This is a genomic window from Cytobacillus sp. Hm23, assembly GCF_051842895.1.
GTDB lineage: Bacteria > Bacillota > Bacilli > Bacillales > SM2101 > Nanhaiella.
The window spans coordinates 57,672-115,342 of sequence record NZ_JBPXRQ010000015.1; the positions used below are offsets into that span (position 1 = coordinate 57,672).

The window sequence follows — 57,671 nt, forward strand, 5'->3', positions numbered from 1 at the left end:
ACAGCAGTCAAACTATGAACATCACCATCATTTTTAAAAATAGCCAGCAATGTTGGATCATTTGAAACGTGCGCTAAAACCCTAAGCTCCTGTCCGGAGAAATCAATACTAGCCAAAAGACGACCTTCATCGGCTACAAATGCATTCCTAATTACCCCTCCGACCTTAGATGGAATTTGCTGAAGATTCGGTTCTTTAGAACTCATTCGCCCAGTTTTAGTACCAACTGTTCCATAGGAAGTATAAACTCGTTCATCTATAGCGCTTTTTAATAGATTATCCGCATAAGCTGTTTTTAAGTTCACTTTCTCTCGATAATCAATTAAAAGCTGTATAACCTTATGCTTTGCACGTATTTTCTTCAAAGTCTTAATATCTATAGAGTTTGGTTTTTTCACATTCACTCTAGGCAATTTCAATTTATTATAAAGTGCATCTGACACCTGGACAGTAGAATTCAAATTAATCTTTCCTGTATGAAACCATATCCTTTGTCTAAGTTTCTCTATTTCATTAGTTAATGATCTTGCCACTTTTCCTTTAAGATACTCAACATCAAGTTTTACTCCATACCTTTCAGCTTCAATAACTATTTTTAAGAAAGGCATTTCAACATCGTAAAACAAAGAACTTAATTTATGTAAGTAATCTCTTTTAAACACCCCTACAAAATATTTGGCCAACTTACAAATCAACTCTGTATTTCTAATAGCACAATATGATACTAACTTTCCCGTTGGATCGCTATGATGCTTAATAGGTATCTTAAATGCAGTTTTTTCAGTCATCGTAACAAATTTATCAAATTCAATATTTAAGTAGTGTAAGGCAAGATGCTTTATTTCATTACTCTGATTTTCATCAAGTATAGCTGTAGCAATCATTGTGTCAAAAAAGGGATCAACATTAATGCCCAAAGTATTGTAAAGAATATGACAGTCAAACTTGGCGTTGTGAAAAATGAATTTATATCTTTTATCTTCAAGGATTGATTTTAATGTTCTTCTAATACTATTTTTTGATAAACATGTTACATCTTCTTCAATGTGTTTTAGAGGTAAGTAGTAACCCCTTGCCGATTTATGAGCATAAAATGAAATACTTACAATATCGTCTTTAAACACATTGCTACCCATTGTTTCTGTCTGAACTGCTACAGCAGTTTCTCCTTTCAAACAACTAATCATTTCCTCCATATTTTCCATTGTCCATACTATGAAGTAATTATCGGGAAGTACTATATGGTTGGCAATTTGTAAATTTTGTCGTTCATTCTTACACAGGCTTAAGGTTGGCTTCAGTTTCATATCTATATTAGTGTGCAATTTCACAGAACCTTTCATATCACAATCCCCTAATCCCACTACATAAATGAGCAATTGAATATATGTTAATTTTTCTACATCCCTACACCATTCTTATTTGACGAATACGTGTTTAAAGTGTATAAACTCTTATGCTGTACAATGTTTGGAACTGTACTCCGGCGCGTTTATAAGTAGATTACAACATCTTGTATATTTAAATAAGCTTCCTAACAATTTCATTCCATATTTGTGTAAGGCGTGATTTTGATAAACCCAATTCATTTGCTATCTCCGCTTTTGAATATCCACGGTAATGCAATAAAAAGATCTTCCTATCTCTATCTGACAGATCATGACAATACTCATAGTCAATTAGTATCTCATTCTCTAGGAAATTTATGTCTTTTCTACCAACCTGGATTCCAGATCCCATAGAACCTTTCTCGAAATCCACTTCATAATCTTCTTCAATTGGAACAGCATTTACAAGGCTAAGGTTTTTGTCTGTTCCACAATAACGGAAACAATCTTTAATCATATTGTCCATGATACTATTAATATAAGTAGAAACCTTCGCTTTTTCACTATCATACTTGTCTAACTTTCGATAAATCTTAATTAAAATTTCTTGTATTACATCTTCCTGTTCCATTCCTGCAAAATGTTTACCGCGTACTTTCTTCTGACATTTCTCCTTAGCTTTGTTTAAAAATGCGTCCACATCACCAGCGTCAAATAGTTTATCAAAATCAGCCATAATAATTGCCCCCTTGGTATGTATTATATAGTTATCAAATTTATATTTATTGCTTCAGCATCATAAATCATATCAATGAATTCTTCTGCAGGAATAAGGTCAATATCTTTTAATTTTCCAGCTATTAATAAATCATTGGCATCTTTATAAATGGTTGTTTCTACTTCATCGATTCCAAAGTGTCCATTAGGATAAATTACAGTATTTACTCTAAATGGTGTTAGTCTAGATAGTAAAAAATAAGATTTAATCGTACACTCAACACCCTGTTTATCGTTATCGAAAAATAAATTCACGGTTTTCATTCCGGATTTTAACAGTTCAAAAACCTGATCTTTAAATAAAGTACTTCCTAATAGTGCTCCCGCCGGTATACCTGCTTGATAACAAGATAATGTGTCAGTTTCTGACTCATTTAAAAATATTTCTTCGACTATTTTTGGACTTTGATTGATGTAATACAGCCCGTATACAATATCTTTCTTATCGATACCACTCTTATTTAAAAACTTTTTTTTTGATATGAATCTACGTTTTATGAATCTTATATCTCCACGACTTGTCCTAATAGGGAAAGTAATTGAATTAGTTTCTTGGTCAAATCCGATTTCATATTTATTTAGTGTTCGATCATTAAATCCTCTATTGTAGAGGTATGCAGGTCTTTTCCCAAAGTACTTATTTATATCTTGTTCATGTAACCCTACTTTCCTATCTTGTCCGCGATCATCCAAAATTCTTTCTATATTAATTGGTTTACGCTCTTCCATAGAGGTTTTAATATAGTTTTTTAGAAGATGTTCTCCCTGTAATTCAGAGTTGAATCCAACAACATATGTAATTAGTTGTTGTAAGTTTGTTGAATGGTTACACCCGAAACAATTAAAGGTATATGGGTAGTCTAATCTTAGCCCTGCGCTAGGGTTGGTTTCTTCATGAAAAGGACAACAAAACATAATATTTCCCCCACTTTTTCTAGCTTTCGTAAAAGCATAAGTGTTGTATCTATTATCTGTTTTCATCCATAGGTACCTTAAGTCACCTATTAAATCTTCAATTTCGATACTATAGCTTGATAAAATTTTTGACATATTCTATCCCTCCACAAACACTTATACGAATTGCTAGGTAAGTAGTTTAAAATATTTTAGATATTTTTTTACACCTCCATTTTGTAGGCTAGTTATATGTACCTCAGCCAGCTTTCTATTAGCTCAACATGTATTTTATCTTGTTAATATCATGACTAGTTAGAATTATTGGTAACATTTCCCGAAGTCTATTAAATTTTCATTTATAAATTTTCGTAGACTTCATCAAAAAAGCACTGAAGACGCCACCTTTTTCGGTAACGTCTTCACAATAATCCTTATCTTACTTTTTTCTCATCAGTAGACCTTTTGCACTAAATCATTAACCTTCAATTTTAACAAAATTCCAAGGATGTAGAATGTGCCCTCAACTATTAAAAAAGTCCTTATAGTTGTCATGTCATAATAGTTTAAAAATTAGTATGTATAACTATCAATTCCATCAATGTTATAAATACTTTGTATAGCAACTTTATTTTCTTCTAGATGTAGCAATGAGTTTTTAGGTAAAGAACCGAATAATCGATTTCCTTTTTTTCTTACGTAATTATTTAGTGATAAATAATGATAGTCCGGATTATTCGTAGCAAGACCCCTTAACCACAACTGTTGTGCATTAGAAGGACCCTTTCCTTCAAGTTCATCTAGTATTCTTAACCCTTCATTATTTCTTCCGTTTTTAATTAACCAGAAAGCCTGATTTTGTTTATGTATAACATCCTGTAATAGGATATCTAACCCCCAGTATATTTGAGTAAATTGGACTTTCATTTTGATTAATAATGACATATCTACTAAACCTGTTTGATCATAAATAGAACATGCTTCAGTAAAATATTTTAGAGCATAATCAGGGTCGTTGAACATCCATGATTCAGCTAAAGTAGTGAGTGACATCGCATGAATAACAGGACTTTTAGACTCTTCTAAAGTTTTATACGCATATACCCTAGCAGAATCAACATCAAAAAATTTCTGTAAATATAACATTTGAAGGAATTCATATAGTTTGATTCTATAAAATATTTTACTCGGCTTTGCTGGGATTTGATCAATTAATTTATCAATCTCTTTCAACGAGAACAATGCTTCATTGTATTTTTGTAAATCAGAATTAATGAACGCTATTAATAACTTTTGATAGACAAGATTTTCTAGTTTTATTACTTTATACCCCTTAGCCACCTCTCTCAAATTCAACAGTTCACTACGATGTTTTCTTTCTTGTATCCATAAAGGGGCATTTCCAATTTTACTAAGTTCTCTAAATGCGTGTATCCGGAAATAATTGATTTTAAACAACTCTCCTGATTCTCTTAAGCCAACATTTTGATGTGATTTTGCTAAATTAGTTAACATGTTTTGTAGGTCAAGATAGTTGTTTTGATCACAATATTCCATCGCTGCTTGAATTAATTCAGGTTTATTTTCCCTATTATCTATAATTTCCATTACGTACTTTAACATCAAGTCTGTCTCATGAAAAGTATTAGCAAGAGAGTCAAAAGCTCGAACAATACCCAACACAGAATAGAACTTACTAACATTCTCACCTTTTAAGAAATTAGATAAAAAACCTTTTTTTACGCCTGCTTTTTCTCTTAGCACCACTTGAGTTATTCCATATCGTTTCATCATTTCTTTTAACTTCTGGCCCGATTGTCTTTTAATAGCTATAAACCACCACTCCTCTAACAAATAGAGAACGTATGTTTGTGTTTTGTAAATTGATTATACCACATGATTTGTCCAGATTTAATAGTGAAATTACGTCAATATTCGACATATTTTTATCGCGTGTAAATAATCTCTATTTTATTAGCTGATTTTTAAGATTATATATAATGTAACTTTTTGTTTTGTTTATATAATTTAACTATTTTGTATATATTTTTTTCGGGCAAGTTTCAAGTTTTTTTCCATTTATATTCTCACCATTAATGACCTTCCATGCTGCACACTTTTTTTCATGAAATAACTGGCAATCCCTACATATATCTTGAATAACATTTTTACACTTCATGCGTAAAAAAATTTGCTCTTTAGCAACGTGTACTTTCCCTGCATACTCAAATGTTTTTGTACATTGCTTTTTATAGTCACAGGTTTTACATGTAGAATTTAAAATAGCTTGATTACTCATGTTCAACCAACTTTAAAATACTAAAGCCTTGCAAACTTAGTGATTTCCCCATCCCATGCTCAATTTCAATATAACTAATTGCTTCTTCAATGGCAGCAAGTACATCAGCACAATTAAAGTCACACTGTGTGACGAAAATATCATCATGTTCATTAAATGAATAAGTTAATTGACACTTCATTTTTCTTCCTCCTCAGCATCTAATTCAACCTCCACAGTCGTAACATCCTCAAACCTAACAATAATTAATTTACCCGTAGATTGGTCTTTAAAAGAACGAACCTCACCAGATTTGATTAATTCATGTACACTATTTCTAATGGCATTTTCTAACTCAAGAGTTGTAGCTGTTCTGACAACTTTATCCTCACCTTCACCTTTAACGAATTGCGGATCATCTTCTATCCAAGATATAGTCTGATACAAACCATTTCTTAGTAATATATTTAGTATGACTCTTATATTTTTCATACTTCTATGCCTCCTCTATCAAAATACCAGTTCTTCGATTGGTGTTTCTTCCCATACTCCATTGTCTATATCAGATCTTACATAAACATCTTTATCACGTACGCCACCCCGGTTTTTCTTAAGACTAAGCTTGAATGTTGTGTCAACCTTCCTAATGGTTATGACCTTCGTAGCTTTTTGGGCTGGATTATCAGATTCTTGAATTTGATGAAGTTCTGGACTCGCTTTTGCATCTTTTTTTGCATCTTCTGCACTTGTTCTACCAGCTTGAGCAATTAACATAATAGGTGTTTTAGTTGATAAATTAGTTTCACGAAGTTGGTTCGATATATTAATAATTCTTTTACGAATATCAGTCTCGCCTATTCCGTCACTCATGTCATATAATTGATCGATTACTATAAATACAGGTTTTTCATTTTCAATGATTGCTCTAATATCATTAGGAGTGAATTTTCTTCCACCGTTAGAATCCTGGGTCATAATTAGAAAGCTTGGGTTTTTTTTCATTAAATTCTTTGTATAATTTTTAAATTCCTGAGATTTTTTTAGTCTACCCTCGTTCAACTCTCTATTACTGAAATGTCCGTGTAAAGTATCTAAACGGTAAGCAACTTCTTGTTCCGGCATTTCTGTTGATATATATATTACAGGGTCATTTATATTAGCTTCTTTGAGAGAAACCCATACATGATACGCGAAATAAAGACCTACCAAAGACTTCCCCTCGTTTGTTCGTCCTGCAATAAGGATTAAATCATCATCCTTCCAACCGCTAGTTAGTTTATCTAATTCTTTTAAACCAGTAGTCAAACCTGCTATACCATCTGTACCATGCTTTTTCATGTACATTTCAAACCGATCCTCAGCATTTTTAATCCAATCATACCGAGTCATTTTATTAGTGAATTTTTTCAATAAGGTATCAAGAGTATTTCGCATTTCATTCATTGCTTCGAGTGTTTTTCCACTATTGACAATCTTTGAATTATCAACTAACACAGGCCTATAGTCCATATAAGCCCTTTGTTCTTTTAAGACACTTACTACATATTCAATAGAGTCCAACTCTTTCAAGCTACTAAAATCTTCAAATTGATTTTCTACGGTTATAATCGTTGGCAGGCTCCCACCCATTTCGTCTCGGTATTTTTCTATCCACTCAACTACATCTTCTAGTACTATAAAGTATGTACTGTCAATACTATGATTTCTCATAAAAAAAGGATCTTGAGATTGTAACCAATGGTTTAAATAATGTAATTCTGCTAACATGCTTGTCACCTTCTATCCTTTCCACTAACTTCCATAGCAACACATTTAGAATTCATCCTTGATACAATTCTAGAATTGAGCGCTTCTACTAACTGAATCTTGTTTAAGTTAGTACTATAAATGGTTGGCAAGTCTTTATTATAGCGGTAGTTAATTAATAAATATGTTTGTTCATTCGTGTAATTGGATGTTGTTCCTGAACCTACATCATCTAGCATAAGAAGTGGCACTTCTTTAATTGTATTTAATAAACTTGTTACATCATCATCATTTTTCCTGTATCTTAAAGCCTCCATCAAATCAGCATAGTTAATGAAATATGCCAGTGGTTGTTCAAAGTCAAATCTACTAGTTAAACAAGTTTTGTATATATATTGATTTAAGAGCATGGTTCCATGGAAAGTTTTTCCTACTCCTGATTTCGACCCCCAAAAAAGAAAGTTGTGTGCTGAGTCTTCTACAGTATTTAGAATGTTCAGTATATATAACTTCAATTTTTCAGCAACTACCTCATTACTGTTATCTTTAACATAATTATAAATATTCGCTTCTCTATAACGCTTAGGTATATTTGAAAGAGATAACGCCTTATCAAGACGATATTTTGGACTACAAAAAGATGTATCCGGTATAGGCACTTCGTTTTTATATCTTCTACACCAATTAGTAGCAATACATTGATTACACTCATCAAATGGTGATGATTTCATAACATTCCAGCTCCTTTAATCGAAAAATCCTCTTCTCTTCGTCCATTTAATATTGTTGTTTAAGACAGCTTTTGTTTTGATATTACAATAAGTATGTTTAATTTGTGTGGTATCTTGTTTTGTTTGAACTAATCGCTTTCGTACAACTGAGTGTGGATATTTTATTACTTTCTGTTCCCCACATTGTTGTTTTTCATCAGATAAAAACCACTGGTTAATAACATCTGTGTAATACAAAGGATTTACTGATCTACTTACTTCCTTATAAAGATTTGTTTCCATATATTGATCTTTTAAAGTATGAAATTTCTTTTCTAAATTTTGAAAATATCCAACTCTTATTTTATGAAGTAACTCTGAATGTACTATAATTGGACACTTGTTTAGTTCAGTTAATTCATACACATTTGTAGTACCTTGACGGGGAACACATAATAATAGTTCCTTTTGTTCAAGCGATTTAAGGTGCTTCTTCAAGGTTTTCCTTGACCAACCACTATATGCCATTAATTTCTCAATTGAGGGGTAACAAGAGCGCTTATCACCATATACAAAACTTCGAATCAGCCCATATAAACTTTTTTCTGGTTGATTAAGAAAATAACAATAATTTAGTTTGTTTGGGATAGATGTGAAGCCATTGTTAACTCCGCTGTTGTGTACAAAATCAGTTTCACAGTTTGTACATTCCTCTGAAAGGATATCTTCCAAATCAAACACCTCCATGTAGTTTTTCCTATTCCCTGTATACGAAATAAGCCAAAAGAAGTTAAGTAAAATCTAAAAATATCTTAGATTAAACAGCAAAAACTAAGTTTTTTGTGTTAATTGTGAATAATGGGTCGATGATTAATAGTAAAAAAGAAGAGGTTTTATACTAAAGAGGGAAAGAAGATGAAATGAATGTGGGCCTGATGAATCTACATAAAAAAAGTATCCCAAAAACATGGAATACATACTACCGCACTTTGAAAACTTTAGTTTTTTCTGTTGACGATACAGACTTTTATATCTTTACATTTAGGTAATTGGAAGGTCAAAATATATAATGCTTTTTATATTTACGTATATAAAAAGCATTATATATAGTAAGGGTAAAGGGATGTCCGAAAAGAAGATTCAAAACTAACAGAAGCAACACCCAAAAATTTGATGAAAGCTCATATTGAAATCGTACTTTTTAGACAGCCCTTCAGGTAGGCTTTTTACTCATTTAATGGTTGATCATTCTTTTTTTGCCCATTGTATATCGCTGGGTGCCAGTTCGATGGAGATATACGTGGTTTGAACGGAGGTAACTCAACGTAACCTACTCCATATTTTATTCCAAAATGAGTTTTATTAACAGGTGTTGAACCATAAGAACTATCTCCAAAATGAATAACAGATTCAAAATGTCCTTCTTGAGTAATTTGTAGTGAACCTCTAAGGTCACCAGATAAATGGTTTCCTTCATGTACTTTATACGATGTCCCTCCATTGTGTCGTACAAAACCAATTAACGGACTAACAACGGAGTTACCTTGTACTATCATTGAATCTCTAGTTCCAGTGGAGTAACTATGACTGACTAAACCAGGAGAGATATAAGGAGTTATACTTCCCGATAATGCTAAGACATTAGACATTCCGCTATCTCTAACACCTCTAGTACCTTTAGTATAATTACCTTCTTTACCATTTAGTGAAAGGGGAATAGTACTTCCTGATGCTAATAGAGTATAGTATAAACCACCTTCATTAATCTTACGTACCCCATAGTCGAAAGTACCTTCTTTAACACCACCCAAACCAGTTACTATAGATACCTTACTTAATGAAGGAGTAACATCTTCTATGGACGATGCTAAAGCTACGGCTATCCTTACATCATTATAAAGTCCCTTCTGCGCCCAATCTTCCACTGAAATACTTTCTAAACTGGATTTATTCATTCCTGACGAACCTATACTATCTAAGTCTACAGTTTCCCAGTTAGGTGTAATTAAAGGTAACGGAAATAGTTCAAACTCACCCACTGCCGTGTACGAAGGATCTCCGTTATTACTGTAAATATCTAACCTGTAATATCTGTACTTCTTATCACTAGGCGTGAGGATTGTAAATAAACGCTTTTCATTAGAATCCCAATCCGCCTCTTCAGTGACCGTATGTAAGATATCAAAACTTACCCCGTCCACACTTCCTTGTACGGTCCAATCTCTAGGTGCAGTTTCGGCACCATTAGATGCATTTCTACTTGTAATACTGTATTGGCTCACAATTAATTCTTCACTTAAATCAATCTGTAACCAACCCGAAGTACGGTGTATATAAGTTATCCAACAATCAGAGGCATCTATATTTGTACCATTAAAGGCTTTGTATGCACTGAAGTCAGCGGTTGATACGAATGTCGATGATGCCGAAGAAACTAATTTTTCTGACTGATTAGCTTGCATACGTAAAGGTAAAGCCCTACTAAGGAGGGAGGGATTATTTGAACCATCAGGTTTGTTGATTTCCCAAGTCTGACCACCGTCAAAACTGACAAGGTACTTTATATTAGTAGAAGATGGCTTTGTTTCAATTACTTCTAAACGTTGTATATTCCGTCCTTCTACTTTTCCTTCAGGACTTCCTAAGGTAGTTATATAATCAGTATCTAATTCATAAGCTCCCTCTGCTTTTGATAAAATAAGTCTTCCCCCCTCAACGGAAAGGGGGTGGGGGAAATCATATTCTGTAGGGTCGTTAAAATTAAAATCTACCACTTGATTTCACCCCTTTAAGGTAACTTGAATAGAACTATTTTATGAGGGAAGGAACAGTTTCCCCAGTCAGTGATAAGGATAACTTTATACCTAACATCACCTATAAGTATCTCATCCTCGTTAACTAAGTTATCCGGGCGACATACATATACCCCCTCCAACTCTCCTCGCATCCCTTCATATATCCCTTCTAAGAAAACAGGGGACACAAAGACATAATCACCCCATACTGATGGCGAGTAGTTATAGCTTACGTACCTTTGGTAGATCGCACTGTATAAATTTTCTGCTTTATCCCGCATAACAGTGGGGTAACCGTGCCTAAACTGCGTACCTACAGCAGTTACCATACCACTATTATTCCCTTCGTCTGTGTACCTTTTCATTAAACCTAGATACGCAGCATTAGTAGCTGGTTCATTAGCAGAAGGATCTAATACTGTCGCAAAAAATAACCTATCCTTGTTTATATCCATATACAACGTAATAGGTATATCAAGGTGATTATTAAACCTATTTGTATCTTTAGATGTATAGTACATCTGTTGGCCTGGTCCACTTGCTTCGAGTGTGCTTGGATCAAACGATTCAACACATGAAACCCACATCCAGTTACCACCTAAATCCCCATCCTGTAACTCCGTATTATAAATCCCGTCATTATCTAAATAAATAATCACGTTATCATTACCACTTGTACCTGAACTTTGTAAGAAAGCAGCACTAACCTGATCAGGTTTAGTATCTAGTTCACCCATATCATAAAATTCCAGGTGCTTTAAATAAAGTGGACCCGAACTGAACCGTTCGATTGTTAGCTTGTAATATCTGTATGCATCACTGTTGGAGAATTTAAAGAATTTTTTCTGTCCTTCTCTCCATTCTGTTAAATCTTCTCTTATATCTAATGGAGTGAATTCAGAGTTATCATTTGACCCCCATAAGGTAAAGGATTTTGGGTAGTACGTAGCAATATTTTCTTCTCCTCCATTGTCAAAGGCCCCTATAGAGTATGCGTTAACGACTTGTTCGTTACCTTCACCAAAATCATATACTATTAATTCGTTAGTAGAATTACTATAGTGCCAGTGCTCATTATCCTTAGAAAAAACTTCAGCAGGGTAATAGCTAGATAAATGATGACCTCCAACAGCTTGATGAGGAACCCCATTCTTATCGTTAACAGAATTGATATAAGTTAAGCGTATAGTTTTTCCATAAGGTATTTTGGTTAGTGCGTAACCTTCGGTTTCAGCTTTATCTAGGATAGCCTGAAAAAGTGTACCTAAAGTAACTGTTTCTTTAAAAAAAGTCATTACCTCTCCTCCTTAAATTTTTGGAAATAAATACATATTGGTTTGTTTAAAATCTTCAGGGCAGAAATTATTAAGTCTGTTACTACCATCAATAGTAGAAGACGAGGGAAGTTCAACTGCTAAATACTCAATATCATCGATTGTAATATTATCTATCTTTCGAAACGACCCATCTTGTTTACATACTAGTAGGTCTAGGACACCCCTAATACCCCAATGAGTAAGAAACAACTTTGACGGATAAACTGCCCCTCCCCATCCTTTAGGGTTATTGGATAAGATGGATTTTATAATCATGTGTTGGGTACCACTTTTTTGCATGTGAAAACCAGTCTGGTACACTCTTCCATTGTAATTGTAGCTGTGAGCGATTCCGGTACCCATAACAAAGCCTTCTTCACCTGGGTCAGATGACCAAGCAGGTTTTCCTAAATACACAAGATTGGTACGTGAGTGTAAAACATTCACATCTGAGTAATAAGCAATGATTACTCTTTCTTTTGTGATACTCATATAATAGCGCATAGGTAAGTTATTAGGATTATAGTTATTAAACCACTGATCTAATAGAGGCATAGATTCATTCTTTTCAATATTGAATGTACCATCTTGTCCAGGTGTTTCACTTGGGGTATACGAATCAGCTGTAAAACAATAGTACCCTTTTAAATGATCGTCTAGGTCGTTATCTTTATCATAAAAACCATTCTTAAACCCTATACAGCTGTTACTAACACTTGATTTAAATACCCAGCCATCATTATTATTTAGTGAGTCCCGTACACCTATATTCGACGAAACCATTAGCCACAAAGGTTCACCTGATTCATCCGTTGCGTTTGTTATATGGTCGGCAATTGTAGGTATTAGGTCTTTCGCAAGACACTTACCTTCAAAATACATGAAACTCAATCCCTTCTACTTTTTTTCAATAAAATAAGCGTATTTCTTGCGGTCTTCATTAAAGTTATCGTGAACGCTTAAATGGTACTCTGGTTTGTAGACGCACAAATACTCTTTTCCATCTATCAAAACATAGCCGTTGTTAGGGACTATTGGACCTTGGTAATCTGAAGTAAAGTTAGTGACCAACATCCCGTCTAGTTCACCCCGAAACCCTTCGACCGAGTAGGTGAGAGGGATATTAGTCGCTAAAAATTTACCTCCATACCCCTTTCTCCCTGTGGATATTTCAAATGTATTACTGTAACGAACGTTGTAAACTGGAGCAAAAACCTTTTGCCTACTTCTTAGTAATCTAACCGAATTAAAGTAGTTTTTATCAGCACCGTAACTTGTTGCTATACAACCAGCTGAACTGTCGGGTTCATTACTGTATCTTTTTATTAAACCTAAGTAAGTAACTGGATTGATTCTATTAACGTCAGTTATGGGTAGTATATTATTGGTCACGATGATAACTCTATCTTTAGTGACGCTGATTTGGTAAAATATTTTCGCTGTTTCTTCTGTCACCCTTGCATATGTACTGTCATTATGGTACCGATGACGTTCCGTTATATACCTACCCCATTCTCCGTTTGTATTAGGCTCGTCAGAAGGAATGTACGACTCTGTGATAAAGAAACGATGACCAAAATACCAATTAACATCAGGGAAATCGGTCTGTACCCCTATATAGATATTGTCCTCCCCACTTGTCCCCTTACTATAAAAAACATAACCGTCGTCATCTACTGTTTCTCCTACATTACTTGAAATCATTTCCCATAATGGCTCATCCTCACCTTCAGGAATTGTCTGAAGAATCTCTGCAAATTTCGCAGGAAAATCAACTACTCTAACCTCACCTTCAAACCACATCTAATCCACCTCCATCATTGTGCAAATAAAGCACTTATTCTTATCTTGTAAGGACCTGATGTACTACCTACGTTGTTTAGATTCAAGTGTAAATTTCCTGTCCCATCCTCATCCACGTAGGGAATATCAATCAGGTCGTATAATGTATTTGCTGATATCGAGTTTCTATAAAATAGAAATTGATCTTCACGATTAATACAAGATACAATCTCAATTTCAACAGCAGAGCCTTCAGGCCCCTCCACAAAAACTGTTTTCAACAGTAACTTATCTGTTTTGGGTTCAATAGGCAGGGAAACTGTAAGAGGTGATTCAATAGACACTAGTTCTTCATCGTGTCTAATTGTCACAATCCTACCAATCTTCTTTTCTAGTGATACTACTTTTCCATAAACAACTGCATCCACCCACTACTCACCTACCTTCCTTTTAGGTTAGACGGAATCATTATTTAATACCTTACGGATACTGATTTTTTTGATTAAACCCGTTTGTTCATCGTAAGAGTAGGTTTTTGTAATTGTTTTAGATCCCACCGTCAATGTTTCTGATTCAACATTTCCGTCTTCATCGTATACGTACACAACCCTCTTAAGTTGTGTAGGAGAGTTGGTGGACATATCATTGATAGTCTCACTTAACACTTGTCCATCTTCATTGATTTCATAATCGATATCAACGTCATCATTTTCAATGTCTAAGGCTCTTAGCTGCTCGTATAATGAGTTAAATCCTCCATCGATACTCTTTATCTGAGAAGAATGTATTTGAGTCACTATCTCCACCCCTTAGTAGTTAATTTTAAAATCACCATTTTTATATAAAATCACACGTAATTTATCATTCCGTGGGTATTCATAATCGTAATCCGTACCGTGTACAGCAGTTTTCCAAACTCCTAACATATTAAACTCTGCTTCGACACCTTCTACAGTTACATCACTAGGTGAATCATGTTCAATATAATAGGCGAACCTTATTTGATCTTTCCCCTCAATTAACACGGACCACTCAGCATCTGTTAAGTTGTTGAATGTCTCTACATCTGTACCTTGCTCTTTTATTTCAGAAAGGTTTTCTATATCCACCCCTACCCAGTTTCGGAGGGTAGTATTATAAGCTAACCAACTTTCCCCACTGTCTACACTAGTCAGAACTTTGATAATTGAACCTTCCTCTTTACTGAATGAAACATTAATATTATTTAGAGATTCTACGTAAGTGAGGTCGATGTCAGTAGAGGATTTTATAACATCTGCTTTAGGCGTAACAGATAGTTCTATACCTAAACTACTTTCTTCAGCATATGCGAGTAATGTAGGTTGGTCACTAGATAACTGGTTAACAAATTCCTCGTTAATGACAGATAAATCACTCATTCCATGTAGGTTAAACATTTCAACTGTAGGAGGAGCTTCCCCTACGGTATCCCAACTAGATTGATTAATTGTTTTTATTACCCCGCCATCGTCAATTAACCATTTACCGTAAAGAATCTTATCTATTAATAAGACGGGTCTAAATGAGGATGTCATGCCTGTAAAGTAAGAACTTACAAAAGAAAGATTACCTCCTCTAGCTGTTCTTACGTGCGAGTCATAGGTGTTAGTAGTAGAAGTCAACGTGTCGTTGTTGTTCAAATTCCAAACACCTTCATCCCCTGGCGTAATCAATCCACCTAAGTCACCATTAGTGATATACTGGTCCCACTCATTGTCTTTATCATCTTCTGAAACGCCCCCTGTTAGAAGGCGGGTTGTAAATTGGTGACCGATGTACTTATTCTCATATATATTAAATGTGTGTAGTATAACATTTGCCCCGTAGTGAACAACGTTTCTGTAAGTAGAAAGAATATATAACACTACATACCTCACTCTACGATTAGAGTTAATTACGTACTTCCGTTTAACGCTATCGTCAGGGTTTTTTTCTTTAAGAACTGTACTATACGTACTAAAATCACCACTATCTTCTGTAGCAACTTTGATTTCAAAATCTTTTAATCCATAACGTGAGATATCTCCTCCAGCTTTCAATTCCACACTTGCAATCTCGGTTTCTCTACCTAGATCTACTTTCACCCAAGCAGGGTAGCCACTTAGTGATGAATTTAAGATACCAAATCTAGTTTCGTCGTCTTGATCGAATAGATTTTCAATCACTCTATCATCAACATGACTACCACTAAAAGAGTAATTTGATGCTTCATTACTAGCAATATCCACTATCTGCTCGAATTTAAAAGGCAAACCACTACCGCTCGCAATTCCAACATTATTCAATGTGTCCCAACTAATTCCGGTCTGTACGTTCCGATCAGCTATTAACTTCAACCCACCTAGACGGTCTTTATCAACACAAATGTAATAAAAATCACCGTCAGGTGAAGGTGCCGCTGCACTTTCAGGAGGGATTAAGTCACTTGTCTGTTCCCCTAACCCACTGAACACCCCCACCAAACCTGATTCAGCAGCGTAGTGACATCTAATGCGTTTACCAATCGCTAACTCAGAAGGGTCTGTTACTTCATCAGGATGGAATAGGCGATCACCTTCATTTATAACTTGAGAAGCCTCCATCTTTTAACCCTCCTCCCTATACTCAAAGACAGGTCTAAACCCTTGAAGTTGGTCTGAACTAATACCGCTAAAGAATTTCACGTCACCTAGTCTTCCTCTCAGTACTCTATATATACTGCCCATGATCTCAATCGTAGGTGTGTCCTGTACCCACGATGAAAAATTACCGTAATGAAATACATCTTCTAATGTTTTTTCATCTTGGATTAATTCTGTAGGGAAGTTCACTACATATTTGTCCCACTCATTATTTGTAGGCCATCCACCAAAGCCTTTATCTTCAGTGGACTTATTACCGTACTCATCAACATAAGATGCCCCGCCAGTGAGAGAACGGACAACTACATTCCCAAAAGCCGTAGGGCCTCCCTGAATGAGTTTAAAGCTGTTTAAATAATCCCAACTATTCTTATAAATAACCCTATCTGAAATCAGTAAACCTTCAGTTACTTTTACAGCGTACCAAAAGTTTTGCATGGGATTAAATGGTAAGGGGGACGGCATTTCACTCTTCCCCCCACTCCCTAATGCAAATACCCATCCAGTATCGACATTTACTTTTACGTAGTCACCAACCTGCATATCCTCTATATTTTCCCTTAATTGCCCTGTTGTAGCAGGAGCACCCATACTATCACCTCACCCTTATCTTGTTTATAGCTTTATACTGTGTTTTATCTAGTGTAAGGGAAAGGATATTCCCTTCCTCAAAAGAATCAATTACACCCATCCTCCCTAAGTCAACGGATGTAGTTAATTTAATAGACTCACTAACTGTATTTCTGATATCACTATCACCTTCAAGGTACTCCATAACACTGACAGGTAAACGGTCTAGCCTTGAAGATGGAGATATATCAAACGTAGATGTAAAAGGCTGTTCTCTTGATGCAGTATCAACTGATTGCTCAATTTGTCGAACATCACTCCCACCGCTACCTTCTTCCAAAACGGCTACACGTCCCTCAATAGATTTAACTTGCTCTATCTTTGCAAGACCGTAGTCATTTTCTTTAGTAAATAAGAGATACCCACCTTCAGGTAAATCAGCTAGGAATGTAATAGAATTATCGTTGTTTTCTATATACCCTTTCCCTATATACGATTTAACTCCATTAACGTACACTTCTACTTCATTTCGGCCTGCTGTAAAATCAAAATCATTTAATTTGTAGGTATCTACTCCTTCTTCCACCCTCTGAATCTCCTCGAGGAGGAATCGATCAGGCTGCTTATTTTTATCAATAATCTGAAAGAGTAAAAGAGAACCTACGACAGGTGAAAATAATAAAGTGACCTTATTATCTATATCAACGGAATACTCTTCCCCCGAATTTAATAACTGTCCGTTATAATAGACCTCAAGATTTCTACCAGGTGCGTTAAAATCGTGTGATAATTGGTAAGATATTTGATCAGGCAAAGTGACCAAGTGTTCCTCTAATTCTAAGGAAAGAGGTAGAATTGAGCCCCATCGATCTCTACGTCTAATTACAACTACTTCTGAAGAATTCAATAGGCTGTTAAATTCGATTTTAGTGGAGTTGATTTCGCTATAATCAATATCTCTTATCTGACGAATACCACTACGGAAGACTTCAATTTCATTTTTACCTACTGTGTAGATACCGTTATTAATAGCTACTTCAGACTCTCCACCAGTAGCCTTATATATTTCATAAAGATAACCAGTTAATGATGTACCCCCACCATTACCTTGCTCATTATCAAGACGCTCTTTTAAACTACTAAAAGTAAAGCCATCTTTATTTGTGCGTGCCTCGATTACCTCAGTACTTGTAGAACCAGTACCTCCGTCACTTCCGTTAAGCTCTAATTCTGTCACACGTTCTTTTAGATCATCAGCCTGTTCGCCCAAGTCGTTTATACGATATTCATGGTCTGTGACTGTAGTTACTATTTCCCTTACGGTACCTTCAACATCGTTAATTTTATTACTGTTAGAAAGAATTTCAGATCCGTGCTCATCTAACGTCCTCTTGAAAATTGTTAACTTATCGTCCTGTAATGAATTGAGTTCATCAATGTCACTAAGTCGGTCATCCTGCTCTTTATTTTTATCTTCTATGTCAGCTATGTTCGCATCTTGTTCATTATTTTTATCTTCGATCTTTTCAAACCGTTTAGATAAACCTGTCTCATTACCTCGAGCGGTATCTATCTCACTTAGATAACTATCTATTTCACTATGCGTTCTAGTACCTCGATTTAATAACTCATTGTGGTCTACTGAACTTATTGAAGATTGTTTTCTAATCCTGACTGCCATTCTTTCACCTCCGCACCAAACAAAAAAGCGTAGATAACTACGCTTTAATTACACATTTAGTATAGACAAAACCCTATAAATCGTAGGAAGAGAATACCTTTAACCCAAAGTAAACGGATGATGTATACTTAGTCTCATCAAATTCACGTTTTAACTTTACCCATACTTTATGATCATTTCCGCTTAGGAGTTCAGGTATATTAACAGCATCCCTCCACTCACCAGGACTTCCATCTTCATCGTCTGCAATATCAACTAACCGATCCCAATGATCATCGTTTTCATAGGGTACTAAATTAATCTGAATATCACTAAAGGTACCAGGTAGCGGGTTCCGAATTATTACTTCACACTCCTGCTCCATATTGGTAGTTGCTAAATGACCTAAAAATTCCTCAGTATTTACGGTCAAGCTAATAGGGTTTTCTGCTTCACCCATATAAAATAAAATATCAGGAGTGACTTCAAAGTAATAAACGTCACCGCCATATATGTTTATAAAACTGTTGCTATCTAGTATATCTGCACCTGTATCTATTACTATCTTTGCATTAAATGGAAAAGGTAAATCAGCAACATCAAACACAACTTTATTGTCATGCTCTCTACAAATTTGAGATTTTATTTCGGCACCTTCTCCATCAACTAAGGATACCTTCATCCCTGCTAATAGATTAGTAATTGAGACTTCTGTAGAAGAGAATACCCTTACTTTTTCTACCCCGAGAGGATTTTCTGAAGTACCTTCGACGAATAACCCAATCTTAGGAGCTGCTGCATCTAATGAAGATGACCCAATAGTGTGCCACTCCACTCCATCTTCTGACCAGTATGCAAAGTAATTCTTGTAGTCACGGACTAACCTTATCCACGGAAATGTATTTAACACACCGCTTTCTGAATCAAAGTACTCTTCCACAGCAATAAAATTGTCTCTATCACCATAAGCAGTTATCCCACCTACCCCTCCATCAGAAGGGTTATACGTATTTTGAACATCAAAAACAAATGATTGTGTATCAGTTAATTCGTTTAAAAACAAATACAATGGGTTATTCCCATGAAAGATATTTAGCTTCTCACCGTCATGACTTAATCTTGACGGTGAGTTAGGTGACATTTCCCAACGAGAATTTACACCTGATGAAAAATCATCCTCATATATAAAACCACGTTCAACTAAAGAAACTAGTCCCATTGTTATTCCCTCCTTTCTAAGTAAATAACCAAATTTTCTTTCCAATCTTACAAACGAGTGGATTAGGATCATCGGGATCATCAGGATCATCGGGATCATCAGGGTCATCGGGATCATCGGGATCATCAGGATCATCGGGATCATCAGGATCATCAGGGTCATCGGGATCATCTACTATCGGCAGCAAGCATTTAATTAAGGCCTCAATACACTTGTCGCCACCTCCTCTTTCACAATAAGGAGTGACCATGATTTCATCACAAATCCAGTTGGTTAACTCAATCCAATCTATTTTAGCCCTATCCCACGGGTATATGAATCTATCATCCACCTGACGTACTACCCATTTAAAATCGTGACAACCTTTATCTACAGGGAAAGATAGTTCAAGATAATCACCTATATCAATAGGGTCATACGTCCCCTTTAATTCTCCGTCAATATAGAAGTCTAATACTGAGTTAAATGGGTCAGGTACCCCCTCAAACTTCTCCCAAACTTCAAACTTACTTATATGAAATGAGTATGGATTGTACGCTAACTGTCCCGGATGTAGTTCCTCATACCCTCCGCCCTGAACAGTCTCTATAACGACTCTATAATCAGGGTTTGGGTGAGGGGCAATATCTGTAAACGAGAAGTTGTAATCACCACTTCCGTTGAACGTACGTGAATCTACTACATCACCGTTACTGTCTAGTAATTTAACATAAATGAAGTTATCGTTATTGTATTCATCGCACCCACCTGTCCAGTGAGGAATCAATTCTGTAACAACAAAGTCACTGATATCAATACTTATAGAATCAGGTACAACAACATCTTCTGTTTCTCCTGGCTTGGCGATATAAACAACACCTCTATTAAGCTCTACATGATCAGTCGGACAATCCTTGTTTAAGTGACCTACTAGCTTGTAGCTCTCCATTACATCTGATGTATTTGTAAACGATACATCAAGATGTCCTCCACCTGCTGAGAAGGTTTCATTATAATCTGTGCCCGATACAGAAACAGTAAAGGTTGGATTACAATTACTTGATTCATTGTCGTTTGAATAATGACTTCTCCCATCATCACTATAAATATTCCCATCTTGGTCTATGCAGTAATTATCGAAAGAACTAGTGAACGTCCCTTCACTCACAACCATACCGCCACCATTGCCTAGAAGGCCCTCTTTATATCCATTCCCCTTATATAAAATGTATATAATCTCAAAATTCCTGCCTTTAGGAATGGTAACGTTAATATCAAACTCACCTTCTTCTCCTGTTGATTGATAATAATCATCAGTAATGTATGTTCCAGTATCTATATCTTTAACAATTACTCTTACCTTTGTATCATCGAGATATAGCGTAGGTTCAGTAATGTCACCAAAAAGGATATTCCATGTTTCTTCATCGACTCTCCCTGTAACTGGAAGACCAAAATCCCTTTGGAATGCCTTAACAGCATCTTCAGTTTCACCTGTGCCGAAAATACCATCAGCTCCGTATATAGAGAAATCATAACCACGTTCTATTAACTTTTCTTGAATGGATACAACCCATCCACCAACAGATCCTACTCCGATAACATACCCGGGATATACTGTGTAATCAGGTGGTGAGGGAGGTGTGATAATTACATCAAATAAGACGTTCCATGTAACAGGACCTACTATACCGTCAACAGCTAAACCATTCCTTCGCTGAAAATTCTTGACAGCTTCAAGGGTCCCTGCCCCAAAAATCCCGTCTGCGGTTAGCCCTAACTGGAGTTGGATAGATCTTATATAACTACCTCTCATACACCTAATCAAAAAGTAACCTGGGTACATGGTAGGGTCATTACTTCCAGATTCCCCTAAATCTTTATCGACTCCACGGCAAGGATCGTGATATGATCCTCCTCCAACACCTCCACTACCAGGATGCGGTAATGTTCCGTCCCTCGGATCTGTTGGATCAGTAGGGTGCGTTGGATCAGTAGGGTGCGTTGGATCAGTAGGGTCTGTCGGATCATCGGGAAAAACAGTTGGATCATCCCCTGGATACTCTTTCTTAAGATATATGTCAGAATACTGAGCATAACCTGTTACCTTCGCTAGATCTCCCCATGCGTCAATAGCGTAGTAGTAGTCATCATTCCAATAATCCTCAGTTACTATTTCTACAGAGTAGCGCCCTGAACTAACCCAACCTCTTAGGAAAAACCTTTCATTGAATCTATCCTCTATATGTTTTCTTGGGGCTTCGCCAGTGTCGTAAAGAATATTAAAATCTCTTCTTAGCCCTGTATCATTAACTAGCCATATGGATGTTTGCCCGTGTAATTCATCGTCATTAAAAACTTCATAAAGCCTTGCGTCTAATTTATAATTAAGTTTATAGTATCCCTCTACTAAAAAGAATTCTTCACTTACCCATACCTTTTTACCTCGGATATAACTGAGTTTGTGCGTTATAGTCGCCCCTTCTGTAACATCTATAGTATACCGTCCTTCACTATCGTAGTATTCATTACTAAATATCTGTAAATCCATCGGTAAGCCTCCATACTTACCCCTATGAACCTTCAGTTTTTCATTAAAGTGTATGTCACCAACTTCCGAAGCAGATATCTTCCGGTGTAGCTTTGACTGGTCTTCGTTAGAATACTGGTACGTAGGGGTAGCTCCTCTATGAACACCCGTAGATTCATCCCATTCAAACCCTTCTTTCCGCTGTGTCGTAATAGCTTTTGACAGAAAACCATAATCTAAATTCTCTGATTCTGTTCCACTTGGGAAACACAAGTCATTGTTACTTACAGGCGCACTAGGTTGGGAACTAGGGTCACCTTGTACAAACTTTACGTTCTCTTCTAATCTAAATGTTTCTCCAGGTGCTAAGTTTACGTCTATTAGATAGTCACCACTATCTTCAGTAGTATACGCTCTTGCTCCATCCCCCTGCATCCAATGGTCTCGGAAAACTGATACGGATGATCCACTGTCAGTAGTAAATACAGTCGGACCCGTCATTAATGATGCACCTTGTAAGGCATTATAATTAAACTCTCGCTCAAAAATACTCCCTCCTGCTACAGGTTGACTAACTACTGCACCTTCTCCACTAGTGTCAATTTGGAACAATATTTTGTTGTTCCCTTCATCCAGCTCTATGCTGACTTGTTCCGACACGCTACCTCTTTTAGACCAAGCTGTTCTTCCATTAACCTTTATTGATATTTTATCCTTAGTACCCATAAAGAGGTTCACGTAAAAGGAGACGCTTCCACTATGATCCATCCAGATAGTCGTCTCAGCTGTTCCACTTTTTGCTTCAAATTCTCCGCTAACACTTAATCCACTCGAGGAGGTTTGCCATAAGTTACCTGTAACCGCCCAATCAAGGTCAATAGATTCGGAAGAAACAGGGTCATAGTGATGGATATATCGAGGAGGGCACTGGATTTCCACTTTCCCTTGTACTTCTAACCTATTTCTATCAAGTAAATAGTCATTAAACACATGTAAGTCATATGATGTACTAGTGGATTCTATTGTTCTAGCCTCCCCGTCGTAGTCAAAACCCGAGTGGTTTGAGGTCGCTCTGTTCCAATCACTACTTCCTCCACTCCACGCATCTTTTCCCCAATTACCTGTCTCGTTTTGGTCACGGTTATGGAAACGGTCAGTAAAAAATGCTCCATAATAATCACCTGTTGGTTCTTCTACGTCAAGAGTATAACTAAATGAAAACTCACCATCACAATCGCTACATATAGTACTTTGGTGGGTGCGTGTAGGATCTACTCGATCTCCACTTTGTGCACCTTCCATAACACCCTTCATCTCATATACATACCACTCTCCATGACTTGCTTCATTAATCTTTTTCGGAAAGAAGCTATGCCAAGAAGGTATTACTTCTGAGTACTTTACATCTTTTATGTATATAGCATTCAATCCCCATTTTTTTGTGCTTTTTCCACGTACCATCCATTCGAATTGATATGTTTGACCTGGTTGGACGCTAAATTCTGCATAATCCCAATCACTTTCCTGACTCCACTCCTGACTAACCTGTCTACCGTTAATAAAGAAGACTAGACCGTTCCCTTTATCAGAACTGGCGAGGAATTTGAATGAGACTTTTCCCTTCTCTTTAAACTTCCATATACTAGTTATTTTAGAAGTGTTACCATAACTTAACCTTGAAACATCAAACTTGAAAATGTTCTCATCACCTGATTGCTCATCGTTACCAACTGAATGGACTATCTCCCACTCTTGATCTTCGCTAGATGCAACATACCTGAAAAAACCAGGAAAATCGTCCATTTTTGGTAGCTTAGAGGAGTTAAATAGCTCAACATCCTGCTCAAGTCCATCGAAGTGTGAAAAGAAAGCACCGTTGTAATCAAGCATGTACGGAGGGGGGCAATAAGGTAACCCCATTTCCTCATATTTTTCACTTGTCTTATCAGTTTCGTGTACCTCTACCAACTCAATATTCTTTAAAATAAATAGTGATTCTCCTGAGCCAGTTGGTTTAACTACTACTTTAACTCTACGCTCACCCATAGGGAGATTATCTAATCGAATGTACTCTGAACCATGTGTCTCACCAATTTTTCTCCAAATCTCACTATTATCTACAAAGACGATGACTGTACCATTTGAATACTCCCAAATGTCATTTATAGAGTACTCAAATTGTAAGTATGACTCATCAGTAGTTACGTTGATCACTTTTTCAACGTACTGTTCCCCACCAGGTAGAATTTTAGCAGAGATTTTATCATTTTCAGCTGCCCACCCGTCAGAAAGCTCCATATCGAAAAAATCAAAACCGTTCGGAGTAAGGTTAGGGGGATTCATCATGTCGACCAAGCCTACGTTATACTTTGAATAAATAGGCTTATCCTCGTATACTCTTACTTCTTTTATAGTGAAGAATGGGTCGCTAATTTGCCCTTTAGACTCATACAACAATACAAAAGAATGAGGTCCTGAGTTAATATCTATACTTACATTCCCCTCTGGGCCTTCCCATATCTTTTCTCCATTGTCATACAATTCAATAACATCTTCATCATCAAAGTTCCCATCATAACTAAACGAGATACTTCCCTCGTAATGAGTAAAAATACTGTTTATAGTAAAATAAAACTCGCCAACTTCGTCTGTTACCCCTAAACCATAATCATTCCACATATACTCAGGAGAAAATGAAACCTTATCACTATATTTAACAGGATCATTCAATAACTCCTCAAATATGACTCTTTTCTCAATCTTTTCGGGGTGCTCTATCTTATAAATACAGTCCTTTATTAAACGTAGAGCTTGTTGGTATTTATCAACATCTTCCCCCACCTCATATTTCACGTACCATGCTAGCTTTCGGTACATGTTCCACATCGCTTCCCTGCAACGGATACCCTTGTACCAATTTTTGTCTTTTAGGTACAGTTCTATCATTTGATCTACTAAATTTTCAACGGCATCAAGTTTAACTTCCTGCCATCTACCTATATTTCCATTACCTTCATCAGCTAGAACTGGATTCTGGTACCCTGATAACCTATCGCTATTTCTAGCATAGTTAGGGCTTTGGGGATTACTTGGATGGTTCTCCCCTGTACGGTCATAATTCACAATATCCGCAGCAACATTTCTGAAGCGTACACCTTTTTGCGATTGTGTAAATACACCAAAGGTATGTCCGTTTACCGCCATAAAAAATCACCTCTACTATCTAAATACGATAAAAGAGGCGATTAGTTAAGTTAGTGATCATACATATCATACTGAAGTCGTTCGTTTACCCATATCTTTATTTGTTTATCTATATACGAAACACGAATATTGTACCATTCATCCTTTTCCCATTTGTGAGGAGCGAGAGCTGTTCCTAACGGTCTTTCGATGCCGTTTTCTACTTTAAACAGCTGCATGTAGTTTGATCCCATATTCATGGTGTTGTTTGGACCACCTGCTATCACAAACTTATAATGGTTTTTATCGTCTACATACTTAAAAACTACTCCAATACCTTCATCGTCACTCTCCTCAGGGTCAACTTGAAAATCTATTGAAAATACATAATCTGTACTATCGTAGTTATCTAGTATATAACCGTTTGGTGTTTCGTGATTATCATTAATACGGAACTGAGCCTGCCTTTTATCAAAGCTCCAATCCGCTCCTCCAAATGATGTCCAATCCTCTAGTTGAGCCAATTCTAAGGAAGAATAAAAATCAGAAGTCCACGGATAAAATGAGTTATATGGATCATAAGGATCATACTTCTCAGGTACCCCGAACCCTAAGTCAATCTCCCAATCCTCTATTTCCATACCCTGCTGTAATAGAGGGTAGTCATCATATTTATATAACAACCCTTTTCCGTGCTCTAAAGAATCAACTAAGGTAGATTTTCTTTCTTCAAAACCCCCAGTGACATCGTTATCGCCAAATACAGCCCCTTTTCGTTCGACAATATCCCCAACCAAGCCATTTAAAAGGGAGTAGTGTCTTTCCTGAATGACGCCTGATTGTTGTAAATACTCAACGTACCCTAGTGCTGTACTTTCTTCTGCGGTAAAGAGTAGATTAGTTAATATACTGACCCATTTTAATTTCTCCCCTGTTTCCTCTGTGGGAGAATCTACAATTCCATACCTTTCTGTTAAAGGTTTTCCCGCGTCCAAGTCAGTTAAAAATAAAGCATCGTTATTATCTGGTCTATAAGCTTTATCCATAGAAGTCATAACAGTGCTAAGTATACTTCTGTTGTTACCTTCTAACCCTCCTGAGAAATCTATGTACCCTCTTGTAGAGTCGGCTTTACCTGAGTTAAAACTAGTAAATACAGTGGATTCTTTTTCTGAATCTGATCCCGAGTAAACGTTAATTTCTACTGACCCTGTTTTACTAGATACGCTTGCAGTTAGAAAGGTTTCTACATGGACTCCTGACTTTCTACTATTAAAACCTAAAATATCCTCTACATTACTATTCACTGAACTTCTTCTGCTCTTATCTGCATCGTATATACTACTATTTACGTAACCAGGTCTTTGCTTGTTAAGTTTGGCAACCTCTTCAACAGGTAAAAATTCAGACGGATCAGCATTTATGTAGCCAAAAGAAGGGTCATCTTCCTCCTCAGAGATAATCGACGCATTATTTTCTGAAGCTCTGGTAAAAGTATTTATATTAAACGTAACAACACCTTTACTATTATTTATAGTCGTACCTTGAAGTAAGCCTTTATCTAAAAAGTACTCTATTTTCTCTTTAGCTGAGTAAATATTCTCGTCTAATAGTGAACCTTTTAACTCAGGTGGCCTTTCGCCTACCTCTACTGAATCAATAACATCAGCTAGACCCGTAACGAGTTCCCCGAAAATCTCATCATCCATCAACACAGCACGAAGTAGAGGGTAAAGTAACTCGGCACCATTGGTAATTTCGTTAGGATGCCTGTTACCAATCATTTCTTTGACTTTGTTACGGAGGTAACTTCCTATAAAATCGATAAGTGTATCTTTAATAACTTCTCTTTCATATTCTGTTGATTGATGTAATGTCATTAATTTATTTTTTGCCTTCTTAACTGGACTGGACTTTTCTATCGAGAGCTTCTTTTTACCCTTCCTCGACTCTTTTTGTGTACTCACATATAAACCACTTACATTATCACGCTCGTAACTATCTATATTAAAAATTGAAGTACTGTTACTGAAATCTCTCTCTGCATATATATTTCCCTCTAAATTTATGCTCTTTTCACTATCACGGCTAGACTGGATTGAATCACCAGGTAAGAAGAGGTCATTAGAAATATCCCGCTTAAACCTTAGCGTCTCTTCAATCAAATTTAATAGATTATCGCCTATGATACGGCTGCTACTCTTATGAATACCCGGAACATATAAACTACCGATGGTATCTCGGTTATAACCCCCTAAAGAATAAGGGACGTACATATTACTAACGTTATTACGTACAAATGGTCTGAGTTGGTAGAAATTACTCAAAGAACCTACATCAATACGATTACTTAGTATATAAGGGTGAAATACACTCATATAGTTCCCTGTGTCACGATCCGACGATAGGAGGGAGTACGGTACATTTAACTCAGTAGCACTATCTCGAATTGACCTAACCATTAGTTGATGTATGTATACATTATCTACTACGTCTCGTTGATATCCTCCATGCTGTTGTATACTTAAATCTCCAATGAAATACCTTTCATAGTGTTGGAGGAGTCCTATGGTTAATCCACCCTGTATTAAACGTTCCAAATTCTTGGTGGATAACCGATTCAGCCCTTTGGAGTTATCACGGCTACCCACAAGTGTATGGTGAATTAATGAAGGCCATTGACGTGCTAATAGCCTTCCATCTTCCAATAAATACTCAATAATTAAATCCTTAGTGAGCTGTCTTTCATAAAAACCCCCACTACTGACATAAAAATCGTCCTTTACTTCTCTTTGGGATAATGTATGCTTGCTCATACTTAAAGGGGATTTTATATCCCTATCGGAGAAAATTCCTCCTTCCACATACCTATCTTGCTCAAAAACTCTTAATGATTTACTGTGTTCCCACTCTACCTGAGCAAGGTTTTCGTAAGGTCTAGGACCTGTATAATGCTCTCCTAAAGAGAGTTCAAAAACCTTATCACGATCACCCTTAATACCGTAACCTAAGGACATACCTTCAACACAGTCCCTGAAAAATGACTTTTGTTGGGAAACAGAAAGACCATTCTTGTTCACTCGAAGTGAGTTCGCTAGAAAGTCTCTTACATAAGTTTCTGTGACATTTTCTCTATATGAGCCTAATGCTTTGTGTATTTCCATAGCGTGAGTGTAATCTTTTAAGCCCGCCCATAAAATGCTTTGTTCCATCCTTTTTTCATTATCCCTAGTCCAGTTACTAGAAAAAGAAATACCAAGATGACTAATGTGGTCTCTTAAAAAAGGAAGAGAGGAATATTTAATAAGCCCTCTACGACTTAAGTCTTTAATAAATAAGGAGTTCTTTGAAAGTGACATGTTTTTAGTTCTATTACGCCAAAAAGAATAAAAAGAATCCAGTACTGACATGTCTTTAACATTATCACGCTCAACGGTTAGTAAATCCTTACCTTCTATACCTTCTCGTTCCCCTTTCTCCACTATGACAAGACCTTCTTCAAAATTAGCTGTCTGTTCTTTGACTGCTGAAATCAACAGCTCCTTTGTCAGAGGATTTAATTCCTTTTCTGGTTTAGCTAAAAAGTAATCAAGTAACATTAGCGCAGGGTACTGTGATATAGGAGCATATTTTAAGTGATAATTTTGAACAATTGCAGGTATCTGACGGTAATTAATAGGGAATAATACACTCGATGTAAAGGGATCATTAGTTCTTAGCATATAATTGACGCTTGTTCTCATACAATTCACCTCCGAGGTAAAAAATATAGGGAACCTCCATATGAGGTTCCCTATTAAATTTTATTCAATTATTCTCCTGGGTAACGAACTTCTTTTAATATTGCTACCCCTGTATCAATATTTGCAGAATACTGAGTGAATTGCTGATTAGCATTAATATCGAAATACTTGTATACTTCTTTCTCCCACGGTTTCCCCTCTACATCGATAATTAATTCATCTAAGTGAAGGATGTTGTGATTAGTGACACCGATTACCTCAGTTAGTTTCCCCCTATATCCTTCGTATGGGTGCATAATGTAGATAGGGGATAGATGATAGCGGTCAGTCCATTTACTAGCTTGAAACCCTTGTTCATCCAGGTGTAGTCCTGTGTCACCTAATACATTATCTACATAGGAGTTACCCGGCTTAGGAGCCTGTGTAATGAAAGAAGGATAATGTTTTTGGAACTCTATGCCTGAAAATGTTCTATACATCTGAAATGAAGTGTTCCCCATAGATGTGTACTCCCCAAAGTAAAATTCTGGAGCATCTTCAGACACTGTAGCCATCGTAGGTTCTTCCAACACACATCCAGCAGTAACTAATATATTACCGTCAATATCATTGTAGTTGTATTCAAAAGGTGTGATTGCTCCTGCATACATAAAACTCTTTCGATAATCGGAAAAATTAACGGCAGGGTCGGCAACTGCAACCATTGAAATACGATTATTAGTAAAGTTTAAGTACACGTAAACAGGCTTTTTATTTGAACGATCAGTAGGCTCAAATGCTTCGTCAGCCCATGCAAAAAGCACTTCCGGTCCTTCAATTCCAAACGAATCATTGTCGGAATCGAAATCCTCTAGTACTTGAATTGTCATAGAACAATTCTCAGAATTCTCAGGTGCTAAAGCGTTAACTCTAGGCTCAAGTGAAAGATTAGTAAACTTTAAGTAGATATCCTTGTTTACCGGTTGGTTAGGATCTCCTAATGCAGCTGTAGTTTTTAATACCATAGAAGAAACTAGCTCACCGGCTGTCTCCTCCGAGAAAAGAGTCCAATTATTAGCTGTAGCAGTTTCATGATCAGAGTTAAAATCGTACTCACTAATACCTGTTACTTCTTCCTTCAAAAAATTTAACATTTTCTCTGTGGTTGTTGTCTTTTCAACATATTTAAAATGTGCCATATTATCACCTCTTATTTTATCTCTTTTAATATTGCAGCTGATACTGTCCCTGGAGCAGGGGAGTATTTTGTAAATAAGTTAACTGGAGTATTGCAGCTAAAAAATTTATATACCTCAGTCCATGTTCCTTGTGATGGGTCATTTTCATCTTTTAATATCTTCGTATCTACTACAAGCTCGTCCCCGTTAACGATGTTATGATCTTCTACAACAACAACGCCATCTAGATAACCTCTGTACCCCTCTGATCTGTGAACTAAATAAATTGGACTACCGTGATACTTACTTGTCCATATAGAAGGTTGAAATCTATCATCATTTAAAACTAGTTTCCTTAGCTGAGGAGGTATCGTACCGACCTCGCTGTAATTTGGGAGCTGTGTTAAAAATGCTGGGTGGTGAGCCTGAAAGAATACATTTGATCTTGTATTAAACATAGACATGGACCACATTCCATTCGATGTATACTCCCCCCATATTCCGTAATCAGGAGTATCCTCTTTAATATCACCTTCGATAAAGCCAGTCTTATCTCTATCTAAATCACCCATACCGACAGTTACGCCAAAGTTCCCAAGCAAATCATACTCGTTAAAGTTCTTGATTCTCCCTATGTACCCAAAATTACGGTAGTAATCAAGTATACTAGGTGCAGGGTCACCTTCAATTACTAGAGCAACTCTGGCATTATTAACACTGAGCCAATACCGAACTAGATAGTCAGCACGCCTTTTCTTATTTATTACCCAAGGCGTAGTTGAGTCCCGACCATAGAAAAAATGAGACTTGGGACTCTGTAGTTGCCTTACTCCATCTATGTCAACTTCCCAACTATACAAAGGAGGAGCATAGCTAGGGTTACCCGCCATTAAATCAAGATAGTAAAGGTGGCAGGCTAGCTGATCTATCACTTCAGGTATGTCTCCTTCTTTATTTATTGTTTGGGGATCACATATTCCAATATACGAATCTTCAGGGTTACCTAAAGAACCTGAATCCAATTTAAAACCAACACCATATGAGATATCGCAATAGTTAAAATCATCGTGACTTTGTTCAAAAAGAACAAAGTATTCACGGGGAGTTATACCCTCGATTGTGTCTGGAACAGATTTTAACACTACCATTCTAGTTGACTGTACTGTAGGTTTTGCCGTGTAAGTCGTCTTACCATATGTGTAATTAGTAAATACATCAGAAATATCAACAAAACGCTCATAAAGGGTATTATCAAAACTACCGCCATAATAACTATTGACCTTCATTCGAAATGATGGCATAGCAAAATCTATAATATCTTCTTCTGTGACCACGGCAACACTGTAAAAACCGTCCCAGTTTTCATCGTACACAAATACCCTTTCGTCCCCTTCACCTTTCCAGTACCCTTGCTCTATAATGTGCATATCATAACCCTTAGGTGACAATTCGTTAGGGATAAATGTAAATAAAACGTGATCAACAAGTAATTCGTTACTTTTCTCTTCACCGTTCATACTAGTGTACGTAATCGTCGGATTTACGTTTATTTCATAGCCAGTAGGTGTCCCCTCAGAATTACTATTTGCAGCCTTATTTACCTCCGCTAAAATATAGTCACTTCCACCGTAAGTTTCTGCATAACCGGTTAAATTAACAAAATACACGGGGTAGCTATTTCCATCTGTATGCTTGTAATAGGCTGTTGTATTAGGTTGACTTTGTTCATACTCTACATGAAGACCCCCGTCGTCACGGGCAACCTCACTCCATTTATTTTCTGCCGTTCCTCCGTCTTTTGTAGGTATGACAGCACTTGTGATCTCATCGGCCAGTGTATTGATAAAATCTTGGGCCTCTGACTCACCCTCAATATAATCACTAAATGTTGCTAGATTGTAGGTTTCCAATTTTCATCCCCCTTACCTTAAAAATTTAATGTTGTACCATACCTCTTTTTCTACACCACTGATATTATGGAAATCAAATTTTATCTCCATATTTGGTTCGAGAGGATATACAATACCAAAGCTGTTCCCCATAGAAACACTTTCAGGAAGCTCTTTAGTATAAATCGTCTCACATATCTTTGTTCCGTTTATTGTGAGCTCCCAGTAATCTGAGTCGTTATAGCAACTACATGCTACAGAAATTGATAGAAACTCTGTTTTAAATGGTAGAGAGTAGGAATCGGTAAATACTCTCTGTACTGGGTCAACGTGTATACTCCTTCCCCGAATATAAGGGGTAGTGTTTTTAGAAAAATGGGGGTAAGGTAATTCTCGAACTTTATCAATTACGCCCCCACCTACATATGAAACATTGAACGACATTAGGATCACCTCAGCTTTGTCTCTTATAGTATAGACAGATGTTTGCTATGCCTTTCGTCCCTTAACTCTATATACGCTCTACTACCACTGCAGTTAAGCGAGATTTTAAATCATAGACCAGATGCAGATACTCAGATTGCAGCAACACTCCACCACTATCCCTTTGTTCAACTAGCACGTTTTTTAATCTCCATTTTTTATAGTACTCAAAGTCATGGTGATCTCGATCTACATCTAGTGGTATTGAAGGTTGGATGAGGTAACCTCCATGAGTTCCAAACTCTAGTAATGCCGGTACATAATTTGAACCTTGTTCATCATGCGGAAGTAAATTGAAATCGTCCAAAACTTCAAAAGAAGGATCTCCAACATCGATGACACTTGGTAAGTCACTCGTATCTTCGCTTTCGATATTTTTAATTAGTGCATTATCAATTTCTTCTTCAGTCATCCCCATGTTTAATTTAATATCTGTTTGAAAACCTGACGGGTAGATCATTTTTACTCTCGTTAATACCCATTCATCATCTGGGTGTTCACGGTAGAGAATGACACTTGGTGAGCCATCCTGCCCTCCGACGTCTTTCTTTAACCGTTTTTCAATTAAATCAAGGACACCGTGGACAAGTGTACTATCGTTAATTCCTGGCATGTTACCCCTCCGTTGTTATCTCCAATTTAATACTATTCCCATAAAAATAAATGTAAGGTGATTGTTGGTCCGTATAGATACCAATGCCTTTTGCATTACCATTCTGAAGTCCCTCACCGAAATAAGTAGGAAGTGTAACCCATTTTTTATCACCTGTTGCCCAACCAACATTACTTATCCAGTTTGTGTTAACAACCATTCCTGGATTACCACTTGCAGTACTGTGGTTGTGTAACCAAAAAGTAGGCTTTTGCTCACTCGACATACCATGCCTTTTGTGTCTCTCTAAATACAATCTGACTTTTTTAATAGTTTGATCTTTGACCCTATCTTGTATTGCAGAGAAGTCAAAGAACATTAATCCTTTGTGGTGTCCCCACTCTTCCCACTGGCCTTGATATACCCAGTCATTATCACTTCTCCATCCCCAGTTATCTCTCCATGATCTAGTTCCTTTAGGATAAAAAGTATGTACTTTCACATTCTCAGGACTAGATTCTGGTGGCTCAGGTGCTTCAGGAGGATTTACCTGTGGTTCTTTTTGACCTTCTACACTAGGCTCACTGTTGATGACTATATCGGGTACTTGAACAAGTTGATCTGTAGTAGACCAAGTTAAATCAATTATTTGTATGTACCCTGATTCCACATCAAATGAATCTCTAATGGATTTAATGAAGTAAGTCGCACTTGTCGCAGTGTCTCGATCAACAACTTTAATCCGGTCAAGGATATCTAATGCTGGGTTACCTGGAATAGATGCCTGTAATGTCCTTGACATTTGCTTCATCTGAAAGAATAACTTTTTAGCCACTTCCCTTTTCATAGCATCAGTTGTTGCCCATGGTACATTAACCGTCATTGTCCTAACCTCACCTTTTAACTCGAGGAGAAGCTCTTTGTCTATAAAACTAGCATAGGATCTGTCCGTTAGATCGTCACCACTGTCCTTTATACCGTCATCGAAAACTACAATATGACTTCTTGAGCGAGTGTGATCTACGGTTTTTGATAGTGAAATTAGGTTCTCATCATCCCTAAAGCTAGTAACGACAGGACCTTCGAAGTTTAATAATTCTAATCTATATGTCCCAAACCTATCACAATAACTACGGTAAGCTGTGTCTTTAATAAGTTCTTGGATGATTTCCGCAATACGGTACTTAAATTCATGAAATGTCTTTCCACTTGGTTCGACTAACGGGTTCAAATACCCATCAGTTGAAGGAACAGAATCTATAGGAACTTCTTCAAAACGATTCCCTTCAATAGCCTGTTCAGCAGGTAAGGCTTTTATGACCGTCCCTTTGCGAGGATTTAATTCTATTACATAAGACTCTTCTACAATAGAGTCAGGATATAACATATCATCAAAAGTAGAACGCCACCCATACATCCCTGCCTCTCCAATTAAATCCTGGATGATCGCAGTTTTTAACCACTGAACATTCCGCTCTCCTGTATTATCTGAACTCACTTCACCAGAAGGTAGTTGTGGGGGTTGGTATTTTCCTTTTTCAGTTGTAACTTGTTTATATGCTGTCCAAACACCTACAGGCCATCCCGTATCTGTAGCCCATTGATAGTTTCCGTAGTCACCACCTGACCAAAAATAACTCACATCATTAAAAGATTTTGGTATAAAACCTCTACTTGATAAAGCATCTTTTATACGCTTTGCCCCATAGTGCATTTGTGTTTCAATTCCTGCATACTTACCTTCTTTTCCACTATCAAATACACCATAACCGAGGACGAACGAACCACTTTCGTCACGCCCTGCTCCTGTTGTTCCAAACTGAGTTTCATGCCATGCTATAGCCAATAAGAAATAAGCACAGTCGGACGGCAAAGCAAATTCTTTAACTTTTTCATGTGCCCAGTAATAGATCTGATCCCGTCTTGATAGACTATCAATACTCACATTTTTTGTAGTAACACTAAGTGATGTATCAGAAGAACCGTAAACTTTCCTTCTCATCAAAGTAGTATTTATTATCTTTTTATACATATCTCTAGCTGTTACTGAAATGGTCCCATCGCCGCCACTTACGTTTACACTATCTATTAACCCTGTAAACGTTCGGATCGGTCTGTGATCATCGTGACCATATCCCATGTAGATTCTAATTGGAGTATTTTCAGAGAGAACACCGATATGAAACCCACCTGGTAATATATACGAGTAGGATGATTGAGCATTTTTAGCAGCTAAATCTGGAAAATAGAAAGGGTTGTAATCTGGACTCATCACCCCGTCTGGGTTAGCAAGAGTAAGTTTAGCTTCTGCTGCTTCTTGGTCCAAGCTTCTATGTATTTCACATTGTTTAACCTCAGGAAGTATCAATGTGTCTAAGTAAACAAATTTGCCTACTTCTAAATTTATTGTCTCACCGTGTTGTTCGTTAAACGAATAAGTATCATTACTTGCCTGAATCTCATACGTTTTATCAAGTGTCTGCGCTTTAATAGAATGAAGGGAAACCTGCTTTAATTTTGAAGCAGCATACCTTCCTCCGTAACCAAACGTTATATCTACTCGTACTTCACCTTTTGGTAAGTGTATATCAGGTGTTGTCGTTATCTTATCCATACCATTAAATGCGGATGATCTGTATAGTAATTCGTCATTTACATACACCTGTAAAAAGTCTCCATCTGAGCCACTGAAGTTGCCAGAGAAATTTATTTGTAAATACCCACTTTCAGGCATAGATATATTAAACCCAAGTTTCGGAATGGAATGTTCTGTGAAGTTGAAAGTCCAAGTTGGCGCAAAACCACCATCTCCTAAGGGTCTATCTTCATACTTTACCCCCGAAGGTGGCGTTAGAAGGTCATATATCGTATTTACGTCCCATGACCTTGACCTAAACTCCTCATTTAGAATCACTTCACCAGGATAACCACGCTCCGTTAGTTCTGCTTCACCGGATACTACCTCGCCAAGTAACTTCATACTCCCATCTAAAAACTGAACTGGATCAACATGGACTCCCCCATTGCCACCGGAATCTACATGCCTCCAAATTTCTAAATGTAAATGACGACCAGTAACTTTTCCTGTAGCACCTTCCACACCTAGTTTTTGTCCTGCAATTACTTGTTGCCCTATTTTTACAGGAATAGATCCTTGCTGCATATGAAAGTACTTAGTTAAAGTATTATCGTCATGTAGTACTTTCACATAATATCCTGCACCATCTTGCTGATAATCAACTGCCACAACTTTACCGTCCCACAAACTAACAATATCTGAAGCACTACCAATAGAAGCTAAATCAACACCTTTATGAGTAGTTCCCCACCTAACTCCATAGTTGCTAGTTTTGTAGTATGTTTTATTTATGCCTGACCATGACTTTCCACTGAACGGGAAGGTGGCAGGTATATAATTAACCAATGTGTTATGCCCATCACCTATCACGTTCTTATTTACAGTTTTGATAAAATCACTATCATGGAATACGACTTCTTCCGTATAACCTGGAATATATGTCATACGGTCTACTTCTACATGGCATTTTGGTTTCGATATAAACCCGGCTTTTAATCTATCTGAAAGAACTTGTTTTAAGTTTTCAGGAATAAACTGCATCTAACCCACCTCCTATAAAAACCTCTCTATGCACCATCGTCTAAACCTATTAACAAACACAATAGCCTCTTTTCTAGGAATAGGCGTATGTGGCATAAAGAAATGTTTTTCTTCACCGTTGCTAATTGTTGATATTGGTCTGTAGTATTCATCCACTATCGGAATACTTTGTGTAATAGAGTCAAACCAGTTATGAATGACCTTTCCATTTACTAGTTTACTCCCGTCCTTTAAGCTTTCATTATCCAGTGATAATACTGGCTTTACCCATTCGTCGGTAGTGCCGTTTACTTGTATTGATCTATTGTCTGTATCATTGTAATAAAGTACATTCCTACCTACGTCATACATGTCCTCGCTATACGTTTTTTCGTGATAAAACCATACCTCTGTATCCTTCTCTACTGGCTGTATCATTAGAATAGTATGGTCATTGAATTCCTGATAGTCACGATCTTTGGATAAACTTACCCAATCTTCAGTACCTTTAACTCTTTGATAGACTTTTATTTCCCCTCGACCGGATGGATACGTACCATTCAGTCGAAATACTTGCTGCCCTTGGTAGGCTAATTCTATAAAATCTAGAATGGAGTCTGGTGCATCAAAATCAGTAAAGCGGTTGTAGAAATGCCTTCTAAGGTTATCAATAAACAGCATTGTTTCAGCTCTACTTACCCAAACGTTAGGGAAGAATCTATCGTTATGGTAAGGTTCATATTCAGTATCTGATGCACCATTCGACCATGCTTGAAATTCCTCAGTAGCCTTGTTCTTACCGTTATTTTCGTATGCATATGTAATTTTCCCCGTTACTCCTTCGTAGTTCCATGGCAAGTAAACACTTCCACTAGATGACACTATATATAAATCAGTACGGCTCCCGATGTACTTCCTTGCTAAATCTTGGGCTGAGTTATACGATACGGAACTTTCTAATTCATCATCTGTTAAGAATACCCGTTTTAAAGTATTTCCGAATATAGTTAAGTATTCGTTATACCCATTAACTGGATAAAACACATATGAATCACCTTTCTCTAGCTGATAAGAAGGGTAATACGCTTCAGTTACAAGAAGCGGCCTACCTAATTCATCCATTTTAGGAATACCAGGACTTACGAAAGAGACAATACTTCCCTGTGATGGGGATGTGAACAACTCTACAAAAGTTTCCTCTCCTTCAACCCAAGTAGATTTATAACTATTTTGAACACCGTCTATGTAAACATATAATGGATTTTCTTCAGTTGGTGATACCTTTTTACTCAAAGTAAATCTAATCTGCCCTTTTTCCGCTTTTTTTTCTTCGTAAATATAAGGAGCATTTTCTTCAAATACCTGGTAAGATAACCCTTGAATAAATGGTGTTCCATCCTCAAGAAGTGTATTTGCAGCTTCAGTAATGTCTTCATAAGCCCAATGCCCTGGCTCTACATCAATAAAATTTATCATAGATAACACCTCCATCCATAGTATAGACAGCAAAGGGAATAGCACTTGGCTATTCCCTTAATATCTTCTCTACTAATCTTTTGGTTCTCATCATTAGAGCTACTAATTGCGCTCTAGTTAGGTTATCATGAGGTCTGAAATAAAGCATCGGCTGTCCACTAGTATCATATGTCGTGACAATACCTAATTTAGATAATTCATCTAATTCAGTATAAAACCATGATGATTGGTCGACATCCTGAAATTTCATATCCTTTTTATGGTGGTCGTTTTGATCTTTCTTAATAAGAATTAGGTTTATTTCCACTTTATATCGTTTATTAGCCTCAACTGAGTTCGCTTTTATAGACTCTACAGAGCCTATAAAAATGGCGCCTCTTTCATCATAAAATTTGTGTCCCCACCCAACAAAAGCTACATAGTTGGCATAATCCTCTTTCTTATCAAACAATAACGTTAAGGTAGTCTTATACGAAGCCAATCCCATCTGCTGAATGTGAGAGGGGGCATTTATTAGCTTAACTTCTTTTGTGTTAGGCTGTGGCACGGGGTTTATGTAAGGATCAATAATACGAGCCTTTACTTCTTCATACTTAAACCCATTATCTACAAATAGTTTGCGTTTATATTTATCATTGGCACTCCCATGCGGAAATTGTTGCGGCATGTACATCACCTTTCTTTAGTATGGAGAACTGTATCCAGCTCCTAACCCACTCCATACTTGTCTATTAAATTCGTTAATCATTTTCTGATTGGTATCTTTTATAGCATTAGTCAATGAGTCTCTAATTTTTTCAATATCTTCCTGACTTCCATTCATTTTATCTATATTAATATTAATAATGCTGTCACCCATACGAGTCGTAACATTTCTTTGAGTGTTCTTTCCCATCATGTGTTCTGTGTAACTCATAACTCTTACACCAGATGGTAAATTAAATGTGCTTTGTTGCTTAGTCAAATTAGACTTTATGGCAACTAAATTATTAAGCTGCTGCTCTTCTAAATCCTTAATAGTATTCTGTATTTTTATATAATCTACATCAGTTTCTTGTAAATTTAATTGTCTAGCCAAGTTCCCAAGATCAGTTTGTGCTTGTTCAATTTTTGAGTTGGCACTCTTGACTTTTTCCAACTCAATCTTGTTCAGTAATGGGGAATCCTCGGTTGCTCCCGACAATTTCGCATGACTTTCCTGTATACTGTACTCATTTTCATTTACAGAAAGGCTCTCTAAAAGCATGTTCATAATACTATCGTATTGATTCATCTCATTTTTCTTTATTTTATCTTTAGTTATCATTAATTGTGCTTCAAGATTTCTTTCTTGCACTTTCATATCTTTATAGGCTTCACTGTTTTTATCCGGTGTTTCAACCATTCTTTCACGCAATTTCTCTAAGGTTCTTTCAAGTATAGAACTATTTTTTATGAATAACTCTCTCATTAGCTGCCTTATCTGGTCTGAATCAGAACGTACTCCAGTTAATAGTAGTTTTGTACTTTCAATGTTGTAATTAGATTGATTTAATGATAGCTCTCGACTCATAGCTGTAAATAGATTGCTTGGTACAGTTTCGTAATTAGACTGTTTTTCCTGTTTTACTAATAGACTAGGTTTGCCCTTTGATGAATTGAAGTTTGGATCGTGATTAGCAGCGTATTCATCCTCTAGCTTTTTAGCTTCTTTTCTCATTCCTAATGTATCATACCGTTTATTTAAGAGTTTTTCTAAGTCCTCTTCACTTGAAGCATTCAAGACATCTTTAAATCCACCATATACCTCAGCTATACTTGCTTCATTACCACCTAACATATTATTGATGCTTCCAAATATTGCATCTCCTAAGATGGATGTTCCTGCAATTGCTTTCTCAAAAGGATTTCCGTATCTTAAATTTTTATATTGCTTTGACAAATCATCTAACTTATCAGCTTGAATTTTTTGTTTTTCAAAATCTTCTTGAAAAGCAGAAGATGCGAGATCATACCCTTTAACAGCTACTTCAGCAATAGCTGCTGTCCATAATGACCCTTTTAATAAAGAAGATCCACTTTTCAACAATTTTGATCCACTTGGGATCATACCAAATACATTCCTTGTTTTACTTTTTTTGTTACTTCGCTTTCCTATAATTTCATTTCTATTACTTCGTGACCTTTGTCTGCTGTCTTCTTCTAGAACATCTTCCATGTAAATTACTTTTCCTTCACGATCAAGTAGCACTTCACCTTGTCGAGTTCTAGCGTTTCTAATTACATCACGTCTATTCGAACCATTCCTTCCCTTTTTTAATATACTACGTCCACCAGTAACATCATCCATAGCCCCTATGACTGTCTCTATTAATGCATCGCTAGCCTTTTCCATCACTCTTGTTTTTAAAGTTTCGAGTAGCCCTTTATTATTTTGGGTAGCTGGATTATTATTTGAATTACCACCAGTTGTTTCGGTTAGCAAGAATTGAAGATTGCTATCGAGATGTGTTAAATCCGCAGAATCTTTAAGTAGATTTTTATTTTCTTTTTCATATAGCTCGTTTAATAAAATTATTTCTTTACGCAGTCTGCTTAAACTCATAGTCGAAGCATTGGTTTGATTTGTAAAGTGACTTAACTTATTTTCATATCTATCTATAGATAATGCGCCTTCTTTGAATTCTAAATTCAATGCCTCCAACTGATTTCGTAACCATTTCGCACTAAAACCTATATCCGTAACTGAATGAGCTAGTAATACTAAACTATTATCAATACTTCTAATTTCTCTATTATTTTCCTGTATATCTACGGTTAACCTATGAAAGGTTTCATCGTCATATTTTATTTTTTTAACTAGCTTGGCAAGCTTATCTAGATGGTTTGAACTTAGTTCAAGTTTATTAATATTTCGAATTATTTTTTTTATATTCAGTTCTAATTGCTTTAGCGACTTAGAATCACCTTTTCGTTGAGTAGTAGCTAAGTAATTTGATGATTTATTTTGATCTACTATGTTAGAGTGTTTGTTAGTCTCTATTTGTTCTGTCTCATTTTTGATTGACTGGACAACTAGTGATTTCCTTCTAACTCTTTTCTCATCGCCCTCTTTAAATATTGATATATCTTTTTCTTCATTATTAGTGCTTGATCTATTCTTTCTTAGTGCCAAATTATACAAATCACTAAATTGATTTAGTATCCCTTCCTGCTCCTTGGAATCTACATCGTTTTGAACTTTATTTACGATTATTTCAATATATTTACCTAAATCATATTGGGGCTTCATTTGTAATTTCCCCAAATTATCTTTAATATTTAGGATCATTTTTTTTATATTCAATTCTAATTGCTTTATCGACTTAGAATCATCATTATTTTTTAAAGGGTCACTTTTAACCAATAGGTTTTGATGAATTGTAGCTAAGTATTTTGATAATCTATTTTGATCTACTACGTTAGACTGTTTGTTAGTCTTTATTTGTTCTGTCTCATTTTTTATTGACTGGACAACTAGTGATCTCCTTATAACTCTACCCTCATCGACCTCTTTAAAAATTGATTTACCTTTTTCTTCATTACTAGTGCTTGATTTATTCTTTCTTAGTGTCAAATTATACAAATCACTAAATTGATTTAGCATCCCTTTCTGCATCTTGGAATCGACATCGTTTTGAATTTTATTTAAGATCATTTCAATGTGTTTACCTAAATCATATTGGGGCATTTCTAAATTACCTTTAGACAAATTAAAAGTAACTTCAGTAGTACCAGCCTTGTTAGTATTAAGTTTTTCCAAAAGAACTTGTTCTACATTACCTCGAAGAATTTGCTCAAATTCACTTTTATCATGTAAAACATTAGTGTCAGCATATGTGGGTTTATCATTATTCTCACCAGTTAAACCTAAACCTTTTTTAATTTGCTCAATAAGACTAAATTGTGCCATGTATTATTCACCTCTCAATATTAAAAATCCCACTTTACCTATAGATTAGGCAAAAGTGGGAAATTAAGCACCGCCAAGTATTTTAGCTAATTCGTTTATATCATTTTCTGTTACTTCATGATACTCATCGTTACTATTATCAGAATATGATTTAGTGATTTCTTTCTCACCAAAACCAAATGGCGAAGCTGTAATATTTATTTGAAACTCTACATGTTTGTCAACACACTTTAGTAATTCAGATACTTGAGGTAAGGTGTATTCGTAGATCTCCCATTTATTTAAATTACAATAATGGTGGAGTCTAAAGAAGATAGTAGACCAATCTAGTTGTTCACCGGTTTCCTTGTCAACTATCCCCTCGTTAGTTTCTTTCGAATCCCCTTCCTCAGCAGTTACTTTTTTAATGCATTCAGACCAATTAGTATGTCAATTATTGTCCGTGCTTGGTCTAAGTCTATATATTCATCAATGTAGTCTCTGTTTATATTTGGATAATTAACAAACGCCATTTCTAGAATATCATACAGATCATTTTCTCTTGAAGTATCATAGCTTCCATCTTCACTAGGTAAAAAGTTTAATATAATTACATCAACATTGATTGTCTGCAACTTTTTCATAAGTATGCGTGCATTTTTTAGTGTTAGTGGTGGAATATAGTAGGTTTTATTATCCCTAAGTGTTATAGCTTCACAGTCTTGAAAAATAATCTTTTCTTTCTCTTCATTACTAATTTCATCATGCACTTCACCTTTTTGAATACTTTCGACAGCATTCTTATTCATTTCCATTGAATGTTGTTTCTCTAATTGTTCTTTATTACTTATCATTAATAAATCCCTCCTCCTCTCTCATATACGATTTGATATTGAAAAAATTAAATAAAAAGACTGATAATAATTATAATGGAGGACCCATTACTACTACTACCAGTCTATTTATATAGTCTATGAACGTTTATTTGATGAATATCGTTTAATACTACCTAGCTTTCCATCAGCACGTTCAGGGTCAAGGATTTGAAGTGTCACAGAAGTTGCACTAGCATTAGTCCTTTGACTATCGATACTTAAAGACCCCTTCGCTCTAGCTTGATAAAATTCCGTTTCAATTCCAGCATATGTTCCATCTTTTTGTAGAAAAGACCCATGGTGTACGACATGAACAGGGAAAGGTACCTCATCAGCTATAATATTAACAACATCCACAGTTTCCATCCGTTGATAATTAAATACAATATCTGAACCTACATAAGATTGATTCAATATAATCTTACCAGTCGTAGAATCAAACATGAATTTTCCTTCATCAGGATTTGTTGTTTCATCTACAAACTCTACCTCTTCAAGAAGCTTGTTGCTATCTTTCAAACGTACAGAAAAATTGCCATCGCCTGAAACAGTATTACCGAATTCTACTGTAGCTTCTGCAGCAACACTATTCGCAGTTAGGGTAGCTTGTTCATTTAACACCCATACAAAATCTTCAACATCCTCTTGAACAGTTGAACCCATCATTAGCTGAAGAGCATCTAAATCAAATTTAGCGTCTGTAGCTGATACTTCAATAGCTTTATTTTTCACAATTGTATCAATAGCAAATAAGCCATCACCACCAAAAATATCCTCTAGTTCAATATTCATATCAATCTTTAAATCTTGAAGTGTTCCAAGAGTAATAACTTCCATACCTTTTCCGTCATCAGAAGCACGTTTTGCCATAAAGGTCCCTACACCTTTTATAATCATTTTCTTTGCCATCTTATTACCTCCTTGATTAATGTTCTAGTGAATACGAAAACTTTATTACTATTGTGAAACAGTAAGTATCAAACAGTTCCACTGAGCTTTCATGCATGGAAACTACCGTGCTGTCAAATGAATCTAACCCTACACCTGGCTGTATACCCCCTTCAAATAATTCAAAGATACGATCTCCAATTTTTTGAGCCAGAGTCACATCATCGTTTGTGTAGATGTCAAAGGCAAAATTGTTCTCGTAAACGATGAAATTATCATCCAACCGTTGTCCTGGTTTTGCATAAAACGTAATCAGCGGTAAATTTGAAGTAATGTCAGGGGGGGTTTGTCTCATATGAATACGATTTTCACTAACCATTAGTAAAGTATCATTTGCTGCTCCAAGGTAGTTTAGGACAGTTTCATCAGAAGTTAACACTTTGTATATACTATTGTACAAAGAAGCAACCTTCACTTTAGATTCACCCCTATTTCTTCTTCGTAGATAACTAGTTTGTAACTAGAAAAGTGTAATATCTGTACATTTAGATCGTTTTTCAGTTCACATAACCTTCTCTCTTACATCAGAATTTCACAGTATTGTTGATGCATACCAATAAATGCTGTAGACATAGATTAGACAGATTGCAGCTAATCATGCAGAATTCTTTTCCATTTAACCCAATGAAGGAATGATAAAAGTAAATATTATTTGTTATGTTTATTATTTGTTTTATTCTAAGAGTAAAATTTACTAAGGGTAGGTAGGAAATATTACACTACCCCTCTAGTAAAATTCCCTATAGACCTTTAGTAATTATTTGAAAGGGGGAGCTACTATATATTCATTAATATACTAATTAAACTATCTTTGACTCTAATCGTATATGTCGATTGGGATGGTATTAAAAAAATGATTAACATGTGTTTAAGTAAAAAAATCCAATACTGTAAAATAATACTGAAAAAATATTCTATGATTGTATATTTAATAAGAATATAATGGTACAGGTTACTAAATTTTTTACTAAATAGATATGAGGTGAAGAAAATTATAAAAATTCACATTCATTTCAGCTCTGATCCACTTGTCCTAACTATGGAACTAGGTATCACTTGAAGAATTAAACTGGAGTTGTGGATACCCCACTACAACCTTATTTTTTCTCATTTTATGCTTCAACTCTATTTAATGTAGTATCTCCTAGTTCATTCATGGTAAAGGTAATTTCCGTACCATTAGATTCATTACCAGCGATATCTACTGAAATAAATGTATAAGTATGCTCTGTACCTGGTGATAATACTTCTGTTTCTGAAAATGACTCAGCATTTACGGTACTAACTTCAATACCATCTCGAAGTATTTTAATGTGATGGTAATCTGAAGAGGTATTAGTCCAGAAAAAATTGTTTATTGTATCTGAATGTTCAACATATAACCCTAATACTTCTCCTGGAGGATATATATCTGTAGGTTCTGAACCAGTATCCCCACCTTCAATTGTTAGAACTTTAAGCTTCACTTTACCATTAATATAAGATTCTATTGGCACAGAAATTCTCTCAAATTCGTACGTATGGATATTAAAGAGATCAACTTCAAGATTTAAAAAAGTAGATAGAACAACAATTGCATTTCCTTCCTTAAAATCTCCTTCTTCAACTGTCCCTGTTTGAAAATGAACCGCCGTACCAGGTAAAAAATCTCTGTCGTTAAAAACTTCTTTATTAGTTGTATAAGTAAACATTATTAATCACTCCCTTTTCCCATAGAATAGAACGTAATAGAAAAAGACTACACACCTTCTGATTTTATATATGATGGATGATACCCTAGGAAAAGTGATTACAACCTCAAAACACAATTTCATTAGTGGTAATTGATGGTAAATCAAACCGATTTATGGTAGAATCAACTATAGTTAAATATGTGAAACTCTATTATACTGGGATTTATAGAATAAACACTGCAAACAATGAAGAGTTTTTAACTTCATTCAGAAATTCGAAAACATTGTTTAGGGGATATATATATGATAGAATTTTTAAAGAAGAGAATAAATTAAATATGGTTACAGTAAATTTATAACTACTTATTTTACGTAATTGATTAAATATCTATCCATATGAAATATCATATGTGTAAGGAAATCATTACTATATAGAAAACAATCAGCGTATAATAGACGCTTATTTATTTATGTCTATTTAGGCACACTTAATAAGAAAATTTTGTAGAGATGCTTTCTATTTTTTATAGGAATGAGGAATTAAATATGGATAGTAATAAATATAATGTTCAACTAGCTTCTTATCTTAAACAGAAATACCAACAAGGTGCTGTTGAAGGCCATGAACTTGTCGTAACTTTAGTTGCTATGGCAGAAGATAATAAAATTAAGTATCCTGAAATTAAGCCTATACTTTATAAGATATTTCATGGAAATATTGAAGGTATGTTTCGATCATTAACTAGGGCAAAAGCAATTATTGACAAAGAGCTAATCCATGAAATAGTTGAAGAAGTTAGAGACTCTTGCATAGAAAAATAAATTAAGTATTCATCGTTAAGAATACCATTTCTTTAATTATGGTCTATAGTGGAAACTAATTTGAATTTGAAAACCTTTGATTGATAAAAGTGCACATAAAAAAACGTGCTTATTGCACGTCCAAAATCGCTTATTTTTAGTTTATGTTCTTATGTGCCTTTATTTCACTTGCTTGAATAACAATTACCTTCTTACCATCTACGTACGCCTCAGCTAAAATATAGATTATTACTGATGATACTGAGGTGATTATAGCAATAATTTGAGCAGCAGTATTAGGCTCAACGTTGAATGTAACTAACAAAGAACTGATAAATCCAATAATCATAGACCAAAATTTTCTGCTAGACAATTTAGTTTTTAGTGTATCCATAATTTATACCCCCTTTTACTATTTCTACTTTAATCTAATCAGACAGACGATTATTGTTTTTTTACCCAATATCAAAATGATCCCACTCTATTAAAACTTTTGATTTCATACAGAAGCACGTGAATAAAGAACAGCATTTAAATAAGTAGCTTCACTAAGTGAAAGTTCTCTATCTCTTGCTTTCTTATACCATTTATCGCTCTTTAATATCCCTTTACGGTATGCATCCTTATATATTTCAACTAAGTCGTCATATTGATAACTTGTTAAATCCAATACATTTTCCTCCTCCAATAGGTTATTTACTTCCTCAGTTGTTTCAACAAAGTATTTCATTGGATCAACTGCTTTAGTTTTATTTACATTCCACCTGCCTTTATGGATTTCAAAGTGAAGGTGTTGTCCATATGAATTTCCTGTGTTTCCCATAAGACCAATTGTGTCACCTTGTTTAACTGCCTGTCCTTGTTTATATTTACGAGAGCCTTCTCTCATGTGCGCATAAATAGTTTCATATTCTTGTCCGTTTATATTGTGGATTATGAATATACACTCACCATAGCTACTAGAAGTATACGAACGCGTGACCTTCCCTGAGGCTGAAGCTTTAACCTCTACTATTCCAGCCTTTGCTATATCTACTCCGTGATGATCAGGTCTTGAAGAATCTCTAAACCTAGAACTCAACCTACCTTCACAAGGCTTAATGAACATGCTATCACCACTCTCTATTTATTTCTTTTATATTCTTCATAACCATATTTAAAATGATGGCTTTCTGTCTCCGTATAATCTTATATACTCAAGGAGTATTGTATTGTTAGGACAGAAGATGATAATTAACTACCTTGTCAACCTCGTAAATATTATCTAATTCCAAAGCCTAATTTCTTTTCTAAGACACCCATTTTTGCACGGAGATCATTATTCTCTAATTCTAATTGCGTAGCTCTTTGTTTCCAGTTTGAAAGCTCTTTTTCTAATTTGTCAGCACGATTTCGTAGTACTGTTACTTCATTCATTACCATGTCATAAAATTGTAATTGGTCCTGTGATAATTGTTGTCTATCATTGATAGTTATATCTTTTCTGCTATTTATCTTGTTTACTATTAATCCAACAATACTTGTTACAATAACTCCTACTAAACCGGAAATTGCAGAAATTGTACTAGCATCCATATTTTAATTCACCTACTTTCAAATATGCCCAACCAGTCAGACAACCGAAAATAAAGTATGTCCCGACAGCAATAGAGACTGGGTTAGATAATGCAAACATCGATGAAACAAAAAACCACACCCCTGTAGCTATGATCAAACTCAATCTCTTAAAATTATAGTTGTTGATTATCATGCTAAGAAATTGTACTGATCCTATAAAAGTCATAAATATTGCCCACTCTATTTCAGTTCCTATCTCGCTCATGGCTAGGTATGAATGTGATGACTTGAATGTATCCCATGGCAATAAAAGTACAACCCCCCAGTAAAGTGATAGACTGATAGTAGCTATTTCAATTGCAAAAATTTGTGGAGTTTTCATTATTCACACCTCCTTCGTTAAGTATTTAATTATGAGTCCTCTACTTTTTATAGAGTAGACAGAAGTGTAGGAATTAGTAAAATTAAGTATCAAAGCTGTCTTATACTAAGTCTTCACAACTCGATAGTTTTACAATAGAGTTAAATCCCATATCAAGCATTGAAAAAAAGCACCTTTGCAATTAAGGTGCCCTATCCCCTATAGTGACCTATAGGTTATCAATTGTGAAGAGTATAACCAACTCTTAAACTGATCTTAATTTTGCCTTTGACTTAAAACCTTAGCTACAAAACTATTTTTTTCGTCGGAATAGGCTGATACATTATTCGGATATTTAATAGCTAGGGTCTTTTTAAGTGCTTCATATTCTTTAGCCATTTGAGGATTATTATTTAAATAATCTCTGAAAAACGTATGTTGTTGCCACCACTCACCTTTATATTCAACGATATGAAGAATATGAGATTTAGTCATAGTATTTAGATTGAAAAATTTCGCAAACACCTCTTTACCTTCTATTTCAACTTTAGATAAATGATAATAACCTTCTTCTTTCAGAACGTTTGTATCAAACTGTTGTATATCACTTAAAGATTCAACACCAACTAATATGTCAAGTATGGGCTTTGCCAAAATACTCCGAATAGCTGTACTACCTATATGTTGAATATCTTTGACATAGTTACCAATTAATAAATCCAAAGTCTCTTTCTCTTCTAAATACAGGCTATTCCATTGTGAATATTTATTTTCTACTAGCTTAACTTCACCTTTGTTCACACCTAACATTTCCTTCACCCTCCTGAAATCACCTAGTTCTAGTGCATACTATCCAAAAATAATATCCATTAGGATAATCTTAATATAAAAGATATTAAAACAAATAGCTATTTGTGGAATTCGAAACAATAGGAACACATGATAGTATAAGTGATCAATGAGTAACACGATGGCCTTATATTGATAGATAAAGTAAGTCCACCATCCTATAGATAGCCATTGCAATAGGTAATTGTCGTACCATCATCTTGAGAGATTCATCGATATATGAATCTCTCAAGATTTTTCACTTTTAGTTGTAAAATAATCTTCGTACGTTTTCTTCATTCAATTTACTAACTTTAGACAGTTAACCTTTTCTCGCTGAATTCTTGAGGATACATGCCACTATTCGTAAGTTGGTTGAGCTCACTAATGGAAAAAGCATCACATGCCTGCTCTCTTCCTAATTCTACAAATTTACCTAAGGATTTTTTTTGAAATCCACCTACACCTTGTAGATCAATTTCTATAATTACATCTGCATATTTCTCTACAAGCTGATTAGTATGATATATACTTGCTACGCCTATGTATCTTGAAAGCTGATGTAATATATTTTTTGGCTGTTGATCTTTTGATCCTCGTAGGCAAACAGCAGTAATATGCTTAGCACCCATTTCTTTTACGATATCGACAGGATTATTATTTAATATATATCCATCAACTAATAGCTGATTGCCATAATTAACAGGTGCAAATATGCCAGGAATGGCTACACTTGCATGAATAGCTTTGGCCACTTCACCTGAACGAATGACAACTAGTTTGCCAGATAACAGATCTAAACTAACTATTGCAAGTGGAATCTCTAGATCCGTAAAATGCTTGCCGTCTGTAAGCTGTAGTAGCTTGTCATAAATTCTTTTGCCTTTAACAAACCCTTTCTTACCCAATCTTATATCTATTAATTTTCTTAATGAAAGTTCGTCTAATTCCTTTTCCATTGTTTCTGGTTTCATACCACAAGCGTATAAGCCGGCAATAACAGCTCCTGCGCTTGTTCCAGCGATATGTGTAACTTCCATATTTTGTTTATTCAATTCGTTAAGTACGCCGATATGAGCAGCACCTCTTATGGAGCCACCACTCAACGATAAGCCTGTTCTGATCATTCCATTTACCTCCTAGCCCAATATTTTGATTAGAGGTTGGTAACAGCTTTCAGAGTTCACACATGATGATGTCGTTATACTGTAGTTCACTTGTTCAAAGCTACACTATCTTGTTGTTGTTTGCTGTTCTCGATTTCCTCCTTCATATAAGTTCCAGCATATTTTTTAAACTTTATCCACAATAAAATAAGATAACTAATGAGAATTAATGTGCCTAAGAGATAAATATATACATCATATTCCTGAAACAATTGCTTTACTTTCGTTACATTTCCAAGTTTGCCAATCATGAGAACGGCAACTGACCATGGCAGGATGCCAAAAAAAGTATGAACAAGATAAATTCGTAACTTTACCTTACTTATACCAGCTACATAAGAAATATAATTTCCTATACCGAATGGTCTTGATAAAGAGATACTCCAAACTCCATACTTTCTAAACCAACATCTAGCTTTCTCCATACTTATCCAAAATCTCTTTGGGAATAAGAAGGTCATTTTTGCACCGAGTACATAAGGAATGAGGCTCGCTACCGTATACATACTTGCCATACCAAGTGAGATGAGTACAATCTCCATATGACTAGGATTTAGCAACAGACCGTACGATAAAACGACCACAATTCCAGGGAATGGTATAGATGAGCCTTCTAAAAACATAGATATAAATAAACCAATCTTACCTAGATTTTGTATAAGTTCTAGTATATTCATCTATCTTTCACCCTTTTTCCTATATAAGATGCTGGTTTAGAGATTTCAATAATCACAGATTATCCTATTAATCTGTTAACCATTTCACCTTTTACATAAACTACCCAACCTTATCTACCTTTTTGTTGTTAATAGTTTTTATTACTGTTAATAATTTCTTAGAAGCGATCTGGCACGTCTGTACATAACCTTCAATTCTTTGTTGGTGCTCAATCCATTCCTGTTTATTCGTTAGTTTCTCAATGATCTGTGATGAGATAGACATATTCAAATCAAGTTTATACACTAAGCTTTCACTTTGAAGGTAAGATAAATTAATTTCTTCCTGTCCTGGTAAACCAGCTATTGCAAAGATTGGTAACTTTTTATGCAAAGCCTCACTAACAGTTACACCGCCAGGCTTCGTCACAATAGCATCGACATTTTCATACAAATCATTCATTTCATCTCGCGAAGAAAGATACTGCAACGGCGTAATATATGGTTTTTTCCAGTTTGTTAACTCTTCATACATCTTCACGTTATTTCCACATAATACGGAAAAATGAAAATCCTTTGCTGGATGTTCTATTTGTCTTAGAAGGTCTACCATATTTCCTAAGCCACAACTTCCACCAGCTAACAAAATATGATGGATTTGTTTTTGTTCGAACTGTCGGTTCAACCGATTAAACTTGTCATTAATAGGAATACCAGTCACAATTATCTTTTCTGCAGTCACCCCACTTTCCTTTATTAAGGAAGTACGTATGTGCTCACTCGGTACAAAATGATAATCTACACCATCTCTTCCCCAGACATTGTTAATAAAAAAATCTGTATAAACATTAATTAACGGAACATCAATCATTCTCTTTTGCTTTAAGCGGCTAACTAAAAACGATGGAAAGCCATGTGTTGCTACGATAACATCAGGTTGTTCACGTTGAATAAGCTGCTTCATGTTTTTTAAAAACAACCTTTCATACCATTGCAATGAGTAGGTTGTTGATTTTGAATTACCGAAATTATTATATGCCCACTTATACGTTTTAGGTGATACTTTTATCCATTTGAGGTAAAATGCTGTAATAAATTTTTCTAAAGCTGGATGAGAGTAACTAAGAAGGTCAACCTTATTCGTTGTAATCCCATTAGTAGTCCTATTAAGTGAATGAATTAATGACTCTGCTACTTGATGATGTCCGGAAGGCATACTTAACAATGGCAAAAATAATATCTTTTTCATTCCTGCTCTCTCCCTTTCATATGATTAAAATTCCAGTTAAGGCTCTCTTCTTAAATATTGTTACTATTCTCATTAAAATCACAACAGAAAAAATTTCAAAGAAAAAGTATTAGAGGGTGTGTTTTATTTCTTAATTTGGATTCAGAGCAATCGATGCAAAAACAACTAAGATAAAAAAAGAGGACACTTCTCTCATATGATAAATGTGCCTATCATTCTACGAAGAAGTGTCCTTATTACTATAAATGATCCCCTGACATAAATGTAAATTTATTCTAATCCCAACTCTAATATGTTGGTATTTTAACAATTACTTTAAATAGATCGCCATCTAGATCTATTTGTAATGTACCACCATGTAAATCAACGATCGATTGAGCAATCGCAAGCCCTAAGCCAGATCCCTCTGTAGCTCGTGATGTATCTGCTCGTTTAAATCTTTCAAGTAGTTCGTTAATATTCTCACCAAGCTCATATTTAGTAATGTTCTTAACAACAAATTCTGCTTGGTTATTTTCATGCTTTAGACTAACATATACTCTTGTACCTGTAAGTGAATACTTCAGTGCATTAACGATTAAATTGTCTAACACACGCCACCATCTTTGTCCGTCTACGTAGCTCATAACTGAAGTGTCTGGAATTGTTACCCGAAAATCAAGACCGGATTTTTCAATATCCTCTTGGTGTTCACCAATTACTTGGTGTATTAATTGTGTTAAATCTACCTGTTGTTTATGAAGCTCTAAATTCCCGCTCGCCATTTTAGATACTTCAAACAAGTCTTCAATGAGTATTTTTAATCGATTGGATTTTCGTTCTAATATATTTACATACTCATTTCTCTCTTCCTCAGTCAACTGCTGATTTTTTAACAAATCGGTATATGTGATAATTGAGGTCAGAGGTGTTCTTAAATCATGACTTACATTTGTTATAAGCTCGGTTTTTAATCGTTCACTTTTTGCTTGCTCTGTTAGTGACGTCTTAATTCCAGCTCTTAGTTTATTAAGATGTTTCGCATGCTTAGCTATAACCGACTTTCCTTTTTCTGGAACTGGTTCAAGTAATGTGCCACTTGCCATTTGTTCGGTTGCTCTAAATACACGATTTAAATAACGAATCCTTTTCATTAGAAACAAAATTGACGGTATACCGATGAAGAAGACACAAATAAGATAAAACATGATTAAACCATCATCGTAAGAATTAGCAAAGGCAATTGCAGTTCCAATCCCCCAAAAAAAGATAACGATTAATATCGCCAACATTTGCTTCCCGATAGCGGTTTTTAAAAAAGCATCCCTTACTAACTTTATATTTTTAACAACGATACCGTTTTTAAGTGTTTCGATAAAGCCCAATCCTTGCTTTAGCTCATCATACGTCCATACAACTTGGTATATGCCAAACCATATTGCAAATAAATGAATGAAATGATTAAATAATAGCCCTTCAACACTTTGATAATTATAATATGAAAACAATGCATAATAATCTTGCATAAGCATGAAAGTAAATATCATGACAATCCAACCATTGATCAAAATTAAGACAAGCCTTATGTCTAATGGCCATTTTTCATATTGTCTTTTTACAGAACTATCTACGTACCAAGATTTACGAAATTTAAATATTAATAATATAATTAATAAAGCAACAACAGCTATTGCCATCATGATTAATGTCAGATTTTTTTGATAAATAAAATATTGTGCCCTTTCTAATTGATTCATGTTTGAAGCTGGTATAGTTATTTTTCCTTCAAATGTAGATGGAGAAGCTTTTAATAATGTGGTTATTTTATTATTAACATCAATTCCAATTTCTTCTTCGTTGTACTCTCCACCGATATAGTATGATATATTACCTAAATATTCTGATGCCTTTAAATAGCCATTCTTTTTACTGAATTCGATAGTAAACGCAGCTTTTTCTGACACATCTCCAGATGAAAAGGTTTCACCTGTTTCAATATTTTTCAACTCATATGAGAAATATGTGTAATCAGACACGAAGCCTTGTTTTTCCTTGTTCAGTTCCGCTATATACGAATCAATATTTGTGTTAATAACTGTTTTTATCTTTTTCTCGACATATGCATCATCTTCAAAGTTTTTTTGTATGTCAGCTATTTTTGCGTCTCGTTCTTTCGTAAGAGCATCTTTCACAGAGGTGTTATCTGATGCCTCCGCTTCTGAAATACGTGATTGGTATTGCGCCTGTATATTTTGAATTTGCGTAGTTAAGTCCCCGTAGTAAAATCTATACTGATCTATTTCTTGTTGAGAAACAGAAACTGTATCCTTCAACTTCTCCTTATCAGGGTTATTTAACACAATTGAACTTAATTCTCTTATATAGTTATGGTATTCTGATTGAAATTCATCGGTTTGAAAATAATCTTGAATACCGAAAAATCGATGTGCATTTTCTAGAGTTGAAGTTACTGCAATCAGAATTATGCTTACTAATAAGCTCCAACCAATTGTTTTATATAAATTCTTCTTCATTTTACAAACCCCCTTCTTTCACTGTCTAAGCTATAAAAAATCCATTAAAACGTTGTCTATCTATATGTTTGCGAACTTTCTTGAAGAGGTTACTTCTCAATCTTATAACCAATTCCCCAAACAACCTTAACATAACGAGGATTTTTTGGATTTTCTTCTATTTTTTCACGTATTTTTCGAATATGCACTGCTACGATATTCTCAGCGTTATATGCTTGCTCGTTCCATACTCGTTCATAAATTTCATTAATGGAAAACACACGCCCTGCATTCAGTAATAATAGCTCAGTGATCTTATACTCAATCGGTGTAAGCTTAATTGATTTGCCGTCTAGCTTCACTTCCTTTGCTTCCTGATCAAGCACTAAGCCATTTACTTCAGTAATTGTTTGTTGTTCATGATATGTGCCTAACTGTACATACCTGCGCATTTGTGATTTTACACGCGCAATGAGCTCCATCGGATGAAATGGCTTCGTAATATAGTCGTCAGCTCCTACTGAAAGTCCATGAATTTTATCTGTATCCTCAGCTTTTGCACTGAGCATAATGATAGGAATATTGTACTTGTCTCGTATTTTAAATGTTGCCGCAATTCCATCCATCTGTGGCATCATGATGTCCATTATGATCAAATGTACTTCATTATTTTCAAGCTGCTGGAGTGTTTCAATTCCATTTGCTGCTTTTATGACCTTATATCCCTCATTACTAAGGTAAATCTCAATGCCATCTCTTATCTCTTTGTCGTCATCGGTAACTAGAATTGTATATTCGTTCATCATTACACCTCATCTCCTACTCATTTGCTCATTATTATACTTGTCATTTCTTAACATTTGGATTAGAAAAATATGAAGAATTTCTTAAGGAAAGTATACAATCACCTTAAGCTTTGTTCTATGACTTCCATAGGAATACATGATAATGCAACTCTCTTCGATTTAAATTCTGCAATGTTTTATCTTTAACATTAGGCTGTTATCGCAGTCATTGTTGTTTTATCGTAAAAAATGCTACATATGAAAACAACTAAAGCTCGGGACATCTTTTTTTCTCTAAAGACTGTAATAAATCATTTACATTTACACATCATTAACCCTATTTGAAAAAACAAGCAACAAAGAAATTAATATCTGTGTTTGTAATATACGAAAAATTTAATGTTATAAAATGGTATTTCATATTAATTATATCAATATATTATTTGTAGTGTTATATGTTTTATTACCTTTTTTAGCTTAGTTCTGCAATAAGTAACCTTAAACATTGACTAATGATGGCAAGTTAATAACATATAAGTAAAAGCTGTTTACGTGTTTATCGTACTAAAAATAAACACATAAACAACTAGTATTTTTGGCATTTTTTCATATGAAAAACAATGACATATAAATAAAAATACTAATTTTAGGGACGGATGACACAAAGTTTACGAAAAAGCGTAAGCAAATAGGTCAGTCGGAACGGTAGTTTTTATGTAGATATTAACTAGATGAGACTCAGGCTAAAGTAGTAGGTCATGATCATCCTATTCATTGATGTACGATTAGCTTCCTTTAAGTATGCTATACATAAGAGTTTAGCAACTAGGAGGAATGAAAGATGAAACAATACAATCTATTACCTATTCTTGCTGGTATATTAAGTGCTGGCATAGTCGGTTTCAGCTTTTTATTTTTAAAAAATATTGTAAGTGAAACTTCACCTTTAACTATATTATCCTACCGTTTTACGATTGCATTTATTGTCATGTCAGCATTTGTTTTTTTAAAAGTAATACGTGTAGATTTTCGACATAAACCCATACTCCCGCTTATATTATTCTCAATCGTTCAACCTGTACTTTCTTTTTCATTTCAAACTTATGGAATGAAATATGCTTCTTCAAGTGAAGCTGGTATTATTACAGCATTAGTCCCCATTTTTGTCATGCTATTCGCAGCTATCATGTTAAAAGAAAGCACGACAACAATACAGAAAGCTTCTATTCTGCTTTCTGTAGGAGGCGTAAGTTACATTACTATTATGAAAGGCGTTGACGGTGAAGCAAATATGCTCGGTATTATACTCATCTTTTTATCTGTTGTATCAATGGCTTTATATACTGTATTGGCAAGAAAGTTCTCTAAACAATTTTCACCAATCGAATTAACGTATGCAATGATGGGCATGGGCATGATCATGTTTAACTTAGTACTTTTTGTCTCACCTGAAAAAGCTGACTTTACAGTTTTATTAAAAGCTAATTTTGTTTTACCGATGTTATACTTAGCGATTTTATCTTCTGTAGTTACATCTTTCTTAAGCAATTACATGGTATCTAGAATGAAAGCTTCACAGTCGGTTGTATTCATGAACCTTTCAACAATTGTAAGTATACTTGCAGGTGTTTTCATTCTACATGAAACGTTTTACACCTATCACTTAATCGGCACTATTATGATTATCATAGGTGTTGTCGGAGCAAATATAAAAGGCATAAATATGCCTAAACAAATGACGCAAAAATCAACTGTCATTCATGACTAAACGCCCATTATATCTTATTACTTTCAGCTGAAAAGAATAGCTTTGGCAGAGGTTTTAACTGCAAGTCTCTTATTGAATAGAAAAAATGGAATTTTATGTTAATGTGATTATTTTTCAAAGAAAAGATACTTTAGCTGTTTTCGCAGCCGTACTAAGAAATAAATACGCATACAACTAACGATCGGGGCATCTTTATTGCTATAAACCTCTTGTAGTAAGGATAAAACCTCATCTTAGCAACAATTTTACAAAAAC

General features: G+C 35.3%; 45 protein-coding genes and 1 pseudogene (1 of these 46 only partly in view). 2 read left to right on the forward strand and 44 right to left on the reverse strand.

Annotated elements, in window-relative coordinates; genetic code table 11:
* The 34 genes from ACSVDA_RS11840 to ACSVDA_RS12005 form a co-directional block, all read right to left on the reverse strand.
* On the reverse strand, positions 1-1,343 hold the 5' portion of the coding sequence (locus tag ACSVDA_RS11840; protein ID WP_485883423.1) for a DNA polymerase. It extends 787 nt beyond the left edge of the window; 1,343 of the gene's 2,130 nt are visible here — the first part of the coding sequence; the start codon lies at positions 1,341-1,343; its stop codon lies off the left edge, out of view.
* 178 nt (positions 1,344-1,521) lie between these two features.
* Positions 1,522-2,064, reverse strand: a complete 543-nt coding sequence (locus ACSVDA_RS11845; protein ID WP_485883425.1) for a sigma-70 family RNA polymerase sigma factor — start codon at positions 2,062-2,064, stop codon at positions 1,522-1,524.
* Positions 2,065-2,087: 23 nt separating this feature from the next.
* Positions 2,088-3,155 (reverse strand): toprim domain-containing protein, encoded by a 1,068-nt coding sequence (locus tag ACSVDA_RS11850; protein ID WP_485883427.1) that lies wholly within the window; start codon positions 3,153-3,155, stop codon positions 2,088-2,090.
* A 417-nt stretch (positions 3,156-3,572) separates the two neighbouring features.
* Positions 3,573-4,793: an AimR family lysis-lysogeny pheromone receptor gene (locus ACSVDA_RS11855; protein ID WP_485883429.1), complete on the reverse strand. Its 1,221-nt coding sequence runs from the start codon at positions 4,791-4,793 to the stop codon at positions 3,573-3,575.
* A gap of 238 nt (positions 4,794-5,031) precedes the next feature.
* Entirely contained in the window at positions 5,032-5,298 is a 267-nt protein-coding gene (locus ACSVDA_RS11860; protein ID WP_485883430.1) for a hypothetical protein, read from the reverse strand.
* A complete protein-coding gene (locus tag ACSVDA_RS11865) occupies positions 5,291-5,479 on the reverse strand; it encodes a hypothetical protein (RefSeq protein WP_485883432.1) in 189 nt (62 codons plus the stop codon). Before ACSVDA_RS11865 ends, ACSVDA_RS11860 begins: the two co-directional genes overlap by 8 nt.
* Complete coding sequence (locus ACSVDA_RS11870; RefSeq protein WP_485883433.1) at positions 5,476-5,769, reverse strand: hypothetical protein; 294 nt, start codon at positions 5,767-5,769, stop codon at positions 5,476-5,478. The genes ACSVDA_RS11865 and ACSVDA_RS11870 overlap by 4 nt, the downstream gene beginning before the upstream one ends.
* Before the next feature lie 18 nt (positions 5,770-5,787).
* The gene (locus ACSVDA_RS11875; protein WP_485883435.1) at positions 5,788-7,044 is read right to left on the reverse strand and encodes a DnaB-like helicase C-terminal domain-containing protein; all 1,257 of its coding nucleotides are present in this window, start codon (positions 7,042-7,044) and stop codon (positions 5,788-5,790) included.
* 5 nt (positions 7,045-7,049) lie between these two features.
* Positions 7,050-7,754 (reverse strand): ATP-binding protein, encoded by a 705-nt coding sequence (locus tag ACSVDA_RS11880; protein WP_485883436.1) that lies wholly within the window; start codon positions 7,752-7,754, stop codon positions 7,050-7,052.
* A gap of 15 nt (positions 7,755-7,769) precedes the next feature.
* Positions 7,770-8,465 (reverse strand): helix-turn-helix domain-containing protein, encoded by a 696-nt coding sequence (locus ACSVDA_RS11885; RefSeq protein WP_485883438.1) that lies wholly within the window; start codon positions 8,463-8,465, stop codon positions 7,770-7,772.
* A gap of 494 nt (positions 8,466-8,959) precedes the next feature.
* Positions 8,960-10,507 (reverse strand): discoidin domain-containing protein, encoded by a 1,548-nt coding sequence (locus ACSVDA_RS11890; protein WP_485883439.1) that lies wholly within the window; start codon positions 10,505-10,507, stop codon positions 8,960-8,962.
* Between the two features lie 14 nt (positions 10,508-10,521).
* Positions 10,522-11,823: a hypothetical protein gene (locus ACSVDA_RS11895; RefSeq protein WP_485883441.1), complete on the reverse strand. Its 1,302-nt coding sequence runs from the start codon at positions 11,821-11,823 to the stop codon at positions 10,522-10,524.
* A gap of 12 nt (positions 11,824-11,835) precedes the next feature.
* Entirely contained in the window at positions 11,836-12,726 is an 891-nt protein-coding gene (locus tag ACSVDA_RS11900) for a hypothetical protein (RefSeq protein WP_485883442.1), read from the reverse strand.
* A 15-nt stretch (positions 12,727-12,741) separates the two neighbouring features.
* A complete protein-coding gene (locus ACSVDA_RS11905) occupies positions 12,742-13,647 on the reverse strand; it encodes a hypothetical protein (protein WP_485883444.1) in 906 nt (301 codons plus the stop codon).
* A 14-nt stretch (positions 13,648-13,661) separates the two neighbouring features.
* Positions 13,662-14,054, reverse strand: coding sequence for a hypothetical protein (locus ACSVDA_RS11910; RefSeq protein WP_485883445.1), 393 nt, complete (start codon positions 14,052-14,054; stop codon positions 13,662-13,664).
* Positions 14,055-14,081: 27 nt separating this feature from the next.
* Positions 14,082-14,423 (reverse strand): hypothetical protein, encoded by a 342-nt coding sequence (locus ACSVDA_RS11915; RefSeq protein WP_485883447.1) that lies wholly within the window; start codon positions 14,421-14,423, stop codon positions 14,082-14,084.
* Positions 14,424-14,435: 12 nt separating this feature from the next.
* Complete coding sequence (locus ACSVDA_RS11920) at positions 14,436-16,229, reverse strand: discoidin domain-containing protein (RefSeq protein ID WP_485883448.1); 1,794 nt, start codon at positions 16,227-16,229, stop codon at positions 14,436-14,438.
* Positions 16,230-16,232: 3 nt separating this feature from the next.
* Positions 16,233-16,859, reverse strand: a complete 627-nt coding sequence (locus ACSVDA_RS11925) for a hypothetical protein (RefSeq protein ID WP_485883450.1) — start codon at positions 16,857-16,859, stop codon at positions 16,233-16,235.
* Between the two features lie 4 nt (positions 16,860-16,863).
* Positions 16,864-18,519 carry a hypothetical protein gene (locus ACSVDA_RS11930; protein ID WP_485883452.1) on the reverse strand — a complete coding sequence of 552 codons (1,656 nt, stop codon included), beginning with the start codon at positions 18,517-18,519 and terminating at the stop codon, positions 16,864-16,866.
* A gap of 73 nt (positions 18,520-18,592) precedes the next feature.
* Positions 18,593-19,717 carry a hypothetical protein gene (locus ACSVDA_RS11935; protein WP_485883453.1) on the reverse strand — a complete coding sequence of 375 codons (1,125 nt, stop codon included), beginning with the start codon at positions 19,715-19,717 and terminating at the stop codon, positions 18,593-18,595.
* Positions 19,718-19,733: 16 nt separating this feature from the next.
* Positions 19,734-25,430, reverse strand: a complete 5,697-nt coding sequence (locus ACSVDA_RS11940) for a peptidoglycan-binding domain-containing protein (RefSeq protein ID WP_485883455.1) — start codon at positions 25,428-25,430, stop codon at positions 19,734-19,736.
* 50 nt (positions 25,431-25,480) lie between these two features.
* Complete coding sequence (locus tag ACSVDA_RS11945; RefSeq protein WP_485883456.1) at positions 25,481-29,152, reverse strand: hypothetical protein; 3,672 nt, start codon at positions 29,150-29,152, stop codon at positions 25,481-25,483.
* Positions 29,153-29,220: 68 nt separating this feature from the next.
* Positions 29,221-30,330, reverse strand: a complete 1,110-nt coding sequence (locus ACSVDA_RS11950; protein WP_485883457.1) for a hypothetical protein — start codon at positions 30,328-30,330, stop codon at positions 29,221-29,223.
* An 11-nt stretch (positions 30,331-30,341) separates the two neighbouring features.
* Entirely contained in the window at positions 30,342-32,219 is a 1,878-nt protein-coding gene (locus ACSVDA_RS11955) for a hypothetical protein (protein ID WP_485883459.1), read from the reverse strand.
* A gap of 12 nt (positions 32,220-32,231) precedes the next feature.
* Positions 32,232-32,642 carry a hypothetical protein gene (locus ACSVDA_RS11960; protein ID WP_485883461.1) on the reverse strand — a complete coding sequence of 137 codons (411 nt, stop codon included), beginning with the start codon at positions 32,640-32,642 and terminating at the stop codon, positions 32,232-32,234.
* Positions 32,643-32,709: 67 nt separating this feature from the next.
* Positions 32,710-33,294: a hypothetical protein gene (locus ACSVDA_RS11965; RefSeq protein ID WP_485883463.1), complete on the reverse strand. Its 585-nt coding sequence runs from the start codon at positions 33,292-33,294 to the stop codon at positions 32,710-32,712.
* Position 33,295: 1 nt separating this feature from the next.
* Positions 33,296-36,892: a M23 family metallopeptidase gene (locus tag ACSVDA_RS11970; RefSeq protein ID WP_485883465.1), complete on the reverse strand. Its 3,597-nt coding sequence runs from the start codon at positions 36,890-36,892 to the stop codon at positions 33,296-33,298.
* Positions 36,893-36,904: 12 nt separating this feature from the next.
* Positions 36,905-38,347, reverse strand: a complete 1,443-nt coding sequence (locus ACSVDA_RS11975) for a hypothetical protein (RefSeq protein ID WP_485883467.1) — start codon at positions 38,345-38,347, stop codon at positions 36,905-36,907.
* Between the two features lie 49 nt (positions 38,348-38,396).
* Entirely contained in the window at positions 38,397-39,014 is a 618-nt protein-coding gene (locus tag ACSVDA_RS11980) for an S-layer homology domain-containing protein (protein WP_485883469.1), read from the reverse strand.
* Positions 39,015-39,029: 15 nt separating this feature from the next.
* On the reverse strand, positions 39,030-42,278 hold the full coding sequence (locus ACSVDA_RS11985; RefSeq protein ID WP_485883471.1) for a hypothetical protein: 3,249 nt from the start codon (positions 42,276-42,278) through the stop codon (positions 39,030-39,032).
* Between the two features lie 395 nt (positions 42,279-42,673).
* Complete coding sequence (locus ACSVDA_RS11990) at positions 42,674-43,111, reverse strand: hypothetical protein (protein ID WP_485883473.1); 438 nt, start codon at positions 43,109-43,111, stop codon at positions 42,674-42,676.
* A gap of 117 nt (positions 43,112-43,228) precedes the next feature.
* Complete coding sequence (locus tag ACSVDA_RS11995) at positions 43,229-44,041, reverse strand: hypothetical protein (protein ID WP_485883474.1); 813 nt, start codon at positions 44,039-44,041, stop codon at positions 43,229-43,231.
* A 16-nt stretch (positions 44,042-44,057) separates the two neighbouring features.
* The gene (locus ACSVDA_RS12000; protein ID WP_485883476.1) at positions 44,058-44,495 is read right to left on the reverse strand and encodes a hypothetical protein; all 438 of its coding nucleotides are present in this window, start codon (positions 44,493-44,495) and stop codon (positions 44,058-44,060) included.
* A gap of 697 nt (positions 44,496-45,192) precedes the next feature.
* Entirely contained in the window at positions 45,193-45,771 is a 579-nt protein-coding gene (locus ACSVDA_RS12005; RefSeq protein WP_485883478.1) for an Ig-like domain-containing protein, read from the reverse strand.
* A gap of 528 nt (positions 45,772-46,299) precedes the next feature.
* Here ACSVDA_RS12005 and ACSVDA_RS12010 point away from each other — a divergent pair.
* Positions 46,300-46,575, forward strand: a complete 276-nt coding sequence (locus ACSVDA_RS12010) for a hypothetical protein (RefSeq protein ID WP_485883480.1) — start codon at positions 46,300-46,302, stop codon at positions 46,573-46,575.
* 136 nt (positions 46,576-46,711) lie between these two features.
* Here the strand turns inward: ACSVDA_RS12010 and ACSVDA_RS12015 are convergent, their stop codons facing one another.
* The 10 genes and pseudogenes from ACSVDA_RS12015 to ACSVDA_RS12060 all read right to left on the reverse strand — a co-directional run bounded on the left by ACSVDA_RS12015 (position 46,712) and on the right by ACSVDA_RS12060 (position 55,666).
* Positions 46,712-46,948, reverse strand: a complete 237-nt coding sequence (locus ACSVDA_RS12015; protein WP_485883482.1) for a hypothetical protein — start codon at positions 46,946-46,948, stop codon at positions 46,712-46,714.
* A 327-nt stretch (positions 46,949-47,275) separates the two neighbouring features.
* Positions 47,276-47,662, reverse strand: a pseudogene (locus ACSVDA_RS12020) (M23 family metallopeptidase); the annotation flags it as partial.
* A 152-nt stretch (positions 47,663-47,814) separates the two neighbouring features.
* Positions 47,815-48,129, reverse strand: a complete 315-nt coding sequence (locus ACSVDA_RS12025) for a hypothetical protein (protein ID WP_485883484.1) — start codon at positions 48,127-48,129, stop codon at positions 47,815-47,817.
* A complete protein-coding gene (locus ACSVDA_RS12030; RefSeq protein WP_485883485.1) occupies positions 48,119-48,493 on the reverse strand; it encodes a hypothetical protein in 375 nt (124 codons plus the stop codon). Before ACSVDA_RS12030 ends, ACSVDA_RS12025 begins: the two co-directional genes overlap by 11 nt.
* Before the next feature lie 255 nt (positions 48,494-48,748).
* Entirely contained in the window at positions 48,749-49,282 is a 534-nt protein-coding gene (locus ACSVDA_RS12035) for a GrpB family protein (protein ID WP_485883487.1), read from the reverse strand.
* Positions 49,283-49,614: 332 nt separating this feature from the next.
* Positions 49,615-50,427, reverse strand: a complete 813-nt coding sequence (locus tag ACSVDA_RS12040) for a patatin-like phospholipase family protein (RefSeq protein ID WP_485883488.1) — start codon at positions 50,425-50,427, stop codon at positions 49,615-49,617.
* Positions 50,428-50,513: 86 nt separating this feature from the next.
* Positions 50,514-51,143, reverse strand: coding sequence for a DedA family protein (locus ACSVDA_RS12045; protein ID WP_485883490.1), 630 nt, complete (start codon positions 51,141-51,143; stop codon positions 50,514-50,516).
* Positions 51,144-51,243: 100 nt separating this feature from the next.
* On the reverse strand, positions 51,244-52,371 hold the full coding sequence (locus ACSVDA_RS12050; RefSeq protein ID WP_485883492.1) for an MGDG synthase family glycosyltransferase: 1,128 nt from the start codon (positions 52,369-52,371) through the stop codon (positions 51,244-51,246).
* A gap of 287 nt (positions 52,372-52,658) precedes the next feature.
* Positions 52,659-54,884, reverse strand: a complete 2,226-nt coding sequence (locus ACSVDA_RS12055; RefSeq protein WP_485883493.1) for a sensor histidine kinase — start codon at positions 54,882-54,884, stop codon at positions 52,659-52,661.
* Positions 54,885-54,973: 89 nt separating this feature from the next.
* Positions 54,974-55,666, reverse strand: a complete 693-nt coding sequence (locus ACSVDA_RS12060; RefSeq protein ID WP_485883495.1) for a response regulator transcription factor — start codon at positions 55,664-55,666, stop codon at positions 54,974-54,976.
* Positions 55,667-56,489: 823 nt separating this feature from the next.
* Here ACSVDA_RS12060 and ACSVDA_RS12065 point away from each other — a divergent pair.
* Positions 56,490-57,416, forward strand: coding sequence for a DMT family transporter (locus ACSVDA_RS12065; RefSeq protein ID WP_485883497.1), 927 nt, complete (start codon positions 56,490-56,492; stop codon positions 57,414-57,416).
* The last annotated feature ends 255 nt before the right edge of the window (positions 57,417-57,671 follow it).

Coding starts and splice junctions, on each gene's coding strand:
- ACSVDA_RS11845 (WP_485883425.1), bottom strand. CDS start 2,064: ATGGCTGATTTTGATAAACTATTTGACGCTGGTGATGTGGACGCATTT.
- ACSVDA_RS11850 (WP_485883427.1), bottom strand. CDS start 3,155: ATGTCAAAAATTTTATCAAGCTATAGTATCGAAATTGAAGATTTAATA.
- ACSVDA_RS11855 (WP_485883429.1), bottom strand. CDS start 4,793: ATGATGAAACGATATGGAATAACTCAAGTGGTGCTAAGAGAAAAAGCA.
- ACSVDA_RS11860 (WP_485883430.1), bottom strand. CDS start 5,298: ATGAGTAATCAAGCTATTTTAAATTCTACATGTAAAACCTGTGACTAT.
- ACSVDA_RS11865 (WP_485883432.1), bottom strand. CDS start 5,479: ATGAAGTGTCAATTAACTTATTCATTTAATGAACATGATGATATTTTC.
- ACSVDA_RS11870 (WP_485883433.1), bottom strand. CDS start 5,769: ATGAAAAATATAAGAGTCATACTAAATATATTACTAAGAAATGGTTTG.
- ACSVDA_RS11875 (WP_485883435.1), bottom strand. CDS start 7,044: ATGTTAGCAGAATTACATTATTTAAACCATTGGTTACAATCTCAAGAT.
- ACSVDA_RS11880 (WP_485883436.1), bottom strand. CDS start 7,754: ATGAAATCATCACCATTTGATGAGTGTAATCAATGTATTGCTACTAAT.
- ACSVDA_RS11895 (WP_485883441.1), bottom strand. CDS start 11,823: ATGACTTTTTTTAAAGAAACAGTTACTTTAGGTACACTTTTTCAGGCT.
- ACSVDA_RS11900 (WP_485883442.1), bottom strand. CDS start 12,726: ATGTATTTTGAAGGTAAGTGTCTTGCGAAAGACCTAATACCTACAATT.
- ACSVDA_RS11905 (WP_485883444.1), bottom strand. CDS start 13,647: ATGTGGTTTGAAGGTGAGGTTAGAGTAGTTGATTTTCCTGCGAAATTT.
- ACSVDA_RS11920 (WP_485883448.1), bottom strand. CDS start 16,229: ATGGAGGCTTCTCAAGTTATAAATGAAGGTGATCGCCTATTCCATCCT.
- ACSVDA_RS11925 (WP_485883450.1), bottom strand. CDS start 16,859: ATGGGTGCTCCTGCTACAACAGGGCAATTAAGGGAAAATATAGAGGAT.
- ACSVDA_RS11930 (WP_485883452.1), bottom strand. CDS start 18,519: ATGGCAGTCAGGATTAGAAAACAATCTTCAATAAGTTCAGTAGACCAC.
- ACSVDA_RS11935 (WP_485883453.1), bottom strand. CDS start 19,717: ATGGGACTAGTTTCTTTAGTTGAACGTGGTTTTATATATGAGGATGAT.
- ACSVDA_RS11940 (WP_485883455.1), bottom strand. CDS start 25,430: ATGGCGGTAAACGGACATACCTTTGGTGTATTTACACAATCGCAAAAA.
- ACSVDA_RS11945 (WP_485883456.1), bottom strand. CDS start 29,152: ATGAGAACAAGCGTCAATTATATGCTAAGAACTAATGATCCCTTTACA.
- ACSVDA_RS11950 (WP_485883457.1), bottom strand. CDS start 30,330: ATGGCACATTTTAAATATGTTGAAAAGACAACAACCACAGAGAAAATG.
- ACSVDA_RS11960 (WP_485883461.1), bottom strand. CDS start 32,642: ATGTCGTTCAATGTTTCATATGTAGGTGGGGGCGTAATTGATAAAGTT.
- ACSVDA_RS11965 (WP_485883463.1), bottom strand. CDS start 33,294: ATGCCAGGAATTAACGATAGTACACTTGTCCACGGTGTCCTTGATTTA.
- ACSVDA_RS11970 (WP_485883465.1), bottom strand. CDS start 36,892: ATGCAGTTTATTCCTGAAAACTTAAAACAAGTTCTTTCAGATAGATTA.
- ACSVDA_RS11975 (WP_485883467.1), bottom strand. CDS start 38,347: ATGATAAATTTTATTGATGTAGAGCCAGGGCATTGGGCTTATGAAGAC.
- ACSVDA_RS11980 (WP_485883469.1), bottom strand. CDS start 39,014: ATGCCGCAACAATTTCCGCATGGGAGTGCCAATGATAAATATAAACGC.
- ACSVDA_RS11985 (WP_485883471.1), bottom strand. CDS start 42,278: ATGGCACAATTTAGTCTTATTGAGCAAATTAAAAAAGGTTTAGGTTTA.
- ACSVDA_RS11990 (WP_485883473.1), bottom strand. CDS start 43,111: ATGATAAGTAATAAAGAACAATTAGAGAAACAACATTCAATGGAAATG.
- ACSVDA_RS11995 (WP_485883474.1), bottom strand. CDS start 44,041: ATGGCAAAGAAAATGATTATAAAAGGTGTAGGGACCTTTATGGCAAAA.
- ACSVDA_RS12005 (WP_485883478.1), bottom strand. CDS start 45,771: ATGTTTACTTATACAACTAATAAAGAAGTTTTTAACGACAGAGATTTT.
- ACSVDA_RS12010 (WP_485883480.1), top strand. CDS start 46,300: ATGGATAGTAATAAATATAATGTTCAACTAGCTTCTTATCTTAAACAG.
- ACSVDA_RS12015 (WP_485883482.1), bottom strand. CDS start 46,948: ATGGATACACTAAAAACTAAATTGTCTAGCAGAAAATTTTGGTCTATG.
- ACSVDA_RS12025 (WP_485883484.1), bottom strand. CDS start 48,129: ATGGATGCTAGTACAATTTCTGCAATTTCCGGTTTAGTAGGAGTTATT.
- ACSVDA_RS12030 (WP_485883485.1), bottom strand. CDS start 48,493: ATGAAAACTCCACAAATTTTTGCAATTGAAATAGCTACTATCAGTCTA.
- ACSVDA_RS12035 (WP_485883487.1), bottom strand. CDS start 49,282: ATGTTAGGTGTGAACAAAGGTGAAGTTAAGCTAGTAGAAAATAAATAT.
- ACSVDA_RS12040 (WP_485883488.1), bottom strand. CDS start 50,427: ATGATCAGAACAGGCTTATCGTTGAGTGGTGGCTCCATAAGAGGTGCT.
- ACSVDA_RS12045 (WP_485883490.1), bottom strand. CDS start 51,143: ATGAATATACTAGAACTTATACAAAATCTAGGTAAGATTGGTTTATTT.
- ACSVDA_RS12050 (WP_485883492.1), bottom strand. CDS start 52,371: ATGAAAAAGATATTATTTTTGCCATTGTTAAGTATGCCTTCCGGACAT.
- ACSVDA_RS12055 (WP_485883493.1), bottom strand. CDS start 54,884: ATGAAGAAGAATTTATATAAAACAATTGGTTGGAGCTTATTAGTAAGC.
- ACSVDA_RS12060 (WP_485883495.1), bottom strand. CDS start 55,666: ATGAACGAATATACAATTCTAGTTACCGATGACGACAAAGAGATAAGA.
- ACSVDA_RS12065 (WP_485883497.1), top strand. CDS start 56,490: ATGAAACAATACAATCTATTACCTATTCTTGCTGGTATATTAAGTGCT.